The sequence below is a fragment of the Sinorhizobium sp. 22678 genome, assembly GCF_052044265.1.
Taxonomy (GTDB): Bacteria; Pseudomonadota; Alphaproteobacteria; order Rhizobiales; family Rhizobiaceae; genus Sinorhizobium; species Sinorhizobium meliloti_A.
This window is the reverse complement of sequence record NZ_JBQEMS010000002.1, coordinates 343,040-399,055: the sequence shown is the minus strand read 5'-3', so window position 1 is coordinate 399,055 and position 56,016 is coordinate 343,040. Positions and strand designations below refer to the sequence as shown.

Below are 56,016 nucleotides of genomic sequence, written 5' to 3'. Positions count from 1 at the left end.
AGCGCCGTGCTCACTCCGATGATACCGCCGCCGATGATGACGACGTCGGCACTACCGGGCAGCGAAGCATCGGTTTCAACGGGGTCGAGAGCGGGGCCGGGCATGATCATCTCTTGGGTTTGTTCAGCTATGTCTATCGCTGCATCCAATGTCGGCTTCGATCAAGCCTGCTTGGCCGGTTTCGGGCGGCGATGCACAGTTCCCGTGCCCGAAGCTCCCGCATCGTCTTTGAGCGGTCGCGCCTTCCCGTCTCCTGCGCCAGGCTTTATGTTCGCTCCATGCACGATACCGAAGCCGACCCCCGCCCGATCCTCCGCATCGACTTGCCGCCGAACAGCCGTCTCGGGCGCGGCAAGATCATGCTTCTGGAACACATCCGCGCGACCGGCTCCATTTCCGCTGCCGGGCGGGCCATGGATATGTCTTACCGCCGTGCCTGGCTGCTGGTCGACGCCTTGAACCGCATGTTCAAGGAGCCGGCGGTGGACTCGCAGCGTGGCGGCAAGCAGGGCGGCGGCGCCGTGGTCACCGCTTTTGGCGAGATGCTGATCGAGCGCTTCCGGGCGATGGAGGCCAAGGCGCAGGCCGCGATCGCGGACGATCTCGATTGGCTCGACGCCATGCGCGACTGCAACGGTGCTCCGCAAGAGGAGCCAACCGGAAAGCCGCTCTAACCATTTGCTTCTCTAATAATCGAGGGCGACGGTCTTGATGATGGCGTGCACCTGCTTTCCCGGACCAAGCGCGAGCGCATCGCGGGAGACGGTCGTCACGCGCGCGGCGATGACGTTGCCGCCGCAATCTACGCGCATGTCGACGCTTCCTTGCCGCGGCGACGAGATGCCGACGATCGTTCCCGGAAGCACGTTCAGGGCGCTGATGCCTTCCGGGCGACGGGTCGCCAGCATGACGTCGCGCGCGGCAATGTAGAGGCGTAGGCTTTGCCCGGCCTCGGCGACGAGATGCGGCACGCGGATCAGGCAGTCTCCGGCGCGCACCACGGTCAGTTCGTGGCCTTCGTCATGACTGTCGACGATGCCCTCGATCAACGCCCCCACCTGTAGCCGGTCGGCGGCGGATGTCGGAAACGGCTCGTTCAGAACGGCCGCCGTTTTGCCGGAGGCCTTGACCCGGCCGTTTTCCATGACGACGACGCGCTCCGCCAGCCGCGCCACTTCAGCCACCGAATGACTGACATAGACGATCGGAATCCGCGTCTCGTCGCGCAGCCGCTCCAGATAGGGCAGGATTTCGGCTTTCCTGGCGTCGTCGAGCGCGGCCAGCGGCTCGTCCATCAGGAGCAGGCGGGGGGAAGCGAGCAGGGCCCGGCCGATGGCGACGCGCTGCCGCTCGCCGCCCGAGAGCGTCGAGGGCATCCGATCGAGCAGATGTCCGATGCCGAGCATTTCGGCGATCCTGCCGAATTCGGGCCCCGATCGGGCCGCGCCTGCGAACCAGCGGCCATAGGCGAGATTTCTGCGGACGCTGAAATGCGGAAAGAGGCGGGCTTCCTGGAACACATAGGCAAAGCGGCGGCGGTGGACGGGGGTGAAAAGCCGGCGCTCGCTGTCGGCGATCGTGTCGCCGTCGAGCACGACGCGGCCCTGATCGGGCCGGAGGAGGCCGGCGATGATGTTGACGAGCGAGGTCTTGCCGGAGCCGGAGCGGCCGAAAAGGGCGGTCACGCCGCCCTCCGAGCCGAAGGCGGCGTCGATCGCGAAGGAGCCGAGACGAAGGCGCGCTTCGACCTCGAGCCTCATGCCGCCACCGTCCGCCGCGCCGCGGCTGAAGCCATGGCTTCCGAAAGCATCAGGGCCGCCATCGAAATAACGACGGAGATCGCGGCAAGGCGCATCGCGCCGGCGTCGCCGCCCGGCACCTGTGTGAAGGTATAGATCGCGGCGGAAAGCGTCTGCGTCTCGCCGGGGATATTGGAAACGAAGGTGATGGTCGCGCCGAACTCGCCCATGGCCTTGGCGAAGGAGAGGACCATGCCGGCGAGAATGCCGGGAAGGATCAGGGGCAATGTGACCGTCAGGAAAATCCAGGCGGGGCTCGCGCCAAGCGTTCCCGCTGCTTCTTCGAGCTTGCGGTCGACTGCTTCGATAGAAAGCCGGATGCTGCGGACCATCAATGGGAAGCCCATCACCGCGCAGGCGAGCGCCGCTCCCGTCCAGCGAAACGAAAAGACCAGCCCGAAATTCTCCGCGAGAAATGAACCGATCGGGCCGCGCCGGCCGAAAAGGAGCAGCAGAGCGAAGCCCGTGACGACCGGCGGCAGGATCAGCGGCATATGGACGAGGCCGTTCAGGAGCGACTTGCCCCAGAAGCGGCCGCGCGCAAGTATCATCGAGACAAGGAGCGCCGGCGGCAAGCTCGCAAGCATCGCAACGGTGGCGACCCGCAGGCTCAGGCGGACGGCCGTCCACTCCGCGTCGCTCAATGCCATCCAGTCCAAGCTCGTACTCCCGTTCCTGACGCGCCGTGTCGTGCAATCATTCGGCAAGTTCTATTCCAGAACGGTGAAGCCCTCGGCCTGGAAAAGCGCCGCCGCCTTCGGCGAGCGGACGAATTCGAGGTAGGCGGCGGCATCGGCGTTCCTGCTGTCCGCGGTGATCGCGATCGGGTAGACAATTGGGGGGTGGCTGTCCTCGGGGAAGGTGCCGACCACTTTCACATTGGCGTCCGCTGCAGCGTCGGTTCGGTAGACGATGCCGTAGGGCGCCTCGCCACGTGACACGAGGAGGAGGGCGGCGCGCACGCTTTCGGCGCCGGCGACCTTTCCGGCAACGTTCGGCCACAGCCCGAGCTTTTCCAGCGCGGCCTTGCCATACTTGCCGGCGGGGACGGATTCCACGGCTCCCATGGCCAATCGTTCGTCGCCGAGAAGACCGGCAAGGTCGAGACCCGGCTCGATCTCGACAGCCCGGGCATCCGACTTGCCGGAGACGAGGACGATACGATTGCCGAGCAGGTTGGAGCGCGTGCCGGCCTTGATCAGCTTCTTGTCTGCGAGGTAATCCATCCAGGCGAGGTCGGCCGAGATGAACACATCGGCGGGCGCGCCCTGTTCGATCTGTTTCGCCAGCGCCGAACTCGCCGCATAGGAAACGGTGGCTTCCTTGCCGGTCTGTTTGAGCCATTCGCCGTTGATCGCATCGAGCGCATTCTTGAGACTCGCCGCGGCGAACACGGTGACCTTCTCCGCCGCCTGAGCCGGTGCAAAGGTCGTTCCCGCCAGAACCACGCCGAGCACCAGTGACACGCCCTTGAGCCAATCTCTTCTCGTTGTCACACCCAAGTCTCCCGGTTCGTGATATTTTCCAAGATATAGCGCTCCGGTATTTTGGTTACCGCTATATTCGTGGAAATACAATGCGGCCGTTGCGCTGTAGTCAAAATCGGTGAACCGATGGGGCGGAGACGACGCGAGCGCTTGCGATAGGCGCTCATGCGTCTAAATTCCGGAACGAGACCCAAGGAGGTGGACGATCCACATGGACGCGACGATCAGGCTGGAAGAAAGCTGGAAAGCCGTTCTGGGCGGGGAATTCCGCCACGGTTACATGGCCGAGCTCAAGCGGTTCCTGCTGGAGGAGAAGCAGCAGGGTCGGCAGATTTTTCCGAGGGGCGTCGAATATTTCCGTGCGCTCGATCTGACCCCGCTCGACAGGGTACGCGTCGTCATCCTCGGCCAGGACCCCTATCATGGCGACGGGCAGGCGCATGGGCTCTGCTTCAGCGTTCGTCCGGGCGTGCGCACGCCGCCCTCACTCGTCAACATCTACAAGGAATTGCAGGAAGACCTCGGCATTCCGCCGGCGCGCCACGGCTTCCTCGAAAGCTGGGCGCGTCAGGGCGTGCTGCTTCTGAACAGCGTGCTGACCGTCGAACGCGGCCGCGCGGCTTCGCATCAGGGCAAGGGCTGGGAGCGCTTCACCGACGCCGTAATCCGGGCGGTCAACGAGCAGGCGCAGCCTGTCGTCTTCATGCTCTGGGGCTCTTACGCACAACGCAAGGCCGCTTTTGTCGATCGTTCGCGTCATCTCGTGCTCACCGCACCGCATCCGTCACCCTTATCGGCCCATGCGGGGTTCTTCGGCTGCCGGCATTTCTCCAAGGCGAATGCGTTTTTGACGTCCAAGGGGCTGGATCCGATCGATTGGCGGTTGCCGGAAGATCCCCCTTTGGCCGTCGAGCGGCAGCTGGCGCCGAACTGCTGACGCGGCCGTAGCGCTTGCCGTCGCGAATGGGCCTTGCACCCGCCGCGGCGATCCGTCAAAGACTGGCCCGATAATGCGGGCGGGACTGGCCCGATTATGCGGGCGGGACTGGCCCGATTATGCGGGCGGGACTGGCCCGATTATGCGGGTGTGACTGACGCGATTATGCGGGTGGGATTGCCCGACTATGCGGGTGGCGCAATGGGAGACGGCATGCGACACATCCTGATCATCGGTATCGGTGCCGGCAACCCCGAGCACATGACGGTTCAGGCGATCAATGCGCTGAATCGGGCCGATGTGCTCTTCATCCCGACCAAAGGGGAGAAAAAGACGGAGTTGGCCGAGCTGCGCCGCGCGATATGCGCCCGTTACGTGACGTGGGCCGGCAGCCGCACCGTCGAATTCGCGGTGCCCGTCCGCCGCACCGAAGGCCGCAGCTACGTGGAAAGCGTGGACGAGTGGCATGCGGGCATCGCCGCCGCCTACGAGGCGCTGCTGGAGAGCGAGCTCGCGGAAGGACAGACCGGCGCCTTCCTCGTCTGGGGCGATCCGATGCTCTATGACAGCACGATCCGCATCGTGGAGCGCGTGAAGTCGGGCGGCCGGGTGGCCTTCGGCTACGACGTCATTCCGGGCATTACCAGCCTGCAGGCGCTCTGTGCCAGCCATCGCATCCCGTTGAACCTCGTCGGCAAGCCGGTGGAAATCACCACTGGCCGGCGGCTCGCCGAAAGTTTTCCGCACAAAAGCGAGACGGCCGTCGTCATGCTCGACGGCGAGCAGGCGTTCCGGAAGATCGAGGATCCGGACGCCGAGATCTATTGGGGGGCCTATCTCGGCACGCCCGACGAGATCGTCATTTCAGGGCGCCTCGCCGAGGTGAAAGAGCGGATTCTCGAAGCGCGGGCCGCGTCGCGCGAGCGGATGGGCTGGATCATGGATATTTATCTGCTGCGCAAGGGCGCCGATTTCGAAGAGTAGTCGGGCGTTGCCCCTGCTCTCGGCGGCAGATCTTTGATCTCTCTCGACGTTCGCCCTGTGATATAGGCTCGATCGATCAGGCGTGCCGGGTTGGCTCGCAGAAACCGAAGGATTACCGAGACGAATGAAAAGCTGCGCCGCTCCACGAGCCGACCGATCTGCGACCGGCGCATCGATGCGCCGCGGGAGCTGTCCTTCGCTGGCGGCGCCGATGCAGACCGGGGACGGCCTGCTCGTGCGGCTGCGACCGGCAGGCGACGGCCTCACGCCGGCCGAGATGAGGGCGATTGCCGGTGCGGCTGCGACATGCGGCAGCGGGATCATTGAGGTCACGGCACGCGGCAACCTGCAGATCCGCGGCCTGACGCCGGAAAGCGTTGCGGCGCTCGCCGAAGCGATCGGGGCGGCGGAGATAGCCATTGCCGAAGGGGTGGCGATCGAGACGCCGCCGCTTGCCGGATTCGACCCGGACGAAGTCGCCGATCCTCGCCCGCTCGCCCGCGCGCTGCGTATGGCGATCTCCGGCGCGGGTGAGGCGCTCAGGCTCGCGCCGAAACTCTCGATCGTCGTGGATGGAGGCGGCCGCTTCCACCTGGGAAGCCTGACCGCCGACCTGCGTGTCTCGGCGTTCGAGCATGAGGACGGCGTGCGATGGCTGCTTTCGCTCGGCGGGACGGCGCGCTCGGCAAAGCCCGTCGCGCTCTTGGAATCGAACGAAATTGTCCCTATCGTTCTCGAAATCCTGGGAGATCTCGCTGCACTCGGCCCCGCTACCCGCGCCCGCGACCTTGATGCCGATCTTCTTCGGCAGCGCGCGGCGGCCGGCGATGCCCTGCCGCGCGCGCGCGGTCCCGCTATTTCGCCGCCACCGGCGGGCATCCACCACTTCGGCGGCGCCGGCACCGTGCTCGGCGTCGGCCTGACCTTCGCGCAAACCGATGCGGGCAGTCTCGTCGCGTTCCTCCGACAGGCGGAGGAGCTCGGCGCAAACGAGATACGCTTGGCACCCCCGCGCGGTCTGTTCGTCCTCGGTCTCTCGGGCGAAACGTCGGCCGTCGTGCAACGCCTTGCCTGCTCGCACGGCTTTCTGGTCGCCTCCGACGATCCGCGCAATCACATAGCCGCTTGCGCGGGCCTCGCCTGCGCCTCGGCGCGCATGGACACAAAGGCGACGGCGAGGCTGTTGGTCGAATCCGCGCCGGATCTCCTCGACGGTTCGGTGACGGTGCATCTCTCCGGCTGTCCCAAGGGTTGCGCCAGACCCACGGCGTCGCCGCTGACGCTCGTCGGTGCGCCATCAGGATATGCGCTTGTCGTAAATGGCACTGCTTCCGTCGCGTCGAGTGCCTACAGGGATGAAAACGGAATAGGATCTGCGTTCGGCGCGCTGAACGCGCTCGTGCGGGAAAACAAAGACGCTGGCGAATCGGCGCTGTCCTGTCTTACACGGCTCGGGACCGCGCGCATCGCCGCCGCGTTTGAACAGGGATAGAAATGCCTGATTACGATTACATCCGCGATGGCAACGCCATCTATGAGCGTTCCTTCGCGATCATCCGCGCGGAAGCCGACCTTTCCGGATTTTCGGAAGAAGAAGCCGATCTCGCCATACGCATGGTGCATGCCTGCGGATCGGTCGAGGCGGTGCGACAATTCGTGTTCTCGCCCGGCTTCGTCTCCGCCGCGCGCGCGGCGCTGAAAGACGGCGCGCCGATCTTCTGCGACGCCGAAATGGTCGCCCATGGCGTGACGCGCGCCCGGCTGCCCGCCGGCAACGCGGTGATCTGCACGCTTCGCGATGCGCGTACCGCGGAGATCGCCACCGAGATCGGCAATACGCGTTCCGCAGCGGCGCTGAAGCTCTGGGGCGAGCGGATGGCTGGCTCCGTGGTTGCGATCGGCAATGCGCCGACAGCGCTCTTCTATCTGCTCGAAATGCTGCGCGACGGCGCGCCGAAGCCGGCGGCGATCCTCGGAATGCCCGTCGGTTTCGTCGGTGCGGCCGAATCGAAGGACGCGCTTGCCGAAAATTCCTATGGCGTTCCCTTTGCGATCGTTCGCGGCCGTCTGGGCGGCAGTGCGATGACCGCCGCCGCGCTGAATTCTCTCGCGAGGCCGGGCCTGTGAGCGGGGTGGTATCAGGCCGGCTTATCGGCGTCGGAACGGGTCCCGGCGATCCTGAACTCCTGACCGTAAAGGCCGTCCGGGCACTCGGCGAAGCGGATGTCGTCGCCTATTTCGCCAAGGCCGGACGCAACGGCAACGGCCGCGCGGTGGTGGAAGGTCTTTTGAAGCCGGACATGACCGAATTGCCGCTCTACTACCCGGTGACGACCGAGATCGACAAGGATCACGACGCCTATAAGCGCCAGATCACCGATTTCTACGACGCCTCGGCCGAGGTCGTCGCGGCGCATCTTCTCGCCGGACGGACGGTCGCGGTGCTGAGCGAGGGCGATCCGCTTTTCTACGGTTCCTACATGCACCTCCATGTGCGGCTTGCCGGCCGCTTCCCGGCCGAGGTCATTCCGGGCATCACCGCAATGTCGGGCTGCTGGTCGCTGGCGGGGCTGCCGCTGGTGCAGGGCGACGACGTGCTCTCGGTTCTCCCCGGCACGATGGGCGAGGGCGAGCTTCAGCGCCGCCTCGCCGACACGCAAGCCGCGGTCATCATGAAGGTCGGCCGCAACCTGCCGAAGATCCGCCGGGCGCTGGCGGCGGCAGGCAGGCTCGAGGCGGCCGTCTATGTGGAGCGCGGCACCATGAGGAATGCGGCGATGGTTCCGCTCGGCGAGAAGCCGGACGACGAGGCGCCCTATTTCTCGCTGGTGCTCGTTCCCGGCTGGAAGGACAGGCCCGGCGGTAAGGACAGGCCCGGCCGGAAGGAAAGGCCCGGATCGGAGGGCAGCGCATGACCGGAAAGCTCTTCATCGTCGGCACCGGCCCCGGCAATCCGGCGCAAATGACGCCCGAGGCCGAGGATGCGATTGCGGTCGCGACCGAGTTCTTCGGCTACGGCCCCTATCTCGATCGCCTGCATCTTCGGGCGGATCAACGGCGCATCGCTTCGGACAATCGCGAGGAACTGGACCGTGCCCGGGCAGCACTCGCGCGCGCCGCAGCCGGGGCAGATGTCTGCGTCGTCTCCGGCGGCGATCCCGGCATCTTCGCGATGGCGGCCGCCGTCTGCGAGGCGATCGACAAGGGGCCGCAGGAATGGCGTGAGGTGGATCTCACGATCACCCCCGGCGTCACCGCGATGCTCGCAGTCGCAGCCCGGATCGGGGCACCGCTCGGACACGATTTCTGCGCCATGTCGCTTTCCGACAACCTGAAGCCATGGGATGTCATCACCAGACGACTGAGGCTTGCCGCCGAAGCGGGGCTCGTCATCGCGCTTTACAATCCGATCAGCAAGGCGCGTCCCTGGCAACTCGGCGAGGCCTTCGAGGTTCTTCGGCAGGTGCTGCCGGCCCGCGTTCCGGTTATCTTCGGCCGCGCCGCCGGGCGGGCGGACGAGCGCATAGCGGTCATGCCGCTCGGTGAGGCCGATCCCGACCGCGCCGACATGGCGACCTGCGTGATCATCGGTTCGCCGGAGACGCGCACCATCGCCCGCGAGGGTAAGCACGACCTCGTCTACACGCCGCGGTCCTTCACCGGAGAAAGCCATTGACGGATGCGTTCGAGCGCCTCGTCGCAGTCGCCGACCGATTGAACGTCGGCAGGCTTGTGGCGCTCGACCATCACCACCTCGATCCCGAGGTGACGCGCCGCCGCTATCTTGCCGTAGGTGGCCGCACCGCCGCTGTTCTTGGCGACGATGACGTCGATCCCGTGGCGTTCGAGCAGTTCTGTTTCGTCGGTCTGCGCAAAGGGGCCGGAGGCGAGGATGGCGGTGACATCCGGCAGATCGAGCGGCGGCATCACCGGATCGACGCTGCGCACGACGTAGCTGTGCTGCGGCGCCTTCTCGAAATGGTAAGCCTCCTGCCGGCCGATTGCCAGCAAGACGCGGCGCGGCTCCTCGCCCAACGCGGACACCGCTTCCGCGACGCTTCCGACGCAGGTCCATCGATCGCCGGGCTCTGCCGCCCAGGCGGGGCGGCGGAGCGCAAGGAGCGGCGTTCCGGTCATCTTGGCCGCTGCGGCGGCGTTGAGCGGGATGCGGGCGGCGAAGGGGTGCGTCGCATCGATCAGCAGGGCGATCTTTCGTTCGCGCAGAAAGGCGGCAAGCCCATCGGCGCCGCCGAAGCCGCCGATGCGCGTCGGAAGCGGCTGCGGGCGGGGATCGGCGGTACGGCCGGCAAGCGAGATCGCCGCATCGTAATGCGGTTCGCAGACCAGGCGCTCTGCGAGCTGCCGTGCCTCGGTCGTTCCACCCAGGATCAGAATGCGAGGTCTGCCCGTGGCTGACATGTCGAACAGTGGCTCGGCCATCGTCGCTCCCTGGCTCATCGTGATCGGTATCGGAGAAGACGGTGTAGCCGGTCTCGGCGACGAGGCCAAGCGCCTGATAAAGGCAGCTCCCGTCGTCTTCGGCGGGGCCCGCCATTTGGAACTCGCCGCGCCGGTGATCGGCGGCGAACGCCATAGCTGGCAGAGCCCGTTTGAAAAATCGGTGGAGGCGATCGTCGCCCGGCGCGGCAGCCCTGTCGTTGTGCTCGCCTCCGGCGATCCGTTTCTTTACGGCGTCGGCGCCACGCTGGCGCGCCGCGTCGATGCCGCCGAAATGCGCACCATCCCCGCGCCGTCCGCCTTCAGCCTCGCCGCTTCCCGGCTAGGCTGGGCGCTGCAGGAGGTCGCGACCGTTTCGCTGCACGGCCGTCCGCTCGATCTCATACGGCCGCATCTTCAGCCCGGCGCGCGCGTTCTGGCGCTGACCTCGGACGAGAACGGGCCGAAGGCGCTTGCCGGGCTGCTTGCAGAAAGCGGATTCGGTCAGTCACGGCTTACGGTTCTCGAAGCGCTCGGCGGCGCAAGCGAGCGTGTCTCCCGGCATCTCGCTTCCGGCTTCGCGATGGAGGACCTCGACGCTCTGAACGTCTGCGCGCTTGAGGTGGTGGCTGATGCCGATGCACGCGTTCTGACGCTTGCCAGCGGCCTGGACGATCGGTTTTTCGAGCATGACGGCCAGATCACCAAGCGGGAGGTGCGGGCGCTGACGCTCTCGGCACTCGCGCCGCGCAAGGGCGAACTCCTCTGGGACATCGGCGCCGGCTCAGGCTCGATCGCGATCGAATGGATGCTTGCCGAACCGGCGATGCGCGCCGTCGCCATAGAGCCGTCGTCCGAACGGGCTGCGCGGATCGGCCGCAACGCCGCCCGCTTCGGCGTTCCGGGGCTTGTGGTCGCCGAAGGGCAGGCGCCGGAGGCGCTGCGCGGCCTTCCGCAGCCGGACGCGATCTTCATCGGCGGCGGCGGCAGCAAGCGCGGGGTAATGGAGGCGGCGATTACGGCGCTCGCGCCCGGCGGACGTCTCGTCGCCAATGCGGTGACGACGGAGATGGAAGCGGTGCTGCTCGACCGACACGCGCGGTTCGGCGGCTCGCTGATCCGAATCGATATCGCCCGGGCCTCGCCCGTCGGCGCCATGACGGGCTGGCGGCCGGCGATGCCGGTCACGCAATGGTCGTGGATCAAGGCGTGAGCCGATCTATGAGCCATGCTTTTTCGAGAGGACAGATCATGACGGTTCATTTCATCGGCGCAGGCCCGGGCGCGGCAGACCTCATCACGATCAGGGGCAGGGACCTGATCGGCAGCTGCCCCGTCTGCCTCTACGCCGGTTCGATCGTATCGCCCGAGCTCTTGCAATATTGCCCGCCGGGCGCCCGCATTATCGACACGGCGCCGATGTCGCTCGACGAGATCGAGGCGGAATATGTCCGCGCCGCCGAAGCCGGCGAGGATGTCGCCCGGCTGCATTCCGGCGATCTCTCCGTCTGGAGCGCGGTGGCAGAACAGATCCGCCGGCTGGAGAAGAATGGGATCGCCTACACGATGACCCCGGGCGTCCCCGCCTTCGCTGCCGCTGCCGCAACGCTCGGCCGCGAGCTGACGATCCCGGCGGTCGCGCAGAGTCTGGTGCTGACCCGCGTCTCTGGTCGTGCCTCGCCGATGCCGAACAGCGAGACGCTTGCCGCCTTCGGCGCCACCGGTTCGACGCTTGCGATCCATCTTGCGATTCACGCGCTCCGTCAGGTGGTCGAGGAGCTGACGCCGCTTTACGGCGCCGACTGCCCGGTCGCGATCGTGGCCAAGGCCTCGTGGCCGGACGAACGCGTCGTCCGCGGCACGCTCGGCGATATCGCAGCCAAGGTCGCGGCGGACCCGATCGAACGCACTGCGCTGATCTTCGTCGGACCGGGTCTGGAGGCATCGGATTTCCGCGAAAGTTCGCTCTACGATCCGGCCTATCAGCGCCGTTTCCGCGGGCGCGATTGAACGGGCGGGCATCGTTCAAAGTGTTACAGCGAGCTTTCCTGATAAGACACGCGGCGCCGCAGAAAAGCGCCGGCTGATCATTGCCCGTTCGGCGAATGGTCCATTCCCGGAAGCTTGCCGATCTCATTTGCGAGGAAGTCGATGAGAAGGCGGACCCGGGAGATGCCGGCGCGTTCCGGTACGACCAGCATGTTGAGCGGCACGGAAGGAAGCGAATAGTCGGGCAGCACGACCTCGATCCTTCCCGCCTCCAGAAGATCGCCGACAAGCCATCGATGCGCTGGCGCGATGCCGCGTCCGGAGACGAGCGCTTCGCGGGCGGCGAGGCCATGGTCCACTCTCAAGCGACCGCCGAAGGGAACGGCGTGGTATCTGCCATCCCGCCCCTGCAGGGCGAGGGTTTCGCTGCCTGCCACATTCGACATCCGGATGCCTTCGTGCCCGATGAGCTCCTGCGGAGTGGCCGGTCTTCCTCGCTTCGCCAGGTAGGCCGGCGCTGCCACCAGCAGCCGTCGGCTTTGGCCAAGCGCCTTCATCCGCATCGAACTGTCGGTAAGAGGCCCCAGGCGGAGCGCCACATCAATTCCCTCCCGCACGAGGTCGATCCGCTCATCGGTAAGGCTCAAATCGACGCCGATATCCGGATAGGCGTCCTGAAATTCGAAGATAAGCCGGCTTACATGCAGCACACCGAAAGCCGCCGTGCAGGAGATGCGGATCGTGCCGGCGTGGGCGCCGCGCGTAACGCGCACCTCGTCGCTGGCCTGTTCCACCAGGCGCAGGATCTCGACGCTTCGAGCATAGTAGCGGCTGCCTTCGTCGGTCATCGTGACGCGCCGGGTGGTCCTGCTCAGCAAAGGCGCGCCGACGGCCTCCTCGAGTTCGCGCAGATGCCGCGTCACGGTGGATTGGCCGATGCCGAGCTCTCGCGCCACTGCCGACAAGCTGCCCCGTTCCGAGACGCGAACGAAGGTGCGTATCCGTTCGAGGGTGACGTCTGATTTATCCATTATATGGCTCAAACATATCCATTCCAGACATATAGTGGAATATTGATGCTCCGGCTACAGTGAGGCGACCTACCATCAGGAGAATGATCCATGAAAATTCTGCTCGTCTTTGCCCACCCTGAATCGCGTTCGCTCAACGGAGCGCTCCGCGACGTCGCGGTCGAGGAGCTCATGAACCAAGGTCACGAAGTGCGGATCTCTGACCTCTATGCCGACGGCTGGAAGTCCGAAGTCGGTCACGCCGATTTCCCCCTTTTGCCGCCGGATGCGCGGCTGGTGCCGGTCGCGGCGTCCAAGAAAGCCTTCGAAACCGGTGCTTTGACGGAAGATGTAAGGGGGGAGATCGACAAGCTGCTGTGGGCCGACGTTCTGATCCTCCAATTCCCGCTCTGGTGGTTTTCCATGCCTGCCATTCTCAAGGGCTGGGTCGATCGGGTGTTCGCCTACGGCTTCGCCTATGGCGTCGGCGAGCATAGCGACAAGCGCTGGGGCGACCGCTATGGCGAAGGCAACCTGGCAGGCAAACGCGCGATGCTGATCGTCACCGCCGGGGGTTGGGAAGAACACTATTCGGCCCGCGGGGTGAACGGACCGATCGACGACCTTCTGTTCCCGATCAATCACGGCATCCTCTATTATCCCGGCTATGACGTGCTTCCTCCCTTCGTGGCTTATCGCGCCGATCGCCTCGACGAAGCCGGATTCACTGAGGCCGCTGAGGGTCTTCGGGAAAGGATGCGGACGATCGGGACCGTCTCACCCATTCCATACAGACAGCAAAATGGCGGAGACTATCTCATTCCAAGCATGCAGCTCCGCCCCGGACTGGGAGACCAGACTGCGTCCAGTTTTGCGCTTCACCTGGATGAGACGCGGGAGGCGCTTCGTCAGGCGGGCGAGTAGCTATTCTTCACCCGGTGCGGGTTTCTGCTTGGGCGGCACGCCCTGCCGTTCCTCGAAGCGGTCGCGGTACAGGGTCGCCTGGCCAAGCAGCATCAGGGTCACGGGCGTCGTCACCGTCACGAAGAAGATGATGAGGACTTCGTGGAACACCCAGCGGCTCTGCAGGACGGCGAAGCAGAGGATCGACGCGAGGCAGAGGAGGATGGTGCCGCCGCTGGTCGCGATCGTCGGGGCGTGCAGGCGCGCGTAGAAATCGGGCAGGCGCAGGAGCCCGAGCGATCCTATCAGGGTGGTCGCGGCGCCGATAAGCATCAGGCCGCAGACGAGCAGCGCCGCCCATGGCGGAAGGTCGGTCAGATGGCTCATTCGATCACCTCGCCGCGCATCAGGAATTTTGCCAACGCGATGGACGAGGCGAAGCCGATCACTGCGATGATCAGCGCCGTTTCGAAATAGACCGTATTCGCCGTACGGATACCGAAGGTGATGAGCATCAGCATCGCATTGATGTAGAGCGTGTCGAGACCGAGAATGCGGTCCTGGGCCCTCGGTCCTCTGGCCATGCGGTAGAGCGCGAAGGCCATGGCCAGCGCAAGCATGGTCTGTGCGACGAGCACGGACCAGACGACGGCAAGCTCCATCATTCGAATATCTCCTTCAAATCGGCCGCATAGCGCGTGATCGTTTTCCGCCACAGGTCCTCGTTGTCGATGTTGAGCACGTGGAAGAGCAGGATCTTCCGGCGACGGTCATACTCGAGCCATGCGGTGCCCGGCGTCGCCGTGACGACGCAGGCGAGCAGCGCCAGGGCGTTCTCGTCGGCGAGATCGAGGCTGACCGTCATGAAGCCCGCATTCACCGGACGCCTGCCTGCGCGCAGGATGATGAGCGTGACGGCGATATTGGAGCGGATGACGTCGCCGACGACGCGCAGGATGAATCCGGCGATCCGGCTCCAGCGGTGGAGACGCGAGCGGGCGGGCTGCAGGTTGAGCGTCACCCATGCGAGAGCCGTGCTGACCACCAGGCCGAGGACGATTGAGCCCGGCGCCACGGACTGGCTCAGAAGCAGCCACATGAGGAGGAGCGCGATCGAGAGCAGCGGGTAGGGGAACCAGGTACGCATCGCTACTGGCTCCCGGCCCGCGGCGCCGAAAGCACGCGCTCGCTGTGGGTGAGGGGCGCGAGCAGATCGTCAGCCGTCGCCTGCATGTAGCGCATCGCGGGCCCCGCCTGCAGGCTCAGGAAGATGCAGGCTGCGAGCAGGACGACGACCGGCGTGATCTCGATCACCACGACCCGCGGGATCGTGCCCTCGATCGACGCCCAGAACGTTCGGATGCCGATGCGGTTCATCGCGATCATGGCAGCGAGCCCGGACAGGATGAGGAGAGTGACATAGGTCCAGTCGGCGGCGGATATCGCGGTCGCGAGCTCGGCGCCCGGCATGTCGAAGAGGCCGCTGATGAGCGCGAATTTGGCGATGAAGCCGGAGAAAGGCGGCAGGCCGGCGAGCAGCAGGGCACAGAGGCAGAAGCAGAGGCCGAGAACGGCCATCGTGCCGGGGATGGCGACGCCGACCTCTTCCTCCTCCTCGTCCTCGTCAAAATCGCCATAGGCTTCCATCGTCACGGCCAGAACGTCGGCGCCGGCGTCCCGGCCGCGTTCGACGAGCTCGATCAACAGGAAGAAGGCCCCGATCGTCAGTGTCGAGCTGACCAGATAGAAGAGTGCGCCGGCGAGCATTCCGTCGTGGCCGAGGCCGACCGCGGCGAGCAGGGTCCCCGAGGATACGAGAACGGAGTAGCCCGCAAGACGGCCCATCGCCTGCGAGGCGAGCACGCCGATACCGCCGAAGGCGATCGTCAGCATTCCCCCGGTGACGAGCCAGTCCTGGCCGAAACCGGACGATGTGCCCGCCGCGGTGCCGAAGACGAGCAGATGCAGGCGGATGATGACGTAGATGCCGACTTTGGTCAGGACCGCGAAGACGCCTGCGACCGGCGGCGTCGCCGCGGCATAGGCCGTGGGCAGCCAGAAGCTGAGCGGCCACATGCCCGCCTTGACGAGAAAGGCGACGCCGAGGATGGCCGAGCCCATTTCGACGAGTGTTCTGCTTCTCGGTTCGAGGGCTGCGAGCTTCGTCGCGAGGTCGGCCATGTTGAGCGTGCCGGCGGCGCCGTAGATCAGGCTGACGCCGATCAGGAACAGCGCCGAGGCGGCGAGGTTGACGGCGATATAATGCAGCCCCGCCTTCACGCGCAGCGGACCGGAGCCGTGCAGGAGCAGGCCGTAGGAGGCGGCCAGCATCATTTCGAAAAAGACGAAGAGATTGAAGAGGTCGCCCGTGAGAAAGGCGCCGTTGAGACCGGCTACGAGAAGCTGGAAAAGCGAATGGAAGTGATGCCCGGCCGTGTGCCACCGCGCCATGGAATAGGCCTGCGCGGCGAGTGCAAGGCCGCTCGTCAGGCACAGCATCAGGGCCGACAGGCGGTCGAGCACGAGGACGATCCCGAAGGGGGCGGGCCAATTGCCGAGCTGATAGACCCCTGATCCGGGCAGGCTGCCGGTGCCGGCCGCGGCAAGTCGCATGAGGATCATCGAGAGGATGAAGACGACGAGCGTGGACGCGAAGCCGATGGCCCCCTTCAATGTGCGGTCGCGCTCGTTGATCGGGATCAGCACCGCAGCCACGGCAAGCGGCAGGAGGATCGGCAGGATGAGAAGATGATCGAGCCAATCAGTCACCGCGCTGCTCCCTTCCGTCCACATGGTCGGTTCCGGTGAAGCCGCGGGAGGCGAGCAGCACCACGAGGAAAAGTGCGGTCATGGCGAAGCCGATGACGATCGCCGTCAGCACCAGTGCCTGCGGCACCGGGTCGGTATAGCGGGCGAGATCGCCGACGCCGCCGGGATCGAGGATCGGAGGGCCGTTCACCCGCAACCGGCCCATGCCGAAGATGAAGAGATTGACGGCGAAGGAGAGCAGCGAAAGCCCGATGATCACCTGGTATGTTCGCGGCCTCAGGAGAAGATAGACGCCCGATGCGGTCAGCGTGCCGATCCCGGCCGAAAGAATGAGTTCCATTAGCGTGCCGCCTCCTTGTCCGAGCGTGCGGCCTTCGCATGCGCACGCGGCGCACGGACCGACTGGTGCGCCAGCGCGATGAGGATGAGAACGGTGGCGCCGAGCACCAGCGAGAAGACGCCGAGGTCGAAGAGGATCGCGCTTGCGAGCGGAAACTTGCCGACGACCGGCAGGCTTGCATATTGCGCGTGGGAGGTGAGGAAGGGATAGCCGAAGAACCAGGACCCGACGCCCGTGGCCGTCGCGACCAGCAGGCCGATGCTCATCCAGCGAAGCGGATGGATGCGGAGCCGTTCCTCGACCCAGCGGGTTCCGCCGGACATATATTGCAGGATAAAGCCGATCGACATGGCGATGCCGGCGGCAAAGCCGCCCCCCGGCAGATCATGTCCGCGCAGGAAGAGAAAGGCCGCGAGCATTCCTGTGACCGGAAACATCCAGCGCATGATCACTGCCGGGATGAAGAGATATTCGGCGACGCTGTCGCCGGCGGCGCGGTCGGGATGATCGTCGTCGAAGGCGTTCTGCACCCTTTGCTGCTCCGGCGTCTCCAGGCTGTCGGACTGGGGGCGGAAGCGCAGGAGAAGCGCGAAGACCGTGAGCGCGACGATGCAGAGCACGGCGATCTCGCCAAGCGTATCGAAGCCGCGGAAATCGACGAGGATGACGTTGACGACATTTGTGCCGCCGCCCTCCCGATAGGCGCGCTCGAGAAAATAGCTGGCAATGGTTTCGGGGAGGGGCCGCGTCATCACCGTGTAGGCGATGAGCATCATTCCCCCGCCGGCGCCGATCGCCAGCAGCAGGTCGCGCAAGCGTCTCAGGCGGACCCTGATCGAGATGTCCTCCGCCGCCATCGGCTCCTCGATGCGCTTCGGAAGCCAGCGCAATCCGAGCAGAATGAGCACGGTGGTGACGATCTCCACGAGGAGCTGCGTGACCGCAAGATCGGGTGCGGAAAGCCAGACGAAGGTGATGCAGGTGACGAGCCCTGCTCCGCCGAGGAGGACCAGCGAGGCGAGACGGTGGAATTTCGCCTGATAGGCGGAGCCGATGCCGCAGGCGATGCCTATCGCCCAAAGCAGGGCAAAGGCGGGATCGATGCCGCGGATCACGAGCGGCGGCAGTTCGAAATTGCCGAGAAGAAGCGGCGATGCCCCTGCCGCAAGCGCCAGAAAGACGAGGAGACGCATCTGCGGCTGGAGGCGACGCGTGCCGAGCCGCTGTTCGAGCCATCGGGCCCACTTCCAGGAAAGCGTTACCAGCACGCGCTCGAAAATGCGCTGCCCCTGGAGCAGGCGGAAGACCGGCGGACCCTCGACGGCCGTCGCCAGATAGGAGCGCATCAGGAAGTAGAGGCCGATGCCGCCCGAAAGCGCGACGAAGCTCATGATCAGCGGAATGTTCCAGCCGTGCCAGACCGAAAGGCTGTAATCGGGCGTTCCCTCGCGCAGGACCGAGAGAACGGCCGTGTGAAGGAAGGGACCGATCGTCTGGGCGGGAATAATACCGACGACCAGACAGGCAAGAACGAGGAAGTCGACCGGCGCCCGCATCCAGCGGGGTGGCTCATGTGGTTTTCTCGGGAGGTCCGCCGGTGGCCGGCCGAAGAAGACGCCGTGGATGAAGCGGAGGGAATAGGTGACTGCAAACATGCCCGCGATCGTCGCCACATAGGGCGTAGCCGTGTCGAGCGGGTTGACGAGATGCGTCTCGATCGCCTCGGCGAAGAACATCTCCTTGGAGAGAAATCCGTTGAGCAGCGGCACGCCGGCCATGGCGGCACTCGCCACCATGGCGAGCGTCGCGGTGATCGGCATGAAGTGGAAAAGCCCGCTCAGCCTGCGCATGTCGCGGGTGCCGCTTTCGTGGTCGATGATGCCGGCCGCCATGAAGAGGGAGGCCTTGAAGGTCGCGTGGTTGACGATATGAAAGACCGCGGCGACGGCTGCCAGCGGACTGCCGAGGCTCAGGAGAACGGTGATGAGCCCGAGATGACTGATCGTCGAATAGGCGAGGAGTCCTTTCAGATCCTGCTGAAAAATCGCGAAATAGGCGCCGAGCAGGAGCGTTGTGAGGCCCGCAAGGCCCACGATCCAGAACCAGGCATCCGTGCCGGCCATCACCGGCCAGAACCGCACGAGCAGGAAGACGCCGGCCTTCACCATCGTCGCCGAATGCAGATAGGCCGAAACCGGCGTCGGGGCCGCCATCGCGTGCGGGAGCCAGAAATGAAAGGGGAACTGGGCGCTCTTCGTCAACGCCCCGAGCAGGACGAGGACAAGTACCGTGCCATAGAGCGGATGGTTGCGGATCGCGTCGCCCGAGGCGAGAACCGCGTCGAGTTCGTAGCTGCCGACGATCTTGCCGATGAGTATCAGGCCGACGAACATGGCAAGGCCGCCCATGCCGGTAATCGTCAGCGCCATGCGGGCGCCGTCGCGGGCGTGTGCGTTATGGTGCCAATAGCCGATCAGCAGGAAGGAGACGATGCTGGTCAGCTCCCAGAAGACGGCGAGCAGAATGAGGTTGCCGGAAAGAACAACGCCCAGCATCGATCCCATGAAGGCGAGGAACAGCGCGAAAAAGCGCGGGACCGGGTCCTCCTCGGCCATATAGTAGCGGGCATAAAGGACGACGAGAACGCCGATCGCCGTGATCAGTGCCGAAAACAGCCAGGCGAAGCCGTCCATCCGGAGGGTGAAGTTCAGCCCGAGTTGCGGAACCCAGTTGATCCGGTAATGGAGGACGCCGCCCGAGGCGACGTAGGGGTAGAGGCCGGCGGTCACCAGGAAGCAGACAAGCGCGATCGCACCTGCGAACCAGGAGATCGCACCGCGCTGATCGGACGGGAAGAAGATTGCAATGAGGCTTCCCGCGAAGGGGACAAGAATGAAAACAGAAAGCAATTTCTCCGCGTATTCGATCGTTTTATCTCCTTCCGAGTGTATTGGAGGTCGGGACTTCGGTCCCCCGAGGACTGACGCCGGACGGGTCACGCGGACGAGGTCCGCGCGTTCGCATCAGCGGCAGGAGGCATATGTTTTTATGACTATTTTCCGGACGGCTGCCAAGCCTTAGGAGCAAGAAAAAGCCGCGTATGTGCAGTCCGCCTCTGAAAGCGGGGTCCGGATCCCGGTCAAGCGGCGCGCCACCGCCGCTCGAAGACGAAAGTGGCGAGATCGTTGGCGTTCATCGGCCGGGCGAAGGCGTAGCCCTGCAGACCATGGCATTCCATTTCCTTGAGGATGCGGGCGTGCTCGAGCGTTTCGACACCTTCGGCGATCACTTCGATCCCGAGCGATGTGCCGATGTCGATGATCGATGCCACGAGCCGGCGCTCCGCCGGAGAGGCGAGAATAGGCAGCACCAGTTGCCGATCTATCTTCAGGCGGCGTGGCGTCAGCTTCAGCAGGCTCAGGATCGAGGCATAGCCGGTACCGAAGTCGTCGATCTCGATGTCGATGCCGAGTTCCTTGATGCGCCGGATATTGGACATGACCGTCACATCGTTCTCGTCGAAGGAAATCGATTCGAGCAGTTCGAAGGAAAGCCGCCCCTCGGGTATGGAAAGCTCCTCCAGCCGGTCGATCAGTCCCTCGTCTCTCAGGCGCGGATAGGAGAGATTGACCGACACCTTCGGCACGTAGATCCCGTTTGCCTCCCAGCGATAGATCTGAAAGAGCGCCTGTTCGAGAATCTTCTGATCGATCGCCGCGACGACATTGATGTCCTCCGCCGTCTTGAGAAAGGCGTGCGGGCCGAGGAGCCCCTTGGTGGGATGATCCCATCGTGCGAGTGCCTCGACGCCGATGATGTCGAGTGAGCTCGGACAGAACTGCGGCTGGAAATATGCGACGAATTCGTTCTGCTCGAGACCGCGCAGGATCTCGTCGGCCGTCTGTTTCGTCTGGAGCACGGCGGTCTTCAGCGCACCCGTAAAGGTCTCTTGCCGGTTGCGGCCCCGGCGCTTGGCCTCGTAAAGGGCGATATCGGCGTTGACCAGTACCTGGGAAAGGTCATCCGTCGCATCGGTTTGAGCGGCAATCCCGATGCTCACGCCTATGCGGCATTCCTGATCTTCGTACCGCACCGGAACGCTCATCGCCTCGATCACGCGGGAAGCCAGAGCCGCGTCTTCGTCGCCGCCGCCGCTTGCGCGAATGATGACGAACTCGTCGCCGCCGATCCGGGCGACGAAGTCGTCCTGGCGTGCATTGTCCCGCAAAAGGCTTGCCGCATGCTTCAGGATTTCGTCTCCGGCTGCATGGCCCATCGTATCGTTGATCTGCTTGAAACGGTCGAGATCGATATGGAAGATGCTGATCTTCGCATTTGCGTCGGCTCGCCGGCTGCGGTCGAAGAGAATCTGGTCCAGGAAGCGGCGATTGGGCAGACCGGTCAATGGATCGTGCAGCGCGTTGAATTCCATGCGATGGCGCGCCGCCTCCAACTCGGCACTGTGAGCTTCCGCGAGGCGTTTGGCCTCCGACAGCGTCGCGCGTGTCTTCACGTCGGCCGTCACGTCCCAGTTGACGCCGACGATTTTCCTGTTGCCGTTCGTGCCGGCATAGGTCGAGCCGATCGCACGGATGTGGCGGACTTCCCCACCCGGAAGGCGGATGCGGAATTCCGTGTTGTATGCGCTGCCCGTGGCGAGCGTTTCGGCGAATTCCACCTCGGCACGGGCGAGATCGTCGGGATGAAGCGTGTTCCGCCAGTCCTCGTAGACCTCGCGCATCGACGATCCGATGCCGTAGAGCTCCTTCATGCGGCTGTCCCACAGGAGCGTGCCGCTGTCGACGTCGAGCTCCCATATGCCGATCTTCGAAGTGTCGAGCGCGATCCTCAGCCGGTGCGAAAGCTCCTGAAGCTGATCCTTGCTCTGCCTCAATGCGCGAAAGTTGGCCTGCCTCTCGGCCATGAGGCGGCCGGCGACGATCATCGGAGCGACGATCATCAGGCCGCCGAATATGATGAGGAAGCGGACCTGCCACGCATTCTGCGGTGTCGTCGGCCAACCGCCTTTGGGGATCGCGGCCATGCGCCAGGAACCACCGGGCAAGGATACGCTCATCTCGACAGGGGCGCTTTCGAAGATTGCCGGGTCGCCGAAGAAATGCGGGCCGCCGCGCCCCGTCCCGTCGCGGCCGGCAATGGCGATGTCGATGTCGAGCGCCGGCGATGAAAGCCCACTGTCGCGATAAAGGCGATCGACATCGATCACCGCTGAAACAACGCCCCAGAAGCGCCTGCCACCTTCCGGACCGGTGGTTACGGGGAAGCGGCCGATCAGCCCGCGACCGCCTTGCACGAGGTCGACAGGGCCCGCGAGCACCATCTCTCCGGATGCCACTGCGCGCATGACGGAACTGCGTTGTTTGTCGTTCGCGCGGTAATCGAGACCGATCGCCTTCTCATTGCCCGTCAGCGGGTAGACCATCGCGACCACCAGTTCGGGCGCGGCGGCGATGTTGCGGAGCTGCGAGCCGCCGCTGAAGACGCTGCGTGCGAGCTCTCCGAAGCGCTGCTGCTGCATGTCGGGTTCGGTCTCGATCGTGGCGATCAGGCCCCGGACCAGCTGAATATTGCCGTTGACGCTGCTCTCGAGGCTCGAGCGTATCGGGTTGAGCGCGTCGGCAACCTCGGAGCGCAGCCGCGCTTCCGAAACGATCCGGTTCTGATTGTCGGCGAGAACCCCGGCGGCGACTACCACAACGGCCGCGATGAGGGCCGGAAGGTAGCTGGGGGTGAGAAAGCGCGACAGACGGGACATGGCATGATGCGGCTTCAAAAGAGCAATTCCAGGACGTGGCCCACAGGGGGGCGGGGACGGCATGCAGCAAGCCCGGATAATTCCAGACTCTCCTTAACAAACCTTCATTCGGGGTTTCTGAAATAACTTGCGGTAACGCGTGGCCGCAAGCGCTTCAGCGTTGCGTTCCGATCATCGCCTGCAGTGTTTCGAGCCTGTCGGCATCGCGGGGCAGCTTGTCGGGTCTGAGGCGGGCGATCCGCGGAAAGCGCATGGCGACCCCGGATTTGTGGCGCGTGGAGCGGTTGAGGCCTTCAAAGGCAACCTCGACGACGAAGCCGCTGTCGGGTTCGGCGCGCACCGCGCGCACGGGGCCGAAGCGTTCGACCGTATTGTCGCGCACGAACCGGTCGAGGACCTCCAGCTCGGCATCGGTGAAGCCGAAATAGGCCTTGCCGACGGGAACGAGGCTCGTCCCGTCTTCACCCTGCGCCCAGACGCCGAAGGTGAAATCGGAGTAATAGCTGGACCGCTTGCCATGGCCGCGCTGGGCATACATCAGCACGGCGTCGATATTGAAGGGCGCCCGCTTCCACTTGAACCAGGGCCCCTTGGCCCGTCCGGCCATATAGGGCGAATCCAGCCGTTTCAGCATGACGCCTTCGATCACCGGATCGGGCGGGTTGGAGCGCAGCTCATCAAGCTCCTTCCAGCTTGAAAAGCCGACGAGCGGCGAGAGATCGAAATGCTGCGGCGAGGCCGCCTCGATCAGCGCCGACAGCGCCTCGCGGCGGAGGTGAAAGGGCTCGGGCCTGATATCGCGCTCGCCTGAAAAGAGAATGTCGTAGGCACGGATGAAGGCCGGAAACTCGTCCATCAGCTTGCGACTGACGGTCTTGCGGTTCAGCCTTTGCTGCAGGTCGGCGAATGTCGCGGTGGCGCGGTTGCTGCGCATCGTTCCGCCGACCAGAAGCTCGCCATCGATGACACCGGTGATATCGGCAGCCTCGATGATCTCCGGAAAGGCGGAGGATATCTCGTCGCCGCTGCGTGAATAGAGGCGTCGAGCCCCGCCGACATTGGCGAGCTGGACGCGGATGCCGTCCCATTTCCACTCGGCCGCGAAGTCGGACGGGTCGAGTCCTTCGAGATCGCCCTCTCCGACCGCCGTCGCGAGCATCACCGAGTGAAAGACCGCAGGTGTCTTGAGCACCGGCATCTCCGCCTCACCGGTGAGCCAGAGGAAAAGCGGCAGGTATGGCGGCTCCAATCCGTGCCAGAGCGTTTCGATCTCGCTCACCTCCTTGCCGCCCATCTCCGCAAGCGCCTGCTTTGCGAGCCGCGCCGAGACCCCGATCCGCAAGCCTCCTGTCGCGAGCTTGAGGAGTGCGAAGCGGCCGGAGGTGTCGAGCCGGTCCAGAAGGTCGCGGACGAGCGAGCGAACCTCGGAGCGGCCGGCCCGCTGCAGCCGCTCGACAACCTCGCCGAGCGGAATGTCCTCAGGGGCGACGTCCGGCGGCGGCTCCCAGGCGAGGGAGACCGTTTCCGCGAGGTCGCCGACATAGTCGTAGGAATAGTGGAACAGCACGTCGTCCATGCGCTCGAGCAACAGGTCGCGAATGAGGGCCGGCTTTACCGTGTTGAGCGAGAGCGTGCCCGCGATCGCGGCCAGCGCGTAGCCGCGGCTCGGATCGGGTGCGCCGCGGAAATAGTCGACGAGCAACCGAATCTTGCCGTTTCGCTGCGGCGTCAGCACGAGCCGGTCGAGCAATTCGGCGAATGCTCTCATCGCTCACTCTCCCTCATCGTCGTAGCCGACAAGGTGCAATGGCCGGGCGGGTATGCCCTGTAACTGGCACCAGCGGACCAGCGCCTCCTCACGGCCATGCGTCACCCAGACTTCGGCAGGCGCGATTTCGCGGATCGTGGCCGTGAGCTCGGCCCAGTCGCAATGATCGGAGATGACGAGCGGCAACTCGACGCCGCGCTGCTTGGCGCGCTGTCGGATGAGCATCCAGCCGGAGGCGAAGATGGCGAGCGGATCGGCGAAACGGCGCGCCCATCGCTCGGCAAAAGCCGCCGGAGGCCCGAGGACGATAGCGCCGGCGAGGTCCTGCCGGTTTTCCTGGCCGAGCGTTGCCGGACGGATATCGCCGAGATCGATGCCCTGGCTCTGGTAATATTCGCACAGCCTGGCGAGTGCGCCATGGATGTGGATAGGTTCGTCGTAGCCCTGCTGGCGTATGAGCGCGATGAGACGTTGTGCCTTGCCGAGGGCGTAGGCGCCGACCACATGCGCACGCTCTGGAAACTGCCGGAGAGACTGGAGGAGCCGGGCGATCTCTCCCTTGTCGTCCGGGTGGTGGAAGACCGGCAGGCCGAAGGTCGCTTCCGTGATGAAGACGTCGCAGGCGACCGGCTCGAAGGACGGGCAGGTCGGATCGGGTCGTCGCTTGTAATCGCCGGAAACGACGATCCGCGTCCCGTCTACCTCGACGGAGATCTGCGCCGAGCCGAGCACATGGCCGGCCGGGTGGAAACGGACGCGCACGCCGCCGACCGAAATTGTTTCGCCGAAGCGCGCGTCTTGGCTCGCGCCGCAGAAGTCGTCACCATAGCGCAGGCGCATGATGTCGAGCGTCTCGCGCGTCGCGAGCACATGGCCATGCCCGGCGCGCGCATGGTCGGAATGTCCGTGGGTGATGAGTGCCCTCTCGACCGGTTGCACCGGGTCGATATAGAAATCCCCATATTGGCAGTAGAGACCTTTGGGGGCGGGAAAGAGCAAGGCGTCCGGCTTCATACGGATAAAGATAGCCGGCGGCGGCGCATCTGCCAGCTATCCGCAAAAGATTTTCGCCGTAAGGCGGCTGCGGGCCGTCCGCGGATAAGACCCTTCCCCAGCGCCGGCGTCAGGAAGCGGCGGTGCGACGGGTCAAGCCCCTCCCGCCTGTGGGAGGGGTTGGGGAGGGGCGCTCCCTAGAGGTTAGCTGTCGCCCGCGAGCGTATCGCCGATGAGTTTCAGCACCGCTTCGGCATCGATGTCGATACAGGCCTGCTGGCTTGGGAAGCCGTCCCAGGCGTTCGGGGGAAACAGTCGCCCATCCGGTTTTTGAACGGTCTGGCCGTCGGCGATGCCGCCGCAAAGGACCCGGATGGCGCCGCCACGGGTCTGAAAGAATTGGTGCGCGACGACATAGGCGCAGGCGCAGCTGTCGTGCACGATCATGCCATCATCCACATGGTGCTCGTAGAAGTCGATGTAGAATTGCGAGATGTCGGAAAGAAGCCTCGCCGGTGAACCGCCGCGTTCGGCGATCTCGGAGAGCATGGCGCGGCTCATCACCGTCTTCGTCGTCACGTCGAGACCGATGACGGTCACCGGCCATGGCGCCGTCATCACCACATCGGCCGCTTCCGGGTCGCCGTGGATATTGGCTTCCGCCGCCGGCGTGATGTTGCCGGGAACATCGAAGGCGCCGCCCATGATCACCACCGCCTTGACGAGCGCGGCAATCTCCGGATCGTCGCGCAAGGCGCGCGCCAGGTTGGTCATCCGGCCGACGGCGACGAGCGTCACCTCGCCGGGATTGGCGCGCACGGTGTCGATGATGAAGCGGTGGGCAGGACGAGGGTCGAGCGGCAGGTCCATCTGCGCCGGCACGCCGATATTGCCGAGCCCGTCATCGCCGTGAATGCCCGTCGGCCATTCGACATGCGGCCGGCCGGCATCGAACGTCTCGCCCATGCCCCTGGCAACCGGTGCGGCAATATTCCATGCCTCTTTGAGGAACAACGCATTGCGCGTCGTCGTCTCGATCGAGGCATTGCCGAAGACCGTGGTGATGCCGAGCAGCTCTATGGCCGGGTGACGGTGCAGAAAGAGGAGGGCCATCGCATCGTCGACGCCCGGATCCGTATCGAAAATAACCTTGTGCATACCGCCTCTTCCTGGTTACGGGGGATTCCCGCCTACAGCGACGTTGTGCATGGCGCAATGGACAAGCTGCGGAAGAAAGTCAATCTCTGGCCGCCTGCAGGAGGCCTCCGTTTAAACTTTCCGAAAGGTGGTTCGTCTATCTTCGAAGACGCCTTCGGGCCTTTCTTGCGATCCTTTACGACGACAGCGGAGCCATCCCTTGAAGGCCATTCTCAGCAAATTGCGCCCTTCGAAGCGGCTGGTGATCATCCTGTCCGCTGCCTTCGGGGTCTCCGCCGCATCCGGCGGTGCCGCGGTCTATGTCGGTCGCGACAAGATACTGACGCGCTTCGCGGAGCCCTCCGCCTCCGGCCTCGAATGCACCGCGCTCCGGACCTTGAAGCTCGACCACAAGGGGCAGCGGTGGATCCGCATGCATGTGAAGACGGACCGGGCAACCGGGCCGGATCGGATCAGGACCGCCTTGCGCGTCGCAGGCGGCCTCGCCAAAAAGGAGGAGGCCGATCTTTACCAGGTGGTCGTGCTCGATGCGGCAGGTCCGGAGGATCGCGCAGGCGTGCGCGGTTCGGCGATCGGCGCGGAGGTGCTCTTCGCCCCCGGTCCGCGGAGCGTGCCGGGTTTGGATGAACCCTTCCGCGCCTCCTATAACGAGGCCACGGCCAACGCTGCCGGCAGGTTCCACGGCAAGGTCGTGACGCTCGAACTGGACGACGTCCGCGCCATCATGGCCAAGATGGACGACCGCTCCATGTGCAACGATCCGTCCGCAGCGGGCGATGTCGCGGCCGCTGCGCCGGCCGAGGAACAGGCGAGTCATTAAGGGAGAGCCCCTCCCCAACCCTCCCCCCGTTGGGGAGGGCCTGCTCCAGGGTATCAATCGGCCTTCTGACGGCGGGCCGGGAAGAGGATGATGTCGCGGATCGACGGCGAGTTGGTGAGCAGCATGATCAGCCGGTCGACACCGATCCCCAACCCCCCGGCCGGCGGCATGCCCTGGTCCATGGCATCGAGGAAGTCCTCGTCTAGCGTCTTTTCCTTCTCGCCGCGGGCATGCGCCTGTTCCATCTGCTCGACCATGCGGGCGCGCTGCTCGACCGGGTCGTTGAGCTCGGAAAAGGCGTTGCCGATCTCCCAGCCGTTGCAATAGGTCTCGAAGCGCTCGACGAGCCGCGGCTCGCCCGGCACCTCCTTGGCGAAGGGCGAGATGTCCTTCGGGAAGTGGATAACGTGAGCAGGCTGGATCAAGGTCGCTTCGACCTTCTCCTCGAAGAGAAAGGCGAGCACCTCGCCCCAGGTCGCGTCCTTCTCGATCTCGACACCGGCGTCGCGAGCCGCCTGTCGGGCCTCCTCGTCGCTCTTGATGGCAAGGAAATCGATTCCGGTCGCATCCTTGACCGCCGCCGGCATGGAGACGCGCGGGAACGGCCCCTTGAAGGAGAGCTGCTTGTCGCCGAACTCGAATTCCGTCTTGCCGTGAACCGCAAGCGCCAGGGTCTCGAACATGCGTTCCACTAGGCCCATCACGTCCTCGTAGTCGGCATAAGCCCAGTAGCACTCCATCATGGTGAATTCAGGATTGTGCCGGGTCGAGACGCCTTCGTTGCGGAAGTTGCGGTTGATCTCGAAGACCTTGTCGGTAAGGCCGGAAACGAGAATGCGCTTCAGGTAAAGCTCGGGCGCGATGCGCAGATACATGTCGAGCTTCAGCGTGTTGTGATGCGTCTTGAAGGGCTCGGCCGTCGCGCCGCCATAGATCGGCTGCAGCATCGGCGTCTCGACTTCCATGAAGCCATCGTCCTCGAGGAATCGGCGCAGGCTCGATACGATGCGGCTTCGCTGCTGAAAGCGCAGCTTCGATTCCTCGTTGACCATGATGTCGAGGTAACGCTTGCGATAGCGCGTCTCGATGTCGGCAAGCCCGTGATACTTCTCCGGCATCGGCAGGAGCGACTTGCAGAGCATGGTGATCTCTTTGGCGTTGACCGTCAGTTCGCCGCGCTTGGTGCGGCGCACCTCTCCGGTCACCCCGATGATGTCGCCGAGATCGATCATCGGCAGAAGCGCGCGCGCCTCCTCCGGTGCCGTATCCTTGTGCGAAAAGATCTGGATCTTGCCGGAAGCGTCATGAAGATCCATGAACATGCCGGAATTGCGCGAGGAGAAGACGCGGCCGGCAACGGTTACCGTTTCGCCGCTTTCGGTATCGGGCTCCAGCCCGGCATATTTCTCCGCGAGTTCCGAATTGGTGAGCGTACGGTGGAAATGCGCGGGATAAACATCGCCGATCTGCTGGCGCAGCAGGTTGAGCTTTTGGGAGCGCACTTCCGTCGCGTCGGAGGAAAGGCCGGCTGCCTGTGTCTTGTCGGTCATGGTCTCGTCCTTACTTTCCACTGCCCGCCATGGAGGCGACGACCTGCGCGGCGACCTTCAGCCGCTGGCGCACGACCGAACGGCCGAGCAGTTCCATCGAATCGAACAGCGGCAGCGAGCGCTGCGAGCCCGAGCAGGCGACGAAGAGCGGCGCCACCACGGCTTTCAGCTTCTTGCCCATCCGCTCCGCGCTGGCGCGCAGCTCCGTCTCGATCGATTCCTTGTTCCATTCCAAGATCTTTTCGAGATCCGGCTGGACGGTGTTCAGGATTTCGAGCATCTCCTCGGGCGAGGCCTTCACCCCGGCAAAGGCGGCGGGCTGCAGGCCGAGATCCGACTTGAAGAGGAAGGCGGCGAGATCAGGCAGTTCGCCGAGCTTCGAAATGCGGGTCTGAGAGAGCTTCAGACCTTCCTTGAGCCGCTCGTTGTCCATCGCCCAGGCGAGGACGCGGGCTGCGAATTCCTCGTCGGAAAGCTTCTCGCGGATCCAGCGCGCGTTCAGCCAGTCGAGCTTCTGGATGTCGAAGATCGCGCCGGCCTTGGACAGGTTTTCCGGATCGAATTTCTCCGCCAGCTCCTCCACCGTCAGCAGTTCTTCGCCTTCGGCGATCTGGATGAAGAACAGGCCGAGGAAGTTCATCAGCGCTTCCGGCAGGTAGCCGAGCGCCGTGTAGTAGGAGATGGAGGTCGGGTTCTTGCGCTTCGACAGTTTCGATTTGTCGGCATTGCGCATCAGCGACAGATGCATGAAGACAGGCGGTTCGAGGCCGAGATACTGGTAGATCAGAATGTGCTTCGGCACCGAGGCGAGCCACTCCTCGCCGCGTGCGACATGGGTGATCTTCATCAGATGGTCGTCCACGACGTTCGCCATGTGATAGGTCGGCATGCCGTCGGCCTTGAGCAGTACCTGCATGTCGACGGCTTCCCACGGGATCTCGACATCGCCATAGACGCCGTCGTGGAACTTGCAGGAGCCCTCCGTCGGGATCTTCATGCGCACGACATGCGGCTCGCCGGCGTCGACGCGCGACGTCACTTCCTCGGCCGAGAGGCTGAGGCAGAGGCCGTCATATTTCGGCGGCTTGCCGGCGGCACGCTGCGCCTCGCGCATCTGCTCCAGCCGCTCGGGCGTGCAGAAACAGCGGAAGCCGTGGCCGTTCGCAACGATCTTCTCGACGTAAGGCTTGTAGATGTCCTTGCGGTCGCTCTGGCGATAGGGGCCGTAGGGGCCGCCGATATCGGGACCTTCCGACCATTCCAGTCCGCACCACCTCAGCGCGTCGAGCACCTTCTTCTCGAATTCCGGCGTCGAGCGCGTCGCATCCGTGTCCTCGATGCGCAGGATGAATTTGCCGCCGTGCTTCTTGGCGAAGAGATAGTTGAAGAGCGCGATATAGGCGGTGCCGACATGCGGCTCGCCGGTGGGGGAAGGTGCGATACGCACCCGGACTGCAGAATCTGCCATTGTCTTTGCCCGTCTTGACGTGCTTTCGGGGCCCTTTGCCGGAGTGCTTTCCAGCTTGCGGGCGCGCATTTTATGGGAAGGAAAGGCCCGCAAGGGTTCCGCACCAGCGGTTTAGCCAGGCAATTCCAGTCGGCAGGCGTGAGACCATAGAAAGCCCTGCATGTCAACGGAAAGCCGCGAGCGGCAATGTCGTCGTCTCGCCGCAGTCCAAGAGCAAAGATCGCGGCGAAGGCCCGCATTGGTGCGATGCGGGCCTGTTGTGTCGCGCTTCTATTTCGTCCTTGCGGCTTGTCGCTTCATGCGCGCGTTGCGGGCGACCATGTTGAGCACCTCGACCAGTGCGGAGAAGGCCATCGCAGCATAGACGTAGCCCTTCGGCACGTGGAAGCCCATGCCTTCGGCGATCAGGGTCGTGCCGATCATCAGGAGGAAGGCCAGCGCCAGCATGACGATCGTCGGATTTCTCTCGATGAAGTTTGCAAGCGGGTTCGCTGCAACCAGCATGACGGTCACGGCGACGACGACGGCGACGACCATGATCGGCAGATGCGGGGTCATGCCGACGGCGGTGATGATGCTGTCGACCGAGAAGACGAGGTCAAGAAGCAGGATCTGGCCGATGGCGGCCGCGAAGCTGTTGATCGCGGAGCTGGCGATGAAATCCTCCTCATGATCGCTCGGATCGACACTGTGATGGATTTCCTTGGTCGCCTTCCACACGAGGAAGAGCCCGCCGGCGATCAGGATCATGTCCTTCCAGGAAAAGCCGTGGCCGAAGGCCTCGAAGACCGGCTGCGTCAGTTTAACGATCCAGGCGATGGTGCCGAGCAGCGCCAGCCGCATGACGAGTGCAAGGCCGATGCCGATGCGCCGGGCGCTGACGCGGTGTTCCGGCGGCAGCTTGTTGGTGAGGATCGAGATGAAAATGAGATTGTCGATGCCGAGGACCACTTCCATTACGATGAGTGTGATGAGGGCGATCCAAGCCTCCGGGCTTTGAGCAAGCGTGAGGATTTCCTGCATCGGCAACTTTTCCTTTTCGAGACACGACAGATGGCGCAGTATTTAGGGATACTTGCGAAAGTCGCAAGCGCCGCCGCGCTTTTCGCGGCGACGTTGTCGGCTCCGGGTGATCGAAAAGGTGGAATTGTCGAAGGAAAGCCGGCTGCAACTGTCCGTGCACCGGAAATCAGCCCTTCAGCGGCACCCAGATCTCGACCGCACCCATGCCGGAATGCGGATCGAAGCGCTCGTCGTAGCGTTCCATCAGGTCGGGCAATTCACCATGTCGGTGGCCGGACTGCGGAAACCAGGTCGTGAAGATGTGGTGGGCCGTGTTGGCGATCCCGGAAATGTGCCCGCGGTGGACGAAGATCGCGTAACGCTGCCGGGGCAGCTTGAGTGTCGAAAAGCCGGTGGGCAGGGCCTCGGCGTCCCGTATCTCCGCCGCAGCCATGTAGCGGAAGCGGCCCGCCTCGCCGTCCGACTGGGTGCAGACGCCATAGGCGACATTGCCGTGCTGACCGGGAATGCTGCCGAAATAGGCGTTGAAACGCTGCCAGAGGGACGGGATGCCTTCGGTGCGGTTGTAGTCATAGGTCTCTGCGAGACCGGCGAGAAGAAGCCCCTGGCTTTCCTCGAAGCGCGGCGGTTCGATCTTCAAAGTGCGTGCGTCGTCCATTCTGATCGGCTCCAAAAGCTCGACATTGCGGACGTGCCCCTGCTTGCGGATCGTCTCGGGCGTCACCCCGAACTGCTCGCGAAAGGCACGGGTGAAAGCCTCGTGCGAGCCGTAGCCCGCCTCGAGGGCCACTTCGAGAATGCCGGATGTGCCGTTGGCGAGGGCAAGCGCGGCGCCGCTCAGGCGTCGGCCGCGGATATAGGCACTGATCGAGCGACCGGCCGAAAGCCCGAATACGCGCGAAAGATGATAGCGCGAAAGGCCGGCGGCCGCGGCGATATCATCCAGCGATATATCCTCGGCGAAATGGCTTTCAATGAACCAGATCGCCCTTCCGATGGCACTCATCGTCACTCCCTTTGTGGACACGCAAGGTCTTACGGCCTTTCAGGCGAGCGCGTTTGATCGCGATTGCTGGATTGCAAGAAGATGGTGCGGCGTGTTTCGCCGGCAAGGCGCCGTGGCGTTTACTCCGTGCCCGTCGTCTTTCCGTAGGCGGCGAGGAAAACACGGATGGCGGATCTGACGTTCTTTTCGATGCTTTCGGCCGAGACCGCATCGCACATGCCGAAAAGCCGTCCCTTGAACATTCCGGCCATGGCGAGATCGATGAACTGCTTTGCGGCTATTTCCGTGTCTTCGATCGAGAGCGTGCCTGCCGACACCTGCTGGTCGAGATAGGCCTTGAGCACGGTGTATCCGTTCTCCGGCGTCGCGGTGAAGAAGCGCTGCGCCAGCCGGGGCATCCGGTCGATCACCCCGAGTACCGTGCGCATCGCGCGGATCGTGTAATCCGACGTTATGCTCGTCACCAGCTTCACGCCGAAAGCGTGAAGCGCCTCCTCGATCGGTTCATTGCCGTTCAACGATTGCTTGACGCTGTTGACGATAATGTTGCGCTCGCGCGCGATGAGCGCCGTGAACAGGTCTTCCTTGTTCTCGAAATAGACGTAGAGCGTGCCCTTGGAAACGCCGGCCTCGCGCGTGATGTCGTTCATGCTGGCGGCGTCGAAACTGCTCCGCATGAAAACGCGTTTGGCGCCGTCGAGAATCCGCTCGCGCTTGACCGGATCCTCGCCGGCGGCGTGACGCCCACCGGTCGACGGGTGTTCGTGCTGGTCCTGCAGGGATCTTTCCTGCTCTGCGCTTTTCGCTGACGTCATGGCTGCCGGACGTATCCACTCCTTTTGATCTAGCTTGCGTCACGGGAACGCGTCCAGATCCGATTCCAATGAGAATAGCGGGCGCGGAGAGAACGCGCACACTTTATCTTCACCTTACAAATCGAACCGACTGGTTCGATTTGCTCTTGATATGCGGTGCGAAAGGCATTATGTCAAGCGTCATCGAACCGAACGGTTCAGTTCAATTCCAAAACAGATCGGTGGCCCATGTCCGCTTCCAGCTCTTCCAGTGCTGCCCGTGTTCGTCCCGTAGGCGACGATTTCGAAATGGATACCCAGAAGGCCGAGGCCAAGGGGCCCGGAACCGACGCTGCAGCCGCAGAGCAAACCGGGACCGAGAGCGCTGCGCCCCCCAAGAAGCGCCGCAAAATTCTTCCGGTGCTGGGTCTCGTGCTCCTCGGTGCCGCCGGCTGGTACGGCTATGACTGGTGGACCAACGGCCGTTTCCTGGTCTCGACCGACGACGCTTACATAGAAGGGGACATCGCGACGATTTCGCCCAAGGTGTCCGGCTATGTCGCCAAGGTCGACGTCGTCGCCAACCAGCATGTAAAGGCTGGAGATCCCCTCGTGACGCTCGACGACGGCGATTATCGTATCGCGGCCGAACAGGCCGAGGCGCAGATCGCCACGCAGAAGCTTGCGCTCGACCGCTTCGATGCGCAGATCGCCGGCGCCAAGGCGAGCCTTACTCAAACCGAAGCGCAGAAGAAGGCGCTCGAGGCGACGGTACGTGGCGCGGAACTGGCCCAGAAGCGCGCCAGCGAGCTGCAGTCGAAGTCCTTCGGCACCGACGCTTCCCTCGACAGCGCACAGGTCGCACTCGATCAGGCTCGCGCGAATCTCGCCGGCGCGGAGGCGAACATTGCTGCGGCCAAGTCCAACATCACCGTGCTCGAGGCCCAGCGGATGGAAGCGGAAAGCACGATCCGGTCGCTGGAGCTTACCCGCGACAAGGCAAACAGGGACCTGGCCTTCACGGTGCTGAAGGCGCCCTATGACGGCGTGATAGGCAATGTGGCGGTTCAGGTCGGCGATCTCGTCTCGGCCGGCCAGCGGCTGGCCGCGCTCGTTCCGACGGATGAGCTCTATATAGACGCCAACTTCAAGGAAACGCAGATCGCGCATCTGGTGCCGGGTTCCAAGGTCCAGATCCATGTCGACGCCTATGAGGATCATCCGATCGAAGGCACGGTCGCATCGATCTCGCCGGCGTCCGGCTCCGTCTTTTCGCTGCTGCCGGCGGAAAACGCGACCGGCAACTTCACCAAGGTCATCCAGCGCGTTCCGGTGCGCATCACGCTGCCGGCCGACGTGCTGGCAGAAGGGCACCTGCGCGCGGGGCTGAGCGTCGTGGTCGACGTCGATACCCGCACCGCACCGGAACAGTCGAAGGTCGCGGCCGCGAAGTAAAGGGCTCAAGGCCCGAGGAGAGGCGGAAATGGCCGCAACAGCAACAGCGGGCGCGGCTGCGCCGAGCCTACCCAAGGCCGAGGAGCATATGGACCCGCGGCGGCTCATCGCCTTTTTCGCGATGGTCGTCGGAATGTTCATGGCGATCCTCGACATCCAGATCGTCTCCGCCTCGCTCGCCGAGATCCAGGCGGGCCTGTCGGCCGGATCTGACGAGATCGGGTGGGTGCAGACCGCCTATCTGATCGCGGAAGTCATCATGATCCCGCTCTCGGGCACGCTTGCCCGCATCGTCTCGACGCGGGTGCTCTTCTCCGTGGCCGCGGCCGGCTTCACGGCCGCCAGCGCTCTTGCCGCCACGGCCACCAACATCGAACAGATGATCGTTTACCGGGCGATCCAGGGATTTATCGGCGGCGGCATGATCCCGTCGGTCTTTGCCGCAGCCTTCACCATCTTCCCGCCGTCGAAGCGCAACGTCGTCTCGCCCATCATCGGGCTCATCGCGACGCTTGCGCCGACCATCGGCCCCACGGTCGGCGGTTATCTGAGCCATGCCTTTTCCTGGCACTGGCTGTTCCTCGTCAACGTCATTCCCGGCATCATCGTCGCGACGGTCACCTGGATCTTCATCGATTTCGACAAGCCGGAACTCGGATTGATCAAGAAGTTCGACTGGTGGGGACTTCTCTCCATGGCGATTTTTCTCGGCTCGCTCGAATACGTGCTGGAGGAAGGCAATGCCAATGACTGGTTCAACGACGAGCACATCGTCATGGGTGCCGTCGCCGCCACCGTCGCCGCCGCCGTCTTCTTCTATCGGGCGTTCAAAGTCGATTTCCCGGTCGTCGATCTCAAGGCCTTCGCCAACCGCAACTTTACCTTCGGCTCGCTCTTCTCCTTCGTCATGGGGATCGGCCTTTACGGGCTCACCTATCTCTATCCGCTCTATCTCGGACGTATCCGCGGCTACGACTCCCTGATGATCGGCGAAACCATGTTCGTCTCGGGTCTCGCCATGTTCCTGACCGCGCCCGTTGCGGGTTTCCTCGCCGGGCGAATGGATCCGCGAGCGATGATGACCATCGGCTTTGCCGGCTTTGCCGCGGGCACCTGGCTGATGAGCCAGATGACCGCCGACTGGGATTTCTGGGAGCTGCTCGTTCCGCAGATCCTGCGCGGCTGCTCGCTGATGCTCTGCATGGTGCCGATCAACAATATCGCACTCGGCACCCTGCCGCCGGCGCGCATCCGCAATGCGTCGGGACTCTACAACCTGACGCGTAACCTCGGTGGCGCAGTCGGGCTGGCGGTCATCAACACGATCCTCACGCAACGCCAGGATTTCCACTACGCCCGGCTCGCCGAGCACGTGGAATGGGGCAACCCGGAGGCTGTCGAGCGGATGCGCAACATCGCCACGACCTTCACTGCGCACGGCCTCGACGGAACCACGGCTGCGGTCAAGCAGCTGGCGGCGATGGTCCAGCAGCAGGCGGCGATCATGTCCTTCATCGACGTGTTCGTATTGCTCACCGTCCTGTTCCTGTCGATGATCGCCGGCGTCCTGATGATCGCCAAGCCACAAGGCGCCGGCCCAGGCGGCGGCGGGCATTAGAGCGGGAATGAGGAAAAGTGTGCGCGGTTTTCCGCCCGCGTCCCGCTCTACCGATTGGAATCGATCACGTTGATCTTAGGTCGACTCGACCTAAGATCAACGTGATCAACAGGACGCCGATGCCGCGGGGTGGCTGCCCTTATTCCGCTCCAGCGCTTTACGCGGTTTCGAGATCGCTGCAATATTCCGTCTCGTCGAAGCTGTCGAAGGGCGCGCGTAGCAACGCGCGGGCGGCGCATGAACGATCATCCTTGCCTACGGCCTTCGCGGCGGATGTTCCTCGCCGGTGCAGTCGGATTCGGTCTCTCGATGACCGTCGGCGGCAGATCTGCGGGGGCGGCCGGCCCTCCGGTCGACGTGACCTTCCTCTTTGCCGCGGACATCCATGCCTGCCTCGTTTCGACGGACGGCTTGGCGCCGAACTGCGAAGCGGAGGGCAAGACCGACGCCAGCCTCTTGCGCCACGTCGCCGCGCTGAACGCATTGGCGGCACAGCACTGGCCGCATGCCGTTGGAGGGATGCCGAGCGGCCTTGCCAGTGCGGGCACGAGGATTTCGCGTCCGCTCGGTCTGGTGCTCGGCGGCGACATCACCGACGACGGCGGCGGCCAGGTTCGCCAGCCCCGCGAGGGGCGGCAATTACAGCAGTTCCAAAGCCGGTACGAGCAGGCGCCGGGCCCGCACCATATCCACATTCCCGTTTATGTCGGCCTTGGAAACCATGACCTCGACCAGGACGGGCCGCCGCCGAATGCCGACTGGTATCGCCGGGAGCTGCGAGACTATGTCGAGCTTACCCATCGCCAGACCGTTTTCTACAAGCCGCCGGTGCCGGTCGCGAATTACGATCCGCTATCGGACAGCTATTCCTGGGACTGGGGCGGTCTTCATCTCGTACACCTGCAGCGTTTCGGAGGCGACGAGAGCAAGGGCGCGGTGAGCGGATTGCCGTGGCTTAAGAGCGATCTCTCCTCCCATGCCGCCGATGGCCGGCCGGTCGTCCTCTTCCAGCATTATGGCTGGGACGCGTTTTCGACCGAGGCCTGGGATCCGGCGGCAAAGACCTTCGACGACAAGGGGGAGGGCGAGCCGCATTGGTGGAGCGCCGACGAGCGCCAGGCGTTGCTCGACCACGTGCAGGGCTACAACATCGTCGGCCTCTTCCATGGGCACGAGCATGACCGCGTCATGGTCTACAGGGTCGGCGGGATCGACGTCTTCAAGCCCAAGGCGGCCTTTCTCGGCGGTTTCACGGTCGTGCGCGTGACCGGCAGCTTCATGGATGTAGCCTTCGGCGAGGCCGAGGGCGAGCATGGCCACGTCGTGTTCACGCAGGCCTTCAGCAAGCGTTTCGACTGAAGCGACATTCCGGAACTCGTCCATTCGAGCGCTCGCCCGGAGTTTTCTGATTTACGTACATCAAAAATTCCTCTAATGGGTTTGCCGGGAGGAAGAGATGCGACCGACAGTTCACGATATCGCCGCCGAGGCGGGCGTCAGCCTCGCCACCGTCGACCGGGTGTTGAACAATCGTCCGGGCGTGAGAAGCGTCACGCGCGAGCGGGTGGAACAGGCGATCGCCACGCTCGGCTATGTTCGCGACGTCGCCGCTGCCAATCTTGCGAAGAGCCGCAGCTATCCTCTGGTCTTCATCCTGCCCGCCGGCGAAAACTCCTTCATGCGCGGTATCGAGGCGGAGGTTCGGTCGGCAATGTCGCGTTCCGCGACAGAACGGCTGGATATAACCATCCTTTCCGTTCCGGCCTTCGACGCAGCGGCGCTCGCCGCCGCGTTGCTCGAGGCACGTAAGCGCCGGCCGGCGGGTGTCGCGGTGGTTGCCGTCGACGCGCCGGACGTGACGCGGGCGGTAAAGCAGCTCCGCGAAGACGGCATTGCCGTCGTTACGCTGGTTTCCGATCTGCCGGGGTCGGGGCGCGACCATTTCGCCGGCGTCGACAATGTCGCCGCGGGCCGCACCGCCGGCAGCCTGATGGGCCGGTTTCTCGGCGGCGGCGAAGGACCCGTCGCGGTGCTCGCCGGCTCCATGCTGGTACGCGACCACCGCGATCGGCTGGAGGGTTTCCAGACTGTCATGAGCGAGGATTTCCCCTCGCGCCAGGTCCTGCCGGTGATCGAGGGGCAGGACAATCCGTCGCTGGTCGAGACGCTCGTCGGCACCCTTCTCGGGCAGCATCCCGATCTTGCCGGCATCTACAGCTGCGGCGCCGGCAATCGCGGCCTTGTCGCGGCGCTCGAAAAGGCGGGCAAAGGAAGGGCCGTTTGCACGATCGCGCATGAGTTGACGCCGCACAGCCGCGCCGGGCTTCTTTCCGGCACGATCGACGCGCTGCTCAACCAGAATGCGGGCCACGAGGTCAGGAGCGCCATCCGGGTGCTGAAAGCAAAGGCGGACGGGCTGCCGGTCATCGCGGCGCAGGAGCGCATCCGCATCGATATTTTCCTGAAGGACAACCTGCCGCTCGAGCAGGAATAGGAGGGCACCATGTATCTCGGACTGGATCTCGGCACGTCCGGCGTCAAGGCCATGCTGATGGACGGCGAGCAGCGGATCATCGGCTCCGCCAGCGGCGCGCTCGACGTCGACCGGCCGCATCCCGGCTGGTCGGAACAGGATCCGGCTGACTGGATCCGTGCCGCGGAGGAGGCGATCGCCCGATTGAGGGAATCGCATCCGCAAGCGATTGCCGCCGTCCGCGGCATCGGCCTTTCCGGCCAGATGCACGGTGCGACATTGCTCGACGAAGGCGATGCGGTCCTGCGGCCGTGCATATTGTGGAACGACACCCGCAGCTTCCGCGAGGCGGCAGCGCTCGACGGCGATCCGCAGTTTCGGGCGCTGACCGGCAACATCGTCTTTCCGGGCTTCACCGCACCGAAGCTCGCCTGGGTGCGTGAAAACGAGCCGGAGCTGTTCGCCAGGGTTCGCTGGGTGCTGCTCCCGAAGGATTACCTGCGCCTCTGGCTGACCGGCGAGCATATGTCGGAAATGTCCGATTCGGCCGGCACGTCATGGCTCGATACGGGCAAGCGCAAGTGGTCGGCGAGCCTGCTTGCCGCTACGCAGCTCGAGGAGAGGCAGATGCCCGAACTCGTCGAGGGCACGGATGTGGCCGGCACGCTGCGGCCGGAGCTCGCCGCGCGTTGGGGCATGGGGCCTGGCGTCGTGGTCGCCGGCGGTGCGGGCGACAACGCAGCCTCGGCCTGCGGTATGGGGACGGTCGGGGAGGGGCAGGCCTTCGTCTCGCTCGGCACGTCCGGCGTCCTTTTCGCGGCCAATGCAAGCTATCTCCCCAACCCGGAGAGCGCGGTCCACGCCTTCTGCCACGCATTGCCCAACACCTGGCACCAGATGGGCGTGATCCTCTCGGCGACGGACGCGCTGAACTGGCATTCCGGCATCACCGGCCGGAGTGCTGCGGAACTCGCTAATGAACTCGGCGAGAGCCTCAAGGCGCCGGGCTCGGTTACGTTTCTTCCCTATCTCTCCGGCGAGCGCACGCCGCACAACGACGCGGCGATCCGCGGCGTCTTCGCCGGCCTCGGGCACGAGAGCTCCCGGGCGGTGCTGACGCAGGCGGTGCTCGAAGGCGTTTCCTTCGCGATCCGCGACAGTCTCGAGGCATTGCGCGCGGCCGGCACGAAGCTCACGCGGGTGACGGCGATCGGCGGCGGTTCGCGCTCGCGTTATTGGCTGAGCTCGATCGCGACCGCACTGAACCTGCCGGTCGACCTGCCCGCGGACGGCGATTTCGGCGCTGCTTTCGGCGCGGCTCGGCTCGGCCTGATCGCCGCCACCGGAGCTGACCCGGCCGCGGTCTGCACCGCACCCGAGACGGCGGAAACGATCGCGCCGGAGGCATCGCTCGTGCCCGCCTATGAAGATGCTTACCAGCGCTATCGCCGGCTCTTTCCGGCGATAAAGGAAGCGGCGCTGTGAGCAGTTTCGGCGCATCCACCACCTGCCTTCCACCCGATAGCCGGCTCCGTCGCGAACGGTGCCGCCAATTCACAATCCATGAGAGGAGACTGTCGTGAGCACGGGATTTTTCGGCGATATCGCCAAGATCAAATACGAGGGACCGGAAAGCACCAATCCGCTCGCCTTCCGCCATTACAATCCGGACGACGTCGTCCTCGGCAAGCGGATGGAGGATCATCTGCGCTTCGCCGTCGCCTACTGGCACACCTTCGTCTGGCCGGGCGGCGATCCCTTCGGCGGGCAGACCTTCGAACGCCCCTGGTTCAAGGATTCGATGGATGCCGCCAAGCTGAAGGCGGATGTCGCCTTCGAATTCTTCCAGCTTCTCGGCGTACCCTACTACTGCTTCCACGACGCGGACGTGCGCCCGGAGGGGCGGAACTTCGCCGAGAACACGAGCAATCTCAACGAGATCGTCGATTATTTCGCCGGGAAGCAGGAAGAGACCGGCGTCAAGCTGTTGTGGGGCACGGCGAACCTCTTTTCCAACCGCCGCTTCATGGCCGGGGCTGCGACGAACCCGGACCCGGACGTCTTCGCCTTTTCCGCCGCGACGGTGAAGACCTGCATCGACGCGACGCAGCGGCTGGGCGGCGAAAACTATGTGCTCTGGGGCGGACGCGAGGGCTATGAGACCCTGCTCAACACCGACCTGAAGCGCGAGCTCGATCAGCTCGGCCGCTTCCTCAATCTGGTCGTCGAATACAAGCACAGGATCGGCTTCAAGGGCACGATCCTGATCGAGCCGAAGCCGCAGGAGCCGACCAAGCACCAGTACGACTACGACGTGGCGACCGTCTATGGCTTTCTCAAGAGATACGACCTCGAAAACGAGGTGAAGGTCAACATCGAGCAGGGCCACGCGATCCTTGCCGGACATTCCTTCGAGCACGAGCTGGCGCTCGCCAATGCGCTCGGCATCTTCGGTTCGATCGACATGAACCGCAACGACTACCAGTCCGGCTGGGACACCGACCAGTTCCCGAACAACGTGCCGGAAATGGCGCTCGCCTATTACCACGTGCTTGCGGGCGGTGGCTTCAAGACCGGCGGCACGAACTTCGACGCGAAGCTGCGCCGCCAGTCGATCGACCCCGAAGATCTGCTGATCGGCCATATCGGCGGCATGGATTGCTGCGCGCGCGGCCTGAAGGCGGCCGCGAAGATGATCGAGGACAAGGCGCTCTCCGCACCGCTCGAAGCGCGCTATGCCGGCTGGAACGTGCCGGAGGCGAAGAAGATGCTCGACGGCGGCTTCTCGCTCGAGGAGATCGAGGCCTGGGTGCGGAAGGCCGACGTCAACCCGCAGCCGAAATCCGGCAGGCAGGAGCTTCTGGAAAACGTGGTCAACCGCTACGTCTGACGGGCACGGGGATCCTTTTTCGCGAGGGGGGCACAAGCCGATTGCCCCTCGCGAAGAATCTGCTAGCTTCTGGCTCCTGCAACGTTGCAGGTGTATCAGCTGCTGCGAATTCGCGGGCCGGAAGCACTGGAAGTCAACGGTCGGCCGCAGTGCCGGCACATCGGACACCGCTCCATCAGGGAGGAAGTTGTATGAAGACGATCAAAGGACCGGGGCTGTTTCTTGCGCAATTCGCCGGCGATGCCGCACCCTTCAATTCCTGGGATTCGATCACCAAATGGGCAGCCGATTGCGGCTATAAGGGCGTGCAGGTCCCGAGCTGGGACGGCCGGCTCTTCGACCTGAAGAAGGCTGCCGAATCGAAGACCTACTGCGACGAGGTCGCCGGCAAGGCGCGCGACAACGGCGTCGAGATCACCGAGCTTTCGACCCACCTCCAGGGCCAGCTCGTTGCGGCGCATCCCGCCTATGACGAGGCTTTCGACGGTTTCGCCGTTCCGCAAGTGCGCGGCAATCCCGGCGCACGCCAGCAGTGGGCGGTCGAGCAGGTGAAGCTGGCGCTGACCGCCTCGAAGAACCTCGGCCTCGATGCGATGGCAAGCTTTTCCGGCGCACTCGCCTGGCCCTTCGTCTATCCGTGGCCGCAGCGCCCGGCGGGCCTGGTGGAGACCGCCTTCGACGAGCTCGCGCGGCGGTGGAAGCCGATCCTCGACCATGCGGAGGATTGCGGCGTCGACGTGTGCTACGAGATCCATCCGGGCGAGGACCTGCACGACGGCATCACCTATGAGATGTTCCTGGAGCGCACCGGCAACCATGCCCGCGCCTGCATGCTCTACGACCCGTCTCACTATGTGCTGCAGTGCCTCGACTATCTCGAGAATATCGACATCTACAAGGACCGCATCCGGATGTTCCACGTCAAGGATGCGGAGTTCAACCCGACCGGACGCCAGGGCGTCTATGGTGGCTATCAAAGCTGGGTGAACCGCGCCGGCCGCTTCCGCTCGCTCGGCGACGGTCAGGTGGATTTCGGGGCCGTCTTCTCGAAGATGGCCGCCAATGATTTTGCCGGCTGGGCCGTCGTCGAGTGGGAATGCTGCCTGAAACATCCGGAAGACGGCGCGCGCGAAGGCTCCGAGTTCGTGAAGGCGCATATCATCCGCGTCACCGAAAAGGCGTTCGACGATTTCGCCGACAGCGGCACCGACGAGGCGGCGAACCGGCGGATGCTGGGAATCTAGTTCGTGATCTCACTGTCTGCCCCTCACCCGAACCCTCTCCCCGCAAGCGGGGAGAGGGGACTTGCCCTGCGGTCCCGCCGTGACAAAAGGAGGCGTCGCCACGAGTCTCTTCGCCCCGCCTGCGGGGAAACGGTCGCGGCAGCGGGATGAGGCGCAGTTCCACGCCAAACACTTCAGAAGAGGAAACAGAATGGCTATCGAGGGAAGCAGTACGGAAACGCGTCAGAAGCGCATTCGGCTCGGAATGGTGGGCGGGGGCTCGGGCGCCTTTATCGGTGCGGTGCACCGGATCGCCGCCCGGCTCGACGATCACTACGAGCTTGTCGCCGGCGCGCTCTCGTCGACACCGGAGAAGGCCGAGGCTTCGGGCCGCGAGCTCGGGCTCGACCCATCGCGCGTCTATTCGGATTTCAAGGAAATGGCGATCCGTGAGGCGAAGCTGAAGAACGGCATCGAGGCGGTGGCGATCGTCACCCCGAACCATGTTCACTATGCTGCTGCCAAGGAATTCCTGAAGCGCGGCATCCATGTCATCTGCGACAAGCCGCTGACGTCGACGCTCGCCGATGCGAAGAAGCTCAAGAAGGCGGCCGACGAAAGCGATGCGCTCTTCGTGCTGACGCACAACTATACCGGTTATCCGATGGTGCGCCAGGCGCGCGAAATGGTCGAAAATGGCGACATCGGCGCCGTCCGCCTCGTTCAGATGGAATATCCGCAGGACTGGCTGACCGAGAATATCGAGCAGTCCGGTCAGAAGCAGGCCGCCTGGCGCACCGATCCGGCGCGCTCCGGCGCCGGCGGCTCGACCGGCGACATCGGCACGCATGCCTATAATCTCGGCTGCTTCGTTTCCGGCCTCGAACTCGAGGAGCTCTCCGCCGATCTCGACAGCTTCGTTGGCGGGCGACAGCTCGACGACAATGCGCATGTGCTGATGCGCTTCAGGGAAAAGGACGGAACGCGCGCCAAGGGGATGCTGTGGTGCAGCCAGGTGGCGCCCGGCCACGAGAACGGCCTGATGGTGCGCGTCTACGGTACCAAGGGCGGTCTCGAATGGACGCAGAAGGACCCGAACTACCTCTGGTACACGCCCTTCGGCGAGCCGAAGCGTCTGTTGACGCGCGCCGGCGCCGGCGCTTCGCCGGCGGCGGCACGCGTATCGCGCATTCCGTCCGGCCACCCCGAGGGCTATCTTGAAGGCTTCGCCAATATCTATACGGAAGCGGCACGGGCGATCTATGCCAAGCGCAACGGCGGGAAGGCGGATCCTTCCGTCATCTATCCGACGATAGACGATGGCATGAAGGGCATGACCTTCGTCGATGCCTGCGTGCGTTCCTCGGAGCGCAACGGCGCCTGGATCAAGTTCTGAACCATGCAAGCCGGAGCATTTCCGCGACCGGTGAAAATGGAGATGTTCCAGAGAAGGGCGGGGATACCTCGCCCTTTTTCATTGACATTTGCCGCCGCGGCCTTAGGCCACATCCACAGACGAGGGCGAGACTTCCATGGCCCGCCTTACCATTGACCCGAACGCAGCCATGCCTTCGGTCCGGCTGCGCAGACGATGAGGCTCAAACGATGATCGAAGCCAAGAAACTGGCAGAGCGTTTTCCCGGCGACTTTGTCTTCGGCGTTGCGACCGCATCCTTCCAGATCGAGGGAGCCAGCAAGGCGGACGGGCGCAAAGCCTCCATCTGGGACGCCTTCTCCAATATGCCGGGGCGCGTTTACGGGCGCCACAACGGGGACGTCGCCTGCGACCATTACAACCGGCTGGAGCAGGATCTGGACCTCATCAGCGGCCTCGGCGTCGAGGCCTACCGCTTCTCGATCGCCTGGCCGCGGATCGTACCGGAGGGCACGGGGCCGATCAACGAGAAGGGGCTCGACTTTTACGACCGCCTCGTCGACGGCCTGAAGGCGCGTGGCATCAAGGCGTTTGCAACCCTCTATCACTGGGACCTGCCGCTGGCGCTGATGGGCGACGGTGGTTGGACGGCGCGCACGACCGCCTATGCCTATCAGCGTTACGCCAAGACCGTGATTGCGCGTCTCGGCGATCGTCTCGATGCGGTCGCGACCTTCAACGAACCGTGGTGTTCCGTCTGGCTCGGCCATCTCTACGGTGTCCATGCACCGGGCGAGCGCAACATGGATGCAGCACTTGCCGCACTGCACTTCACCAATCTCGCCCATGGGTTGGGGGTTGCGGCGATCCGCTCGGAACGGCCGGAGCTGCCGGTCGGCATCGTCATCAATGCCCATTCGGTCTATCCCGGCAGCGACAGCACCGAGGACAAGGCCGCTGCAGAGCGCGCCTTCGATTTCCACAACGGCGTCTTCTTCGATCCGATCTTCAAGGGCGAGTATCCGGAGGGTTTCCTCTCCGCGCTCGGCAAGCGCATGCCGGCGATCGAGGACGGCGACATGGCAACGATCGCCCAGCCGCTCGATTGGTGGGGGCTCAACTATTATACGCCGATGCGCGTTTCGGCAGACTCCGCGAAAGGCGCCGAATATCCGGCGACCGTCAATGCCAAACCTGTCAGCGACGTGAAGACCGATATTGGCTGGGAAGTCTATGCGCCGGCTTTGGGCAGCCTGGTGGAGACGCTCAATGCGCGCTACAGGCTCCCCGATTGCTACATCACCGAAAATGGCGCCTGCTACAATATGGGCGTCGAGAAGGGTACCGTCGACGATCAGCCTCGGCTCGATTACATCTCGGACCACCTCGCCGTCACCGCCGATCTCATTGCCAAGGGTTATCCGATGCGGGGCTATTTCGCCTGGAGCCTGATGGATAATTTCGAATGGGCGGAGGGCTACCGGATGCGCTTCGGCATCGTTCACGTCGATTACGAGACACAGGTCCGCACGATCAAGAAAAGCGGTCGCTGGTATAAGGATCTGGCTGAACGGTTTCCGGGGGGCAACCACAAGCCGGGATGATGCCGGAGCGGGCGGACGGCAGTTCTGCACAAAAAGAGTAGACTTTTGCGTCGCGCTTTGGGGCTCCGGAAAAACGTACCTGTAAAAGGGCGCGCTCGCGCGCCATAAGATCCACATGCTCCTCGGCATGGCAGTCATGCCGGGGAGGCGTTGAACTGACCGGTTGGCCGATGATAGAGAGTTGCTCCACGTTTCGAATGTCTTGTCGAATGTTTGTCTGACGAGGCGACATTTTTTCCGTGCCGGCCCTATTTATTAGGACCGGAGTTTCGAACATCCGAGAGCATCATGTATCCTCCCATCGTTTTGATCCCTCCTGCGGGGGCGACCGGACAATGACACTCCCTCGATCCGAGATATCGGCCGGTGATGCGGTCGTCTTCGATGCCGTGTCCAAGCGCTTTGCCGCCTCCGGCGGAAATACGGCCTTCACTGCGCTCGACAATGTCAGCCTGACGGTCGCTCGTGGCTCGATCACCGGTATCATCGGCCGTTCCGGCGCCGGCAAATCGACGTTGATCCGGCTGGTAAACGGCCTCGAAAAGCCTTCGAGCGGCAAGGTGTTCGTCGATGGCGTCGATGTGGGTGCGCTGGACGAGGCGGGCCTGCGCGATCTCCGCCGCTCCGTCGGCATGATCTTCCAGCATTTCAACCTGCTTTCCTCGCGCACCGTCTTCGGCAATGTCGCGCTGCCGCTCGAAATCGCCGGCATGGATCGGCGCGCGATCGAGCAGCGTGTGCGCCCGCTTCTCGAACTCGTCGGTCTTGCCGACAAGCACGGGCGCTATCCGGCGGAACTGTCGGGCGGCCAGAAGCAGCGCATCGGCATCGCCCGGGCGCTTGCGACCGAACCCAAGCTGTTGCTTTCGGACGAGGCGACCTCGGCGCTGGACCCGGAAACGACGCAGTCGATCCTGGAATTGCTCAGACGGATCAATGCGGAGCTGGGCCTTACCGTTCTGCTCATCACTCACGAGATGGAGGTCGTGAAAGCGATCACCTCCGACGTGGCAGTGATCGACAAGGGCGAGATCGTCGAGCGAGGGCACACTTTCGATGTCTTCACGCATTCCAGGCACGAGACGACGCGCGCGCTGCTTTCCGGTCTGGCGGGTTCGAAACTTCCGGAAGCCGTTGCCAGAGGCCTGAAGCCGGCGGCGGCAAGCGGCGATCGCGTCGTGGTGCGCCTCACCTTTTTCGGGGAAGCGGCGGAGCGCCCGCTGATTTCGCAACTCATCCAGTCGGTCGGTGCCGAGGTCAACATCATCGCCGGCACGATCGACGAGATCGGCGGCAAGCCCTATGGCTCGCTCGTCGTCGCCTATGGCGCCGATGCCGAAACCTCGGGCAAGGCGGAGCGCTTCTTTGCCGAAAACGGACTGGTCACGGAGGTGCTCGGCTATGTCGCCTGATCTTCTGCTTCGCATAGGCAGCGCCACGCTCGACACGATGTACATGGTGGCGATCGCCGGCCTCGTGGGCTCGCTGATCGGGCTGCCGATCGGCATCTTTCTGGCGACCAGCGGCAAGGGCGAGCTGTTTCCCGCACCCAATCTCAACCGCGCGGTGGGACTTGTGGTGAACGCGACGCGGTCGACGCCCTTCATCATCCTCGTCGTGGCGATCATTCCGTTGACGCGCCTCATCACCGGTACCTCCATCGGCACCAAAGCGGCGATCGTGCCCTTGACGATTGCGACCATTCCCTTCGTGGCCCGCCTTGTCGAGGCGGCGATCCGCGACGTCGACAAGGGGCTGATCGAGGCGGCGCGCGCCATGGGCGCCACCCCGATGCAGATCGTCTTCAAGGTCCTGCTCGCCGAATCGCGGCCGGCGCTGACGCTGGCGCTCACCATGACGATCGTCAGCCTTATCGGCTATTCGGCGATGGTCGGCGCGGTCGGCGGCGGCGGTCTGGGCGATCTGGGCATCCGCTACGGCTATCAGCGCTTCATGCCGGACGTGATGCTCGTCGTGGTGGTCGTGCTTATCGTACTCGTACAGCTCGTCCAGAGCGCCGGCGACCGGATGGCGCGGCGCTTCGACAAGCGCAGCCGCAAGACCTGATCTTTCTAACACACCACCAGCAACAAGGAGACATCCATGAAAAACCTCATTCTCGCGGCGGCCTTCGCCGCCCTGGCTACCGGCTCGGCGCTTGCAGAGACCATCAAGGTCGGCGTGACCCCGGGCGAGCATGCCGAGATCATGGAGAAGGTGAAGGAAGTCGCCGCCCCCAAGGGCCTCGACATCGAAATCCTCGAATTCTCCGACTACGTGGTTCCGAACCAGGCGCTCGCCGACGGAGATCTCAATGCCAATTCCTTCCAGCACCAGCCCTATCTCGACAACCAGATCGCCGATCGTGGCTTCGACATCGTCAGCGTGGGCCTGACCATCACCACGCCGATGGGCGTTTATTCGAACAAGGTGAAGAGCCTCGATGAGCTGGAGGACGGCGCCACGATCGCCATCCCGAACGATCCGACAAATGGCGGCCGCGCGCTCCTGGTTCTCGCATCGAAGGGCCTCATCAAGGTCAATCCGGATGCCGGGCTGAAGGTCACCCCGGCCGACGTGACGGAAAATCCGAAGAACATCGAGTTCGCGGAGCTCGATGCGGCGCAGCTGCCGCGCTCGCTGGCCGATGTCGACGCGGCCGTGATCAACACCAATTACGCGCTCGAGGCCGATCTCCACCCGAAGGAAGACGCCATCGCCATCGAAAGCGAGAAGTCCCCCTACGCCAACGTCATTGCGGTGCGTAGCGCAGACAAGGATGCGCCCTGGGTGAAGACGCTCGTGGAATCCTACCACGACGACAAGATCAAGGCTTTCATCGTAGAGCACTTCAAAGGTGCGCTTATCCCGAGCTGGTGAAGATCGCACCGGCGGGAAGCGGGTACATGCCCCGCGAAAGCCGGTGTTAATGGCAGTGGAGGCGCTTGCCACGGGTCCCTTCTTCCCGCCCGCGGGGAGAAGGTGCCGGCAGGCGGATGAGGGGCATCGACCGGGTGAGTCGATTGGACTGGAGCAGTTCAACGTTTCATGGAAACACTGAAATGCTCTGACCATTTGGTCCAACGCACTCCCGGACCGTTACGCACTTTTCCTGGAAGTGCTCTAGCTTCCGAGATGCCGCGCGCCGCGCTTCTTCGCAAGCATGATCTGCCTCTGCCTCTGGCGGTAACGCTCGCGATCCTCTTCGGTGCGGGTGTCGTGGCAGTGAACGCAGGAGACGCCTTCCTCGTGAAGATGCGACTGGAGGTCCTCGGGCGTCAGCGGCTGGCGGCAGGCATGGCAGAGCGTGTGCTCGCCCTCCTGCAGCCCGTGCGTTACGGACACGCGCTCGTCGAAGACGAAGCAGGCGCCTTCCCAGAGGCTCTCTTCCGGCGGTATTTCCTCGAGATATTTGAGGATGCCTCCCTTGAGGTGATAGACCTCCTCGAAGCCCTGCTCTTTCATGAAGGCGGTCGCCTTCTCGCAGCGGATACCGCCGGTGCAGTACATGGCGATCTTCGGCTTGTTGTGCAGGCCGCTATTGTTGCGCACCCATTCGGGAAATTCCCGGAACGTCTTGGTCTTGGGGTCGACGGCTCCCTGGAAGAGGCCGATGGCCGTTTCATAGTCGTTGCGCGTGTCGATGACCAGCGTTTCCGGATCGGAGATCAGCGCATTCCAGTCCTTCGGCTCCACATAGGTGCCGACCACCTTTTTGGGGTCGATGTTTTCGACGCCCATGGTGACGATCTCCTTCTTCAGACGCACCTTCATGCGCAGGAAGGGCATGGCCGAGGCCCGGCTCTCCTTGTGTACCAGGCCGGCGAATTCCGGCTGCGCGCGCAGACAGGCCAGGACCGCCGCAATGCCTTCCTCGGTGCCGGCGATCGTCCCGTTGATGCCCTCATGCGCAAGAAGCAGCGTTCCCTTCACCCCATTGGCGTCGCAGATCGCCTGCAGCGGCTCGCGGAAACCGGCGAAGCGCGGAAAGGATACGAAATGGTAGAGGGCGGCCACCAGAAACTGGCCCGGCGTCTCCGGGCGGCGCGATGTCGTGAGCATGTCGGTCATGCGGCACGCAAATACAGCTTTCGGGCGCCAAGTGCAATTGCGGCGAATCACGCCTGAGCCCGGCTTTCGGGAAGCGTTCTACCTCCCGGCTTCGAGCCAGAGCAGTTCGAGGGTTCGGCTCTCCCTCCGCGGCCGGTCGAGAAAGACCGCATCAGCGCGCTTCAAGGCCTCACGCCTCAGCGCGTCCTGCCTTGCCGCGACATTCGAAAGAAGATGTTCCCTGCTGTTGCCGGCAAGGTCGGGCCGCTCGTCGACGAGCGACATCAGTTCGGCGATGTCATTCAGATGGCCGAGCACGTCGACCAGGTCGCTGGCCTCCGTTCTCTTTGCCCGCATCCCCGATGGCCACGCCTCGCGAAGCAGGGCAAGCTGAATCCGGTAATCCTGTGCGCTTTTGCGCAAGTCGTGAAACAGCGCCGTATCGGTGCTGGCCGCACAGGCTGCCCTGGCGCGTGCGGCGCGCCGCAATGTCTGCCGCCAGCCCTTTGCGAGGCGCCGGGCGGATTTCCGCCTGCCGTCATGGAAGGAAACATGAGCGAGTGCAGCGTGCGCCTTTCGGCAATTGACGATGGTTTCTTCGATCTTCCGGTCGAGATCGCCTCGTTCTTCGGCAATCCGGTCGCGCCGGCTTGCGAGGATCGAGCAGACCTTGTCGAGGGCCAGCTGCTGCTCCTCGCTCGCCGCGTGCTGGCGCAGATAGCCGGCATTCTCGACAAGCGCTGCAGCGTCGCGGAATGTCGAGAGATTGCGTGCCATGGCGCGGAAGCGTGCGTTTTCCTGCCTCTGGAAGAGTGGCGCATCCGCGACCACGAGGCGATAGAGCGAGCGCAGGCGCTTGAAGCTCTTGCGCGCATCGTGAATCGCTTCATGCACGCCTTCGGGTTGAACCTCGAGCATCGCAATCGCGCGTTCGATCTGTTCCCCTCCGACGGCGCGGAAGTCCTCTGTAAAGGGGCGCTTCGGATGGAAGGCAAAGGTCATGTTTGCGCTTCCAGCAGTCCTTCGGTGGCAAGCGCCTGATTGGAGTAGCGGCGATCGCCGGTGATCTCGCGCCCCAGCCAGGCCGGCAGGTTGGGCAGGTCCGTTTCCCGCTTCATTTCGACTTCGGCGACGGTGAGCCCTTCGAGCGCGCCCTCATAGACGTCGACCTCCCAGGTGAAACCCTTGTGCGGTATCCGGAAACGCCGTTTCTCGATGACGATGCCGATTGCCTGGGTCAATAATTCCCGCGCGTCGTGCATGGGGAGATCGTATTCGTACTCGTTGCGGACGAGGGCCGATTTGCCGATCTTGATGGTCAGGCGTGCCCGCTTGTTGCCGTGAATGCGCACGCGTACGGAGCGGTCTTCCATGGTGACGATGTAGGCCTGACGTAGCCTGATGCCCTTGTCCGCGTGTTGCCGCCAGCCGTCGGTGGCGACAAGAAACTTGCGCTCAATCTCCTTTGCCATGGATCTCCTGCCATTTCGAGATGTCGGCCGGCACAGACTACCGTTTAATCGATGTCGCTCAAGTCTTGTCCCTTCGATCACGATGATTTTAGATCGGATCGACCTGAAATCGTGAACGTGACCGGTCCTGACAAGTTAGCGCGGAAGCGGGCGGTACAGCGCGAATAGTTTTCCGCGCCCCGATCTGCCGGGCTCGACAACCGCAGACTGGCACGCTATGCGAGGGGCATTATTCAATCGTTTTAAAAGGACGATCGGCATGAGCGCGAAAACGGACAAGCTTCTCTCAATCCTCAAGCTGCAGCCGGTGGTTCCCGTCTTGGTGATCGACGATGCGGCGTCGGCGGTACCGCTCGCGCGGGCGCTGGTCGCCGGCGGCCTCAAGGCGATCGAGATCACCTTGCGCACGCCGGCCGCACTGGAAGCGATCCGTGCGGTCGCGGATGAGGTGGAGGGCGCCGTTGCCGGTGCCGGCACCATCCTCAATGCCGCCCAGTTCGAAGAGGCCGTCGCGGCCGGATCGCAGTTCATCGTCAGCCCCGGCACGACGCAGGAACTGATCGACGTCGCCAACGATCACGAGGTGCCGCTGCTTCCGGGTGCGGCGACGGCGAGCGAGGTCATGGGGCTGCGCGAAGAAGGCTACGGGGTGATGAAGTTCTTCCCGGCCGAGCAGGCCGGAGGCGCCGCCTATCTGAAGTCGCTCTCATCGCCGCTCGCGGGCACCCTGTTCTGCCCGACCGGCGGCATTTCGCTTGCCAATGCGCGCGACTACCTGTCGCTTCCCAACGTCGTTTGCGTCGGCGGCTCCTGGGTGGCGCCGAAGGACCTGGTCGCCAGGGGCGACTGGGCCGGCATCACCAAGCTTGCGGCCGAGGCCTTCGCGCTCAAGGGCTGATCCCAGACGGCACGTGATGGAGGAGGGCCGGCAGTCGTCCGGCCATTTCATTCTTCACGCCGGTTTGTATTTCCGCGGCAACGTTCCTATGTCTCAATCGGCCAACGACGGAGCGGGGTGGGGCGTTCATGCTCGCCACCGCGCATGGACCGAAAAGGAGCAAGCCTGATGTTCGACGCGAAGAAATTGCTGGATCAGTTCCTGGGATCGCAGGTGCCCGGCGCCGGAGGGTCTGTCCGCGGCCGGGCGGATCAGGTGACCAAAGTCGCGAAGGACAATCCGCTTGCCACCGGCGCGATCGCCGCGGTTCTGCTCGGCACGAAATCCGGACGCAAGCTGGCCGGAAATGCCGCCGTCCTCGGCGGACTCGCCGCCATCGCCGGCCTTGGCTACCAGGCCTACAAGAACTACCAGTCCGGCAAGGAGCCGGTGGCCGAGCCCGCACCACGCGCACCGGCCCAGTTGCCCGCGCCTCCCGCCGACTCCGGCTTCGCCGCGCCGGAAGCGCTGAGCGACGACTTCGCGCTCGTGCTGGTGCGCGCCATGATCGCCGCTGCGCGCGCGGATGGCCATATCGACGGCGCCGAGCGCGGCCGCATCATGGACAAGCTGTCCGTTTCGGGACTTTCAGCGGATGCGGCGGCCTTCCTGGAGGCGGAACTCGTCAATCCGATCGATCTCGACGCCATCATCTCCGCCGGGAAGACGGAGGAGGAGCGGGTGGAGATCTATACGGCATCCCGTCTCGCGATCGAGCCGGACGGCCGGGCCGAGCGCGGCTATCTCGACCTGCTTGCCGGACGGCTCGGCCTGGCCGATGCGCTCGTCGACCACATAGAGGCGACGGTTTCTGCGGCAAAGATTCCGGCTTGAACGGATTCAAGGCGGGCGCCGATCCGTTCCGCTCATGGGTCGCATCACGAGTTTGAATTTGTCACCGCCCCGCGTCTGTCCTATTGCCAAACACGAATGCAAACGCGGGAGCAGTTGATGCGTGACCTTGCCGACTGGAAGGGATGCCCGGCGCCGAAACCGGTGCTCATCGAGGGACGATACGTTATCGTCGAGCCCTATGACCGGACGAAGCATCTGAATGCTCTCTGGAACGATGCCTTCGGCGGCATGGCCATCAACCCTCTGCTCAGATATTTCTCCCAGGACGATTTTTCGAGCATAGAGGATTTCGACGCCTGGCTTTCCGCGGTCCAGCAGAAGTCGGGCTGGGTGACCGAAGTCTTTCGCGAACAGGCGAGCGGCAAGGTCGTCGGCATGGCAAACTACATGCGCGCCGATCCCGCCAACGGCGTCGTCGAGGTCGGCGGCGTCGCGCACGGGGCCGCCATGGCGCGGTCGCCGCTTTCGACGGAAGCGCACTATCTCATGGCGAGGCACGTGTTCGAGGACCTCGGCTATAGGCGTTACGAATGGAAGTGCCACAGCGAAAATCAGGCGAGCCGCACCACTGCGACGCGCCTCGGCTTCACCTTCGAGGGCATTTTCCGTCAGCACATGGTTTCGAAGCGCGCCAATCGCGATACGGCCTGGTTCTCGATGATCGATCGCGAATGGCCGCTCATCAAGGCCGCTTTCGAGCACTGGCTTTCGCCCGACAATTTCGAACGCGATGGGCGCCAGAAGCAGCGCCTCGAGGATATCCGCGCAACGCTTGGCGCTGGGGAGGAGCGAAGGTGAGCACGCCCGAGAAGGAGAAATCGCCCGCCGTCGCGGCAGCCATCATTCTGCTGGTGGTCGGGATCGGCTTCTTCGCGTTGCCGTCGATCATGGTGAGGCTCGGCGACATATCCCCATGGCTTGCGGCCGCGGTCGGCTGCCTATTCGTGATAGGCTTCTTCCTGATCTTCTGGCTGCGCGCCCGCCATCAGCGCCGGAAGGGACTGTAATTCTCGCGATCGACGCGCCCGCATGCGCTGACGGCGCGCCTCAGCTCTGCAGTGACGCGCCCAGAAGCACTAGCCCGAGCAGCAGGACAAGCAAAGCACCGGCGATCTCGATGGCGTTCGAGATACGCGCCGCAGCCGAATCGCTGGAGGCATAGCGCACGGCAATGCCCTTGGCCGTGACGGCCATGGTCGCCAGGATCGAAACGGTGATTGCCGTACCAATCGACATGGCGAAGACCGAAAGCACGCCGCCGAGATAGAGCCCGTTCAGGAGGGCGAAGGACAGCACGATCAGTGCGCCGGAGCAAGGCCGCAAGCCGACTGCGACAATCGCCGACCAGGCTTCGCTGAGCGCGAAGCGGTCGCCCTTCAGGAGCGCCGGATCGGGTGCGTGGGCGTGGCCGCAGGTGGCGCAGACCTCGACAGGCCCATGCGCGTGGTGGTGATCGTGATGATGATGATGATGATGATGATGATGATGCTCGTGGCTGTGGCCATGAACGTCATCGGCATGCATCGTGGCAGGGGCAGGGGCCGGACGCAGCATCGATCGCAGCTTGCGGAAGACCAGCCAACCGCCGAAGGCAGCGATCAGCGCATAGCTCGCGATTTCGAGTGCACGGGTGGCGTTCGTCATGCTGATCGAGGAGCCGCGCAGCACGAGATAGACGGCGCCGATCAGGAGGATGGCAACGACGCCCTGCAGGATCGAGGAGAGGAAGGAAAGCAGCACGCCCCTCTTCAGTTCCGTCTCATTGGCGATCATGTAGGAGGAGATGACTGCCTTGCCGTGGCCCGGACCGGCGGCGTGGAAGACACCATAGGTGAAGGAAAGGCCGATCAAGGACCAGAGCTGCCACGGGTTCTCGCGCATGTCCTTGAGCGCGTCGGTCAGCATTCGGTAGAAGCCCTGCTGCTCCATGTTCACCCAGGAAAAGAAACCGCCAAGAAAGCCTGTCGTCCGGATGGAGGGCTCGGCCGTGCCGATGCCGAGAGGCGACTGTGCGGCGGCGACGGTTGCGGAAAAGACCGTCAACAGGAAGGCGGCCGCTATCAGGCGGCCGGCGTCGCGGGCATTCAGCATGTGATCTCGATCCTGGTTGCAAAAAGCTTCGACCTGTCGGTCCCGGTCGGATCGTTCCAGAAGGCGTCGGTCAGCGTGTCCTTGTTCTCCGCCAGCACTTCGTCGGGATCGGGCCGCACCACCTGATGTTGGCAGGCCTCGATCTTTTCGCCGACGACGGAGAGGTCCTCGTCGGTCGGGAAATCCATGGCGGTATACATGGTCGGGTCGTAGACGCCGAAGGAAAGCTTGCCCTTAAGCGGCATGGTCTCGGCAGGCTTGACCGCAAACATCATCAGGAGCTGGTTATCCTTGTAATCGACGGTGATGCTGTCGGGTCTGCTGACCTTCACGGATTTGCCGTTGTCGGAAATCGACGTGTAATAGTTGTACTCCGCCAGCGACTCGAGCACCGTCTGGCCGACTTCCTTCAGTTCATCCGGGTCGAGCGTGGCGTTCGCGTTCTTGTCGAAGTCGAGAACGACGCTTGCCGAAAACAGCTCGTCGAACCGCCAGACATTCCTCAACTCGCCGATCCCGCCCGTGTCGTCCGAGACGATCTCGAGGCGGGCTTCCGCGAATATATGCGGGTGGGCGAAGGCGAGCGTGGGCGCGAGGAGCGTCGCAAGGCCGGCCATGACGAGGCTTTGTATTTTCATGGGAATGGGAATCCTTTCGGCCGGGGCCGCGCGAATCGTCCCCGAATGTACCGTAAATGAGACGGAATTGGGACTTGCAGCGCGTCGTTCCAACGCGTGAGGAAGGATCGCAGTCGCATCAGCGCGTGCTGCGGAACCAGCTGTGGAGGAAGTCGACGAAGGTGCGAACCTTGGTCGGGAGGTAACGACGATGCGGATAGATGGCGTAGATGCCGCGATCCTTGGGCAGGAAATCGTCGAAGAACGTCACGAGCTCGCCGGAAGCGATCTTCGGCCGGGCGATGAAATCGGGAAGGACCGCCACTCCGATGCCGCTCACCGCGG

53 protein-coding genes and 1 pseudogene (1 of these 54 running past the window's edge) are annotated in these 56,016 nt (G+C 64.0%); 27 read left to right on the top strand and 27 right to left on the bottom strand.

Annotated elements, in window-relative coordinates:
• Positions 1–110, bottom strand: a pseudogene (locus ACTJKL_RS05420) (NAD(P)/FAD-dependent oxidoreductase); its annotated part reaches 1,225 nt to the left of the window's first position; the annotation flags it as partial.
• Between the two features lie 168 nt (positions 111–278).
• On the opposite strand from ACTJKL_RS05420, the gene ACTJKL_RS05415 reads away from it, so the two are divergent.
• Positions 279–674, top strand: a complete 396-nt coding sequence (locus ACTJKL_RS05415; RefSeq protein WP_275597293.1) for a winged helix-turn-helix domain-containing protein — start codon at positions 279–281, stop codon at positions 672–674.
• Between the two features lie 12 nt (positions 675–686).
• Here the strand turns inward: ACTJKL_RS05415 and modC are convergent, their stop codons facing one another.
• Genes modC through modA form a run of 3 tightly spaced genes read right to left on the bottom strand, consistent with a single transcriptional unit; the run spans position 687 to position 3,295 of the window.
• Complete coding sequence (modC, locus tag ACTJKL_RS05410) at positions 687–1,760, bottom strand: molybdenum ABC transporter ATP-binding protein (protein WP_440852376.1); 1,074 nt, start codon at positions 1,758–1,760, stop codon at positions 687–689.
• A complete protein-coding gene (gene modB, locus ACTJKL_RS05405; RefSeq protein WP_440852397.1) occupies positions 1,757–2,449 on the bottom strand; it encodes a molybdate ABC transporter permease subunit in 693 nt (230 codons plus the stop codon). The genes modC and modB overlap by 4 nt, the downstream gene beginning before the upstream one ends.
• Positions 2,450–2,509: 60 nt before the next feature.
• Positions 2,510–3,295 (bottom strand): molybdate ABC transporter substrate-binding protein, encoded by a 786-nt coding sequence (modA, locus tag ACTJKL_RS05400; protein WP_440852375.1) that lies wholly within the window; start codon positions 3,293–3,295, stop codon positions 2,510–2,512.
• A gap of 202 nt (positions 3,296–3,497) precedes the next feature.
• On the opposite strand from modA, the gene ung reads away from it, so the two are divergent.
• From ung to ACTJKL_RS05370, 6 genes are all read left to right on the top strand, one after another.
• On the top strand, positions 3,498–4,223 hold the full coding sequence (gene ung / locus ACTJKL_RS05395) for a uracil-DNA glycosylase (protein ID WP_018096646.1): 726 nt from the start codon (positions 3,498–3,500) through the stop codon (positions 4,221–4,223).
• A gap of 213 nt (positions 4,224–4,436) precedes the next feature.
• Entirely contained in the window at positions 4,437–5,207 is a 771-nt protein-coding gene (gene cobF / locus ACTJKL_RS05390; RefSeq protein ID WP_440852374.1) for a precorrin-6A synthase (deacetylating), read from the top strand.
• A gap of 124 nt (positions 5,208–5,331) precedes the next feature.
• A complete protein-coding gene (gene cobG / locus ACTJKL_RS05385) occupies positions 5,332–6,699 on the top strand; it encodes a precorrin-3B synthase (protein ID WP_440852373.1) in 1,368 nt (455 codons plus the stop codon).
• A gap of 2 nt (positions 6,700–6,701) precedes the next feature.
• Positions 6,702–7,334, top strand: a complete 633-nt coding sequence (locus ACTJKL_RS05380; protein WP_440852372.1) for a precorrin-8X methylmutase — start codon at positions 6,702–6,704, stop codon at positions 7,332–7,334.
• Positions 7,331–8,122: a precorrin-2 C(20)-methyltransferase gene (locus ACTJKL_RS05375; protein ID WP_324762401.1), complete on the top strand. Its 792-nt coding sequence runs from the start codon at positions 7,331–7,333 to the stop codon at positions 8,120–8,122. Before ACTJKL_RS05380 ends, ACTJKL_RS05375 begins: the two co-directional genes overlap by 4 nt.
• The gene (locus ACTJKL_RS05370) at positions 8,119–8,883 is read left to right on the top strand and encodes a precorrin-3B C(17)-methyltransferase (RefSeq protein WP_100672853.1); all 765 of its coding nucleotides are present in this window, start codon (positions 8,119–8,121) and stop codon (positions 8,881–8,883) included. Before ACTJKL_RS05375 ends, ACTJKL_RS05370 begins: the two co-directional genes overlap by 4 nt.
• Here ACTJKL_RS05370 and ACTJKL_RS05365 read toward each other — a convergent pair.
• Positions 8,847–9,647 (bottom strand): cobalt-precorrin-6A reductase, encoded by an 801-nt coding sequence (locus ACTJKL_RS05365; RefSeq protein WP_440852371.1) that lies wholly within the window; start codon positions 9,645–9,647, stop codon positions 8,847–8,849. The two genes, ACTJKL_RS05370 and ACTJKL_RS05365, sit on opposite strands and share 37 nt — an antisense overlap.
• On the opposite strand from ACTJKL_RS05365, the gene cbiE reads away from it, so the two are divergent.
• Positions 9,625–10,857 carry a precorrin-6y C5,15-methyltransferase (decarboxylating) subunit CbiE gene (gene cbiE / locus ACTJKL_RS05360; RefSeq protein ID WP_440852370.1) on the top strand — a complete coding sequence of 411 codons (1,233 nt, stop codon included), beginning with the start codon at positions 9,625–9,627 and terminating at the stop codon, positions 10,855–10,857. The two genes, ACTJKL_RS05365 and cbiE, sit on opposite strands and share 23 nt — an antisense overlap.
• A 38-nt stretch (positions 10,858–10,895) precedes the next feature.
• On the top strand, positions 10,896–11,654 hold the full coding sequence (gene cobM / locus ACTJKL_RS05355) for a precorrin-4 C(11)-methyltransferase (protein WP_440852369.1): 759 nt from the start codon (positions 10,896–10,898) through the stop codon (positions 11,652–11,654).
• Positions 11,655–11,731: 77 nt separating this feature from the next.
• Here cobM and ACTJKL_RS05350 read toward each other — a convergent pair whose 3' ends face one another.
• A complete protein-coding gene (locus tag ACTJKL_RS05350; protein WP_440852368.1) occupies positions 11,732–12,664 on the bottom strand; it encodes a LysR family transcriptional regulator in 933 nt (310 codons plus the stop codon).
• Between the two features lie 90 nt (positions 12,665–12,754).
• Between ACTJKL_RS05350 and ACTJKL_RS05345 the strand changes: the two genes are divergently transcribed.
• Positions 12,755–13,567 carry an NAD(P)H-dependent oxidoreductase gene (locus ACTJKL_RS05345; RefSeq protein WP_440852367.1) on the top strand — a complete coding sequence of 271 codons (813 nt, stop codon included), beginning with the start codon at positions 12,755–12,757 and terminating at the stop codon, positions 13,565–13,567.
• On the opposite strand, the gene mnhG is transcribed toward ACTJKL_RS05345, so the two are convergent.
• From mnhG to ACTJKL_RS05295, 10 genes are all read right to left on the bottom strand, one after another.
• Entirely contained in the window at positions 13,568–13,933 is a 366-nt protein-coding gene (mnhG, locus tag ACTJKL_RS05340; RefSeq protein ID WP_100672857.1) for a monovalent cation/H(+) antiporter subunit G, read from the bottom strand. It lies immediately after the preceding gene.
• The gene (locus tag ACTJKL_RS05335) at positions 13,930–14,211 is read right to left on the bottom strand and encodes a K+/H+ antiporter subunit F (RefSeq protein ID WP_003528834.1); all 282 of its coding nucleotides are present in this window, start codon (positions 14,209–14,211) and stop codon (positions 13,930–13,932) included. The genes mnhG and ACTJKL_RS05335 overlap by 4 nt, the downstream gene beginning before the upstream one ends.
• Positions 14,208–14,693 (bottom strand): Na+/H+ antiporter subunit E, encoded by a 486-nt coding sequence (locus ACTJKL_RS05330; RefSeq protein ID WP_440852366.1) that lies wholly within the window; start codon positions 14,691–14,693, stop codon positions 14,208–14,210. The genes ACTJKL_RS05335 and ACTJKL_RS05330 overlap by 4 nt, the downstream gene beginning before the upstream one ends.
• 2 nt (positions 14,694–14,695) lie before the next feature.
• Positions 14,696–16,339 carry a monovalent cation/H+ antiporter subunit D gene (locus ACTJKL_RS05325; RefSeq protein WP_324762393.1) on the bottom strand — a complete coding sequence of 548 codons (1,644 nt, stop codon included), beginning with the start codon at positions 16,337–16,339 and terminating at the stop codon, positions 14,696–14,698.
• Positions 16,308–16,655 (bottom strand): Na+/H+ antiporter subunit C, encoded by a 348-nt coding sequence (locus ACTJKL_RS05320; protein WP_100672859.1) that lies wholly within the window; start codon positions 16,653–16,655, stop codon positions 16,308–16,310. The genes ACTJKL_RS05325 and ACTJKL_RS05320 overlap by 32 nt, the downstream gene beginning before the upstream one ends.
• Positions 16,655–19,564, bottom strand: a complete 2,910-nt coding sequence (locus tag ACTJKL_RS05315) for a monovalent cation/H+ antiporter subunit A (protein ID WP_440852365.1) — start codon at positions 19,562–19,564, stop codon at positions 16,655–16,657. Before ACTJKL_RS05315 ends, ACTJKL_RS05320 begins: the two co-directional genes overlap by 1 nt.
• A gap of 230 nt (positions 19,565–19,794) precedes the next feature.
• Entirely contained in the window at positions 19,795–22,431 is a 2,637-nt protein-coding gene (locus tag ACTJKL_RS05310; RefSeq protein ID WP_440852396.1) for a bifunctional diguanylate cyclase/phosphodiesterase, read from the bottom strand.
• A 154-nt stretch (positions 22,432–22,585) separates the two neighbouring features.
• Positions 22,586–24,199 carry a cisplatin damage response ATP-dependent DNA ligase gene (locus tag ACTJKL_RS05305; RefSeq protein ID WP_440852364.1) on the bottom strand — a complete coding sequence of 538 codons (1,614 nt, stop codon included), beginning with the start codon at positions 24,197–24,199 and terminating at the stop codon, positions 22,586–22,588.
• A 3-nt stretch (positions 24,200–24,202) separates the two neighbouring features.
• Entirely contained in the window at positions 24,203–25,213 is a 1,011-nt protein-coding gene (locus ACTJKL_RS05300; protein ID WP_440852363.1) for a ligase-associated DNA damage response exonuclease, read from the bottom strand.
• Positions 25,214–25,396: 183 nt separating this feature from the next.
• A complete protein-coding gene (locus ACTJKL_RS05295) occupies positions 25,397–26,350 on the bottom strand; it encodes a nucleoside hydrolase (protein ID WP_440852362.1) in 954 nt (317 codons plus the stop codon).
• 199 nt (positions 26,351–26,549) lie between these two features.
• Here ACTJKL_RS05295 and ACTJKL_RS05290 point away from each other — a divergent pair, with 199 nt between their 5' ends.
• Positions 26,550–27,170: a hypothetical protein gene (locus tag ACTJKL_RS05290; RefSeq protein WP_127709161.1), complete on the top strand. Its 621-nt coding sequence runs from the start codon at positions 26,550–26,552 to the stop codon at positions 27,168–27,170.
• A gap of 53 nt (positions 27,171–27,223) precedes the next feature.
• Here ACTJKL_RS05290 and lysS read toward each other — a convergent pair whose 3' ends face one another.
• The 5 genes from lysS to ACTJKL_RS05265 all read right to left on the bottom strand — a co-directional run bounded on the left by lysS (position 27,224) and on the right by ACTJKL_RS05265 (position 33,032).
• Entirely contained in the window at positions 27,224–28,720 is a 1,497-nt protein-coding gene (gene lysS, locus ACTJKL_RS05285) for a lysine--tRNA ligase (protein ID WP_440852361.1), read from the bottom strand.
• A 10-nt stretch (positions 28,721–28,730) separates the two neighbouring features.
• Positions 28,731–30,188: a glutamate--tRNA ligase gene (gene gltX / locus ACTJKL_RS05280; protein WP_100672865.1), complete on the bottom strand. Its 1,458-nt coding sequence runs from the start codon at positions 30,186–30,188 to the stop codon at positions 28,731–28,733.
• Between the two features lie 270 nt (positions 30,189–30,458).
• A complete protein-coding gene (locus tag ACTJKL_RS05275) occupies positions 30,459–31,211 on the bottom strand; it encodes a TerC family protein (protein WP_100672866.1) in 753 nt (250 codons plus the stop codon).
• Positions 31,212–31,377: 166 nt separating this feature from the next.
• A complete protein-coding gene (locus tag ACTJKL_RS05270) occupies positions 31,378–32,217 on the bottom strand; it encodes an AraC family transcriptional regulator (protein ID WP_440852360.1) in 840 nt (279 codons plus the stop codon).
• Between the two features lie 119 nt (positions 32,218–32,336).
• Entirely contained in the window at positions 32,337–33,032 is a 696-nt protein-coding gene (locus ACTJKL_RS05265; protein ID WP_100672868.1) for a TetR/AcrR family transcriptional regulator, read from the bottom strand.
• 228 nt (positions 33,033–33,260) lie between these two features.
• Between ACTJKL_RS05265 and ACTJKL_RS05260 the strand changes: the two genes are divergently transcribed.
• The 12 genes from ACTJKL_RS05260 to ACTJKL_RS05205 all read left to right on the top strand — a co-directional run bounded on the left by ACTJKL_RS05260 (position 33,261) and on the right by ACTJKL_RS05205 (position 48,529).
• On the top strand, positions 33,261–34,466 hold the full coding sequence (locus ACTJKL_RS05260) for an HlyD family secretion protein (RefSeq protein WP_324762385.1): 1,206 nt from the start codon (positions 33,261–33,263) through the stop codon (positions 34,464–34,466).
• A 28-nt stretch (positions 34,467–34,494) separates the two neighbouring features.
• The gene (locus tag ACTJKL_RS05255; RefSeq protein ID WP_275597310.1) at positions 34,495–36,084 is read left to right on the top strand and encodes a DHA2 family efflux MFS transporter permease subunit; all 1,590 of its coding nucleotides are present in this window, start codon (positions 34,495–34,497) and stop codon (positions 36,082–36,084) included.
• 273 nt (positions 36,085–36,357) lie between these two features.
• Positions 36,358–37,443, top strand: coding sequence for a metallophosphoesterase (locus ACTJKL_RS05250; RefSeq protein ID WP_440852395.1), 1,086 nt, complete (start codon positions 36,358–36,360; stop codon positions 37,441–37,443).
• Positions 37,444–37,540: 97 nt separating this feature from the next.
• On the top strand, positions 37,541–38,578 hold the full coding sequence (locus tag ACTJKL_RS05245) for a LacI family DNA-binding transcriptional regulator (protein WP_440852359.1): 1,038 nt from the start codon (positions 37,541–37,543) through the stop codon (positions 38,576–38,578).
• Between the two features lie 9 nt (positions 38,579–38,587).
• Positions 38,588–40,042, top strand: coding sequence for a xylulokinase (gene xylB, locus ACTJKL_RS05240; RefSeq protein ID WP_440852358.1), 1,455 nt, complete (start codon positions 38,588–38,590; stop codon positions 40,040–40,042).
• A 94-nt stretch (positions 40,043–40,136) separates the two neighbouring features.
• Positions 40,137–41,447: a xylose isomerase gene (xylA, locus tag ACTJKL_RS05235; protein WP_440852357.1), complete on the top strand. Its 1,311-nt coding sequence runs from the start codon at positions 40,137–40,139 to the stop codon at positions 41,445–41,447.
• 191 nt (positions 41,448–41,638) lie between these two features.
• Positions 41,639–42,691, top strand: a complete 1,053-nt coding sequence (locus ACTJKL_RS05230) for a sugar phosphate isomerase/epimerase family protein (protein ID WP_275597314.1) — start codon at positions 41,639–41,641, stop codon at positions 42,689–42,691.
• Positions 42,692–42,881: 190 nt separating this feature from the next.
• The gene (locus ACTJKL_RS05225) at positions 42,882–44,066 is read left to right on the top strand and encodes a Gfo/Idh/MocA family protein (RefSeq protein WP_440852356.1); all 1,185 of its coding nucleotides are present in this window, start codon (positions 42,882–42,884) and stop codon (positions 44,064–44,066) included.
• Between the two features lie 209 nt (positions 44,067–44,275).
• Positions 44,276–45,649 carry a GH1 family beta-glucosidase gene (locus ACTJKL_RS05220; RefSeq protein WP_440852355.1) on the top strand — a complete coding sequence of 458 codons (1,374 nt, stop codon included), beginning with the start codon at positions 44,276–44,278 and terminating at the stop codon, positions 45,647–45,649.
• Positions 45,650–45,984: 335 nt separating this feature from the next.
• Positions 45,985–47,061, top strand: a complete 1,077-nt coding sequence (locus tag ACTJKL_RS05215; RefSeq protein ID WP_440852354.1) for a methionine ABC transporter ATP-binding protein — start codon at positions 45,985–45,987, stop codon at positions 47,059–47,061.
• The gene (locus tag ACTJKL_RS05210) at positions 47,051–47,716 is read left to right on the top strand and encodes a methionine ABC transporter permease (protein WP_018096681.1); all 666 of its coding nucleotides are present in this window, start codon (positions 47,051–47,053) and stop codon (positions 47,714–47,716) included. The genes ACTJKL_RS05215 and ACTJKL_RS05210 overlap by 11 nt, the downstream gene beginning before the upstream one ends.
• 36 nt (positions 47,717–47,752) lie before the next feature.
• On the top strand, positions 47,753–48,529 hold the full coding sequence (locus ACTJKL_RS05205; RefSeq protein WP_440852353.1) for a MetQ/NlpA family ABC transporter substrate-binding protein: 777 nt from the start codon (positions 47,753–47,755) through the stop codon (positions 48,527–48,529).
• Positions 48,530–48,772: 243 nt separating this feature from the next.
• Here the strand turns inward: ACTJKL_RS05205 and trhO are convergent, their stop codons facing one another.
• The 3 genes from trhO to ACTJKL_RS05190 all read right to left on the bottom strand — a co-directional run bounded on the left by trhO (position 48,773) and on the right by ACTJKL_RS05190 (position 51,171).
• A complete protein-coding gene (gene trhO / locus ACTJKL_RS05200) occupies positions 48,773–49,720 on the bottom strand; it encodes an oxygen-dependent tRNA uridine(34) hydroxylase TrhO (protein WP_440852352.1) in 948 nt (315 codons plus the stop codon).
• A gap of 78 nt (positions 49,721–49,798) precedes the next feature.
• Entirely contained in the window at positions 49,799–50,701 is a 903-nt protein-coding gene (locus ACTJKL_RS05195; RefSeq protein ID WP_379937930.1) for a CHAD domain-containing protein, read from the bottom strand.
• Complete coding sequence (locus ACTJKL_RS05190) at positions 50,698–51,171, bottom strand: CYTH domain-containing protein (RefSeq protein ID WP_100672881.1); 474 nt, start codon at positions 51,169–51,171, stop codon at positions 50,698–50,700. The genes ACTJKL_RS05195 and ACTJKL_RS05190 overlap by 4 nt, the downstream gene beginning before the upstream one ends.
• Positions 51,172–51,430: 259 nt before the next feature.
• Here ACTJKL_RS05190 and ACTJKL_RS05185 point away from each other — a divergent pair, with 259 nt between their 5' ends.
• From ACTJKL_RS05185 to ACTJKL_RS05170, 4 genes are all read left to right on the top strand, one after another.
• The gene (locus tag ACTJKL_RS05185) at positions 51,431–52,069 is read left to right on the top strand and encodes a 2-dehydro-3-deoxy-phosphogluconate aldolase (RefSeq protein WP_100672882.1); all 639 of its coding nucleotides are present in this window, start codon (positions 51,431–51,433) and stop codon (positions 52,067–52,069) included.
• A gap of 168 nt (positions 52,070–52,237) precedes the next feature.
• Positions 52,238–52,942: a tellurite resistance TerB family protein gene (locus tag ACTJKL_RS05180; RefSeq protein WP_275597319.1), complete on the top strand. Its 705-nt coding sequence runs from the start codon at positions 52,238–52,240 to the stop codon at positions 52,940–52,942.
• A 117-nt stretch (positions 52,943–53,059) separates the two neighbouring features.
• Positions 53,060–53,761, top strand: coding sequence for a GNAT family N-acetyltransferase (locus ACTJKL_RS05175; RefSeq protein WP_440852351.1), 702 nt, complete (start codon positions 53,060–53,062; stop codon positions 53,759–53,761).
• Entirely contained in the window at positions 53,758–53,970 is a 213-nt protein-coding gene (locus ACTJKL_RS05170) for a hypothetical protein (RefSeq protein WP_018096705.1), read from the top strand. The genes ACTJKL_RS05175 and ACTJKL_RS05170 overlap by 4 nt, the downstream gene beginning before the upstream one ends.
• 40 nt (positions 53,971–54,010) lie before the next feature.
• Here ACTJKL_RS05170 and ACTJKL_RS05165 read toward each other — a convergent pair whose 3' ends face one another.
• From ACTJKL_RS05165 to ACTJKL_RS05155, 3 genes are all read right to left on the bottom strand, one after another.
• On the bottom strand, positions 54,011–55,054 hold the full coding sequence (locus ACTJKL_RS05165) for a nickel/cobalt transporter (protein WP_440852350.1): 1,044 nt from the start codon (positions 55,052–55,054) through the stop codon (positions 54,011–54,013).
• On the bottom strand, positions 55,048–55,692 hold the full coding sequence (locus ACTJKL_RS05160; protein ID WP_440852349.1) for a DUF1007 family protein: 645 nt from the start codon (positions 55,690–55,692) through the stop codon (positions 55,048–55,050). Before ACTJKL_RS05160 ends, ACTJKL_RS05165 begins: the two co-directional genes overlap by 7 nt.
• Positions 55,693–55,810: 118 nt before the next feature.
• Positions 55,811–56,016, bottom strand: a 206-nt coding sequence (locus tag ACTJKL_RS05155) for a LysR substrate-binding domain-containing protein (RefSeq protein WP_440852348.1), incomplete at its 5' end; no start/stop codon positions are given.

What these genes read in the sequence shown, in the direction of transcription:
- ACTJKL_RS05305 (WP_440852364.1), bottom strand. Translation starts at nt 24,199, where the DNA reads ATGAGAGCATTCGCCGAATTGCTCGACCGGCTCGTGCTGACGCCGCAG.
- ACTJKL_RS05210 (WP_018096681.1), top strand. Translation starts at nt 47,051, where the DNA reads ATGTCGCCTGATCTTCTGCTTCGCATAGGCAGCGCCACGCTCGACACG.
- ACTJKL_RS05335 (WP_003528834.1), bottom strand. Translation starts at nt 14,211, where the DNA reads ATGATGGAGCTTGCCGTCGTCTGGTCCGTGCTCGTCGCACAGACCATG.
- ACTJKL_RS05165 (WP_440852350.1), bottom strand. Translation starts at nt 55,054, where the DNA reads ATGCTGAATGCCCGCGACGCCGGCCGCCTGATAGCGGCCGCCTTCCTG.
- ACTJKL_RS05255 (WP_275597310.1), top strand. Translation starts at nt 34,495, where the DNA reads ATGGCCGCAACAGCAACAGCGGGCGCGGCTGCGCCGAGCCTACCCAAG.
- ACTJKL_RS05380 (WP_440852372.1), top strand. Translation starts at nt 6,702, where the DNA reads ATGCCTGATTACGATTACATCCGCGATGGCAACGCCATCTATGAGCGT.
- trhO (WP_440852352.1), bottom strand. Translation starts at nt 49,720, where the DNA reads ATGACCGACATGCTCACGACATCGCGCCGCCCGGAGACGCCGGGCCAG.
- ACTJKL_RS05260 (WP_324762385.1), top strand. Translation starts at nt 33,261, where the DNA reads ATGTCCGCTTCCAGCTCTTCCAGTGCTGCCCGTGTTCGTCCCGTAGGC.
- mnhG (WP_100672857.1), bottom strand. Translation starts at nt 13,933, where the DNA reads ATGAGCCATCTGACCGACCTTCCGCCATGGGCGGCGCTGCTCGTCTGC.
- ACTJKL_RS05325 (WP_324762393.1), bottom strand. Translation starts at nt 16,339, where the DNA reads ATGTGGACGGAAGGGAGCAGCGCGGTGACTGATTGGCTCGATCATCTT.
- ACTJKL_RS05220 (WP_440852355.1), top strand. Translation starts at nt 44,276, where the DNA reads ATGATCGAAGCCAAGAAACTGGCAGAGCGTTTTCCCGGCGACTTTGTC.
- ACTJKL_RS05190 (WP_100672881.1), bottom strand. Translation starts at nt 51,171, where the DNA reads ATGGCAAAGGAGATTGAGCGCAAGTTTCTTGTCGCCACCGACGGCTGG.
- ACTJKL_RS05250 (WP_440852395.1), top strand. Translation starts at nt 36,358, where the DNA reads ATGTTCCTCGCCGGTGCAGTCGGATTCGGTCTCTCGATGACCGTCGGC.
- ACTJKL_RS05300 (WP_440852363.1), bottom strand. Translation starts at nt 25,213, where the DNA reads ATGAAGCCGGACGCCTTGCTCTTTCCCGCCCCCAAAGGTCTCTACTGC.
- ACTJKL_RS05320 (WP_100672859.1), bottom strand. Translation starts at nt 16,655, where the DNA reads ATGGAACTCATTCTTTCGGCCGGGATCGGCACGCTGACCGCATCGGGC.
- cobG (WP_440852373.1), top strand. Translation starts at nt 5,332, where the DNA reads ATGAAAAGCTGCGCCGCTCCACGAGCCGACCGATCTGCGACCGGCGCA.
- ACTJKL_RS05205 (WP_440852353.1), top strand. Translation starts at nt 47,753, where the DNA reads ATGAAAAACCTCATTCTCGCGGCGGCCTTCGCCGCCCTGGCTACCGGC.
- cbiE (WP_440852370.1), top strand. Translation starts at nt 9,625, where the DNA reads ATGTCGAACAGTGGCTCGGCCATCGTCGCTCCCTGGCTCATCGTGATC.
- ACTJKL_RS05415 (WP_275597293.1), top strand. Translation starts at nt 279, where the DNA reads ATGCACGATACCGAAGCCGACCCCCGCCCGATCCTCCGCATCGACTTG.
- ACTJKL_RS05185 (WP_100672882.1), top strand. Translation starts at nt 51,431, where the DNA reads ATGAGCGCGAAAACGGACAAGCTTCTCTCAATCCTCAAGCTGCAGCCG.
- ACTJKL_RS05265 (WP_100672868.1), bottom strand. Translation starts at nt 33,032, where the DNA reads ATGACGTCAGCGAAAAGCGCAGAGCAGGAAAGATCCCTGCAGGACCAG.
- ACTJKL_RS05195 (WP_379937930.1), bottom strand. Translation starts at nt 50,701, where the DNA reads ATGACCTTTGCCTTCCATCCGAAGCGCCCCTTTACAGAGGACTTCCGC.
- ACTJKL_RS05350 (WP_440852368.1), bottom strand. Translation starts at nt 12,664, where the DNA reads ATGGATAAATCAGACGTCACCCTCGAACGGATACGCACCTTCGTTCGC.
- gltX (WP_100672865.1), bottom strand. Translation starts at nt 30,188, where the DNA reads ATGGCAGATTCTGCAGTCCGGGTGCGTATCGCACCTTCCCCCACCGGC.
- ACTJKL_RS05180 (WP_275597319.1), top strand. Translation starts at nt 52,238, where the DNA reads ATGTTCGACGCGAAGAAATTGCTGGATCAGTTCCTGGGATCGCAGGTG.
- modC (WP_440852376.1), bottom strand. Translation starts at nt 1,760, where the DNA reads ATGAGGCTCGAGGTCGAAGCGCGCCTTCGTCTCGGCTCCTTCGCGATC.
- xylB (WP_440852358.1), top strand. Translation starts at nt 38,588, where the DNA reads ATGTATCTCGGACTGGATCTCGGCACGTCCGGCGTCAAGGCCATGCTG.
- lysS (WP_440852361.1), bottom strand. Translation starts at nt 28,720, where the DNA reads ATGACCGACAAGACACAGGCAGCCGGCCTTTCCTCCGACGCGACGGAA.
- ACTJKL_RS05245 (WP_440852359.1), top strand. Translation starts at nt 37,541, where the DNA reads ATGCGACCGACAGTTCACGATATCGCCGCCGAGGCGGGCGTCAGCCTC.
- ACTJKL_RS05225 (WP_440852356.1), top strand. Translation starts at nt 42,882, where the DNA reads ATGGCTATCGAGGGAAGCAGTACGGAAACGCGTCAGAAGCGCATTCGG.
- ACTJKL_RS05345 (WP_440852367.1), top strand. Translation starts at nt 12,755, where the DNA reads ATGAAAATTCTGCTCGTCTTTGCCCACCCTGAATCGCGTTCGCTCAAC.
- ACTJKL_RS05270 (WP_440852360.1), bottom strand. Translation starts at nt 32,217, where the DNA reads ATGAGTGCCATCGGAAGGGCGATCTGGTTCATTGAAAGCCATTTCGCC.
- ACTJKL_RS05295 (WP_440852362.1), bottom strand. Translation starts at nt 26,350, where the DNA reads ATGCACAAGGTTATTTTCGATACGGATCCGGGCGTCGACGATGCGATG.
- cobM (WP_440852369.1), top strand. Translation starts at nt 10,896, where the DNA reads ATGACGGTTCATTTCATCGGCGCAGGCCCGGGCGCGGCAGACCTCATC.
- ung (WP_018096646.1), top strand. Translation starts at nt 3,498, where the DNA reads ATGGACGCGACGATCAGGCTGGAAGAAAGCTGGAAAGCCGTTCTGGGC.
- modB (WP_440852397.1), bottom strand. Translation starts at nt 2,449, where the DNA reads ATGGCATTGAGCGACGCGGAGTGGACGGCCGTCCGCCTGAGCCTGCGG.
- cobF (WP_440852374.1), top strand. Translation starts at nt 4,437, where the DNA reads ATGCGACACATCCTGATCATCGGTATCGGTGCCGGCAACCCCGAGCAC.
- ACTJKL_RS05365 (WP_440852371.1), bottom strand. Translation starts at nt 9,647, where the DNA reads ATGGCCGAGCCACTGTTCGACATGTCAGCCACGGGCAGACCTCGCATT.
- ACTJKL_RS05230 (WP_275597314.1), top strand. Translation starts at nt 41,639, where the DNA reads ATGAAGACGATCAAAGGACCGGGGCTGTTTCTTGCGCAATTCGCCGGC.
- ACTJKL_RS05275 (WP_100672866.1), bottom strand. Translation starts at nt 31,211, where the DNA reads ATGCAGGAAATCCTCACGCTTGCTCAAAGCCCGGAGGCTTGGATCGCC.
- ACTJKL_RS05310 (WP_440852396.1), bottom strand. Translation starts at nt 22,431, where the DNA reads ATGTCCCGTCTGTCGCGCTTTCTCACCCCCAGCTACCTTCCGGCCCTC.
- ACTJKL_RS05175 (WP_440852351.1), top strand. Translation starts at nt 53,060, where the DNA reads ATGCGTGACCTTGCCGACTGGAAGGGATGCCCGGCGCCGAAACCGGTG.
- ACTJKL_RS05330 (WP_440852366.1), bottom strand. Translation starts at nt 14,693, where the DNA reads ATGCGTACCTGGTTCCCCTACCCGCTGCTCTCGATCGCGCTCCTCCTC.
- ACTJKL_RS05215 (WP_440852354.1), top strand. Translation starts at nt 45,985, where the DNA reads ATGACACTCCCTCGATCCGAGATATCGGCCGGTGATGCGGTCGTCTTC.
- ACTJKL_RS05370 (WP_100672853.1), top strand. Translation starts at nt 8,119, where the DNA reads ATGACCGGAAAGCTCTTCATCGTCGGCACCGGCCCCGGCAATCCGGCG.
- ACTJKL_RS05160 (WP_440852349.1), bottom strand. Translation starts at nt 55,692, where the DNA reads ATGAAAATACAAAGCCTCGTCATGGCCGGCCTTGCGACGCTCCTCGCG.